The following is a 54,443-nucleotide window of genomic DNA, read 5'->3' as shown; positions in this document are numbered from 1 at the left end:
TAGCGGCCTGAATGTTCGAATTCTGGGCGTCCTCGCCGCGGGTCCGCTCGGAGTCCTCCGAGAGGATGAACAGCGGCTGTCCACCCATTGCCTGTCGTTGTTGAGCCATAATCATTTGATAAATGGTATGCGGTTCTATATGAATGCTTCGCTCCCGTCGGACGGAAAATCACCGGACGGGACGCGTGTGAGCCGTTTACACGCTCTCGCGACAGTCGTCGACCGCGACGGCCCGGTCGGATCGGGCCGACCACCCGTTGGGATTCCGCCGGGGAGAGCGGTCACGCCAGCGGGCGCGAACGCCCTCGTAGAGGCCGCGTAGGCCTCCGATAGCGACGTCGCGGCCGTCAGCGAACCACCGAGACGGGAGCCCTTCACCCCGGAGAACGTCTTTTGCGGTCCCGATACCGTCGGCGACGGCGTGGCGGGTCACCCGGTAGGCGACGGCTGGGCGGATGCCGTAGTTTTTCGCCAGCCGGTAGGCCAGCGAGTGGTAGCGCCACCCCCAGTCGTGGCCGTCGCCGCCGTCCGCGAGCACCGATGGCTGGACATCCGAGCGGTCACTCCGTTGGGCAACAGCCATTTCGGGCACCCATTCGACGACGCGGTCGAGCGCGGCCAGCCGGTGAGACGCGTCGCGGGCGCCGCCGACGACGAGGTGCTCGTCGAAGCCGTCGATGGCCTCCAGTGCCGCCCGTGTGAACGCCATGTTCCCACCATTGAGATAGCGGACGGCCCGGCCGCCGACCTTCCGGCGATCATCTTCGTCGGCGGTCCACCCGACCTCGAGGTGACGCCGCACCGGGCCGGTGATGGCATCAGCGGCGGGCAGTGCCGCCGCAACCGCGTCGCGCCACCCTGCCTCGACGGCGAGATCCTGTGAGACGAAGGCGACAACGTCACCGCGTGCACGATCCAGCCCAGCGTTGCGCGCGACGTTCACGTTCCGGTCGTCGAGTTCGATGAGCACGTCGACATCTGGGCGGTCACGGCACATCCCCGAGGTGCCGTCCGCCGACGGGCCGTTGACGACGAGTATCTCGGCCGGGGCCTCGGCCGCGAGCGCATCGAGGCATGCTGCCAGCCGCTCACGGCTGTTCAGTGTCGGCACCACGACCGATATTTCCATACCCGGAGATAGCTCTCCGGAGCGGTAAAAACACGCCGATGGATTGCTCGTTAGTATCCCAGCGCTGACGCGACGGCCTCGTCGGTAGATCCAGGGGGTCGCGTTTCACAGTGAATGGCCACACCTCGTGGATGTCTGTGCTGGGCCGCTGCGATTGGTTCAGGCTACCCGGGCGTCCCAGTAGGAGACGGATGCCAGCGGACGGCCGAGTCGGGTTCGGCCGACGGCAGTGTCGACGGCTCGGAACGGGCGGGCCACGCCGTCAGGAATCTTCCGGTAGAAGCCGTAGGGGAGCACGAAGTCGTGTTCTGAGCCTTCGAGCTGGAGCCCAGCCCCGTCGAGCAGTCGGTACACCTCGCGATCAGAGTAGAGCCGCGAGCCCATCGGCAGCAGCGAATTGTACAGTGACCGCAGCGAGTAGCGGTTGAACGTGTCGAAAAAGACCTGTGATTCCGCGACGCGGGCCATCTCGCCGAGGAACGAGGCGGGGGTGTCCGCCAGGTGGAAGAACCGCATCGCAAACACGGCGTCAAAGTGGTCGTCGGGGAACGGAAGCCGGGCGGCGTCGCCGCGCATATATTCCAGGTGGTCGTCGACGCCCAGCTGTCGGGCCCGCTCGCGGCCCTGCTGGAGCATCGGCTCGGAGATATCGATACCGACGATGTCGGCGCCCTCCTGTGCCAACATCGCCGTGAACCGCCCCGTCCCACAGGCAATCTCGAGGACGCGTTTCCCCTCCAGCGGCGCAAGTGCGCGCCGGACGGCCGCCTTCTCGCGGTCGTCGATGAGCCGGCCCCCACCGGAGAACCGCTTTGCGTCGTACTCCTCGGCGACGTCGTCCGCCTGGTACCACTCGGCTCCCTTCACTACCGCCGACTGCTTGCCCCGCCCTCTTGAACGTATTGAAGCGCCGCGTCAGGCCGGCGCCACTCGGCGGCCGTCCCACATCACACGCCCCTCGACGGCCAGCTTCTCGAGATGGGCCTCGACGGTGCCGACGGCCAGTTCCCGGACAGCCGAGATGTCTTTCTCGTAGGCGGCGTCGGTCACCGCATCCAGCGTCGACGCACCGGCCTCAACTGCCGCGAGGACGCGCTGCTCGCGGTCGCGGCGGTGAGCGAGCAGGCGCTCGCAGGTTGCCTGCGGCTCCTCGATGACTGGGCCGTGGCCCGGGTAGAGCTGGTCGGGCGCGAACTGTCGGACGCGGCGCAGCGAGGTGAGGTACGCGCGGAGGTCACCCTCCGGCGCGGTCACGGCGACAGAGCCGTCGGCGACCGCGAGGTCACCACACAGCAGTCCTGACTCGTGGGCGAACGCGAGATGCTCGGGTGCGTGGCCTGGCGTATCCCGGACGGTCAGTGTCCCGGCCACGCGGTCGCCTTCGGCGACGGTCCAGTCCGGGGTGACGCCGGTCGCGGCTGTGAATGCCTCGGCACGACCAGTTCGACAGTAGACGGTCGCGTCATGCTCGCGGGCGTAAGCGGCGACGCCGCCCGCGTGGTCCGGATGGTGGTGAGTGACAGCGATGGCGTCGAGATCGCGGTCGGCCAGCAGAGCGTCGATGTCGGGGTGTCGTTCCGGCGGATCGACGAGGATGATTCGCTCCTCGTCAACGACATGGGCGGTGACGGCGCCGGTCGGGACGTGCTCGTGTGTGACTGGGATGCGGTGGACGGTCACGGCCGGGGTTACCGGCCGCGGCGGCTTAGTTGGCGAGGAAGTAGACCTGTTTGCGGGCGTCGTGGAAGCTGTGCCGGGAGCCGACGAGCTCTGCCTCCTCGAGGCGGTTGAGTGCGTAGCGGACAGTGCGGTCCGGCAGCAGCGACTCTTCGGCTAGTTGTCCCTGCGAGAGGGGGCTAGACCCCTCAAGCACCTTGGCGACTAGCTTGGCGCTCGGTGGGAGCTCCCGGAGCCGCTCACGGAACTCGGGGTCAGACATCGGGTCGGACGTGGCGTCCTCGGTGGTCGTGCTCATACCTGTGCCTTCCTGTGTGCCCGGGTAAGTGTTCCCTATATGTGCGTCATAACAACTTCAACAGTACCAAGAGTATAATGCACCCTTATACAAATCCGGCTGTCATGTATTGCCGCGACCGACAGCGGGGCCCCACACCCTTTGTGGCGGGGCCTGAAGCACCGCGTGTGACCAGTGTCCCTGCCGAGTTCCACGACCTGTTCGAAAAGCGAACGTTCGCCCATCTCGCGACGCTGTTTCCCGACGGCGCGCCGCAGGTCACCCCTGTCTGGGTCGACTACGACACCGAGACAGACGAACTGCTCGTCAATACCGCCCGCGGCCGCCGCAAAGAGCGGAACCTGCGAGCAGACCCTCGGGCGGCCGTCAGCATGACCGATCCCGATGACGGCTACCGATATCTTGCGGTTCGCGGCGAGGCGACGCTCACCACGGAGGGTGCTGACGCCCACATCGACGCCCTCGCGGCCCGGTACATGGGCGTCGACGAGTACCCCCACCATGGCGAGGAACAGGGTGAGCGAGTGCTCGTACGCATCACGCCGGTCTCGGTCGCCCACTCCTGACCGCCACTGAAAGAACTTTACTCCCCCCGGGCGACGTGTCGGCCGTCTATGGAGATTTCCGACAAACTCCTCTGTCTGTTCAGCGCCGACATCGAGGCTGACGGCGACCGCTACGTCGTGGAGGTCCCCCGCCGCGAGATCGACACCGGCTCTGTCACGCCGGGTGACACCTATCGGGTCGCGCTCATTGCGGCCGAGGCGGAGGCGAGTGCCGAGGCAGGCGAGGCCTCTGCCAGCGGCACCGCCGGCGACGAGCCCCAACCCCCCGTCGAACCCGGCGAGATACGCTACGTCGAGGTGGAAGATATCGGCAAACAGGGCGACGGCATCGCCCGCGTCGAGCGCGGCTACGTCATTATCGTCCCCGACACGGAGATTGGTGAGCGGGTGAAAATCGAAGTGACCGAGGTGAAGTCGAACTTCGCCGTCGGTGAGGTCATCGAGTAGGGGCTGTTTCCCCGCCGTACCAACCGCGGTCCGCAGCGGCGTATCGACGCCGCTCATACCGGGTCAAATCGACAGACAGCGTCGGATTTACCGCCCGTACCAAACCGCCTTTTGGGCGGCCAGGCCACATCAGGTGTATGAGCGCGACGACTACCGCGACCGGTGCCGGCCTGAGCGAGAAACAGCGGCGTATCCTCGCGTATCTGCGCGAGGCCGCCCGGACGGACACCTATTTCAAGTCCCGCGACATCGGCGAGGCGCTCGACATGTCGGCCAAGGAGGTTGGCACGAACATGACGGCCATCTGTGAGGGGAACTTCGATGTCAGCGTCGAGAAGTGGGGCTACTCCTCGGGGACGACCTGGATGGTCACTCTTCAGGGATCGTAACGGACCAGGTCGGCAGCGTCGTCTGCAAGCGCCGCCGCCTCTGGCCCGAATGACTCCGCGTACCGCACCACAAGCGTCAACAGTCGCTCCGGTTCAACGAGCGCGTAGCCGTCTGCCCGTGACAGCAGGCCTGCCGTCTCAAGCTGGCCGGCGTACTTACTCACCGTCGAGCGAGAGACATCCAACCGGTCGGCCAGCTCTGTCGCCGTCGCGTCTGGGTCACGCAGCAGCGCCAGCACCATCCCGCGGGGGGTGTCTCGCCGGAGATACCCGACTGCGCGCCGCTCGAACGCCGAAAATTCCCCCGCCGGGAAGTACCGGCGGTAGTCGCCATCCTTGACAGACTCGACGGCTTCTTCGCGCTCAAGCCGCCGAAGGTGGTGTTGGGCCTCGCCGGTACCCAGCCTGAGATCGTCGCGGAGCTTCGAGAAGTGAGCGCCGGGCGTCGTGGAGAGGTAGCCGAGGATCGCATCACGGGCATCTGACTCACCGCCATCGTCGGCGAGCCGGGCCAGCGGCGAGACCGCACCGAGCGCGGCGAACCGCTTGAGCGTTGCCCGCTTACTCTCATCGACGCCGTCCATACCTCCGGTCGGAGAGTGGCAGGTAAAACCGCTTCGGCTACGCTACTCTTCCATCGCGTCGCGCATCTCCGCGGCCACGTCCTCGTCCACATCCGACTCCATCTCCGAGATGACCTCGTCGGCACTCTTGATATCGGCCTCGTCCTCGCCGGCCTTGATGGCCTCTGCCTCTGCCTCCATCTGCTCGAGGTCCATCTCTGCCTCCTCGTCAATCTGCCCAAGTATCTCTTCGATGTCGTCCAGCCCGAGCATCTCTCGCGTCTCGGCGTCGAACTCGAGCGAGTCGAGGACGTCGCCGTTCGTCTCCACGTCTGAGCCGGTCATGTGCTTGCCGTACCGGCCCACGAGCGACGTGAGTTCCTGCGGGAGGACGAACGTCGTCGACTCTCCCTGGCCGATCTCCGAGAGTGTCTCCATCCCCTTGTCGATGACTGCCCGCTCGCCCATCGACTCAGCGGATTTCGCACGCAACACCGTGGAGATGGCGTCACCCTGGGCCTCGAGAATCTGGCTCTGTTTTTCTCCCTGCGCGCGGATAATGTTCGACTGCTTGTCTCCCTGTGCGGTCTCGACGGCAGAGCGGCGCTCTCCCTGTGCTTCGAGAATCATCGCTCGCCGGCGCCGCTCGGCGGATGTCTGCTGTTCCATCGCCTGCTGGACGTCCTTCGACGGGTTCACCTCTCGCACCTCGACGCTTTCCACGCGGACACCCCACTCGTCGGTGGGTTCGTCGAGTTCCTTCCGGATGCGAGCGTTGATCTCTTGGCGTTTGTTGAGCGTGTCGTCCAGCTCCATATCACCCAGCACGGCCCGCAGTGTCGTCTGCGCGAGGTTCGACACCGCGCGCTTGTAGTCGTCCACCTCGAGGAACGCCTTCTTGGCGTCCATCACTTTGATGTAGACGACGGCGTCCGCGGTCACGGGGGAGTTATCTCGCGTGATAGCCTCCTGCCGGGGGACATCGAGCGTCTGTGTCCGCATGTCGAACGCGTAGGTCTTGGAGACGAACGGGACGACGAGGTTGAACCCGGGCTCCAGCAGTTTCTGGTACTCGCCGAACCGGGTCAGTGCCTTTTTCTCGTAGGCGTCGACGATGACGACCGACTTGTAGAGGGCAACCACGACGAGCGTGAGCAGTACGAGGGCGACGACGGGGCCAGCAATACCCCCAATCTGTAGCGGGACCAGCATACATTCGCTTGGGGCCAAACGCTGTAAAAGGGTTCCCCCGGGCGGATTTCCCGGTTCAGGCGAGTTCTGAGTCGCTGTCCGCTTCTCGTTCCGGTGCCCGTTCTGGTGACCGGTCCGGCGACTGCTCGCGTGGCGGCTCTTCAGTCCGGCCCTGCTGAAGTTGGCGGTCAATCTCGTCGTCGGTGTCGGTTGCTGCGACAGTGAGTACGTTCCCGCCGCCCGGATCGAGGACGATGACCTCTGTCCCCTCGGGTATCTCGCCGTCCATCGACCGCGCACGATAGTAGGGGTTGAATCCGCCGTCTTGGAGTTTCACCTCACCGCCGTCGGCGGTTACCCGCTCGGTAACGCGGCCGAACTGCCCTTGGAGCGACGCCGAGTCGGATGTCTTGTTTCCGGGGCCGCCTGTGCCGACGCCGATGCGCCGATAGACGGCCAGCGTCGCGCCGCCGGCTACGAGTACGACCAGCGCCAACAGGAAGGGAGTTAGTGAGCCGAGCACCGGGCTCACGAGCAGCCCGACTAGCCCCGCGGCCGTTAGCGCTGCCCCGACGACGATGAAGTGCGCCCCGGGTGCCAGCGCCTCCGCGACCATCAGTCCCGCGCCGGCGAGTAGGAGGACGAGCGAGAGCGGGACGCCGAGTATCTCGGCCATACACCGGGTTGGACGCGTGGCGTCCTAAGCGTTCGCCTCAAATGAATAATTGGAGCAGGACGACGAGCGTCACGGCCGCGCCAAGCAGCACAAACAGCGCGTTCTCGGGGTCGATGTCGCCGGGCGTGAGCGGCTCGCGGTCGCCACGCAGCGAGGCCCCCTCCGTGGCGACATCGAGCGCACGTCCGTCATTCGCATTGGCTTCAGCCTCGGTCCCGGCCTCGTCGTCCGATCGTGTGTCCTCGAGGTCGATTCCCGGCGGGTCGTCCCACTCCCGGTCGTCGGTGTCGCCACGCGTGTTGCCCATATCGACTGTACCGGCGGCCGAGAGAAAAACCCTCGCGACTAGCGTATCTTCGTCCCCGGCGTCGCGTCGCCGTGGGTAGTGAGTAGGTCTGCCTGCTCGCCCGCGGCCAGCACCATCCCATTCGACTCGACGCCGAACAGCTCCGTCTTCTCGAGATTGGCGACGACGACCACCCGCTCGCCGACGAGTGCATCGAGGTCGTGGAGCTGTTTGATGCCGGCCACTATCTGGCGCGTCTCGACGCCGAGGTCAACATCCAGCCGAGCGAGCTCGTCTGCCCCCTCGATACCCTCGGCGGTCCGAATCTCGCCAACCCGCAGGTCAAGCTGCTGGAACTCTTCAAAGCTCACTCGTTCGTCGGCCAGCGGCTCGACGGCCGGCGGGGCGGCTCCATCGCCTGCCTCGGCCTCATCTTCGGCGTCGGCCTCAGTCTCGTCGTCGTCTTCGCCAGCGTCGGCAACCCGCTCTTCGAGCTGCTCGGTAAGCCGCTCGACGGTGTCGTCCTCGATGCGGTCGAACAGCTCGGTCGGCTCGCCGAACTCTGCGGGTGGCGCCTCAAGCGCGGCCGCAAGGGTCGTCTCGTGGACGGACCCAGTCTCATCGAGCTGGTCCCACAGTGCCGCCGCCTTTCCGGGGAGTACCGGCTGCATCAGGACAGCACACGCCTTTGCCAGCTGGACACAGTCACGGATGACCTGTGCGGCCTGCTGGGGCTCTTCGTCGACCAGTTTCCACGGCTCGTGGCGCTGGATGTACTCGTTGCCGAACCGCGCGAGGTCGACCGGTGCCTCGCCGAGGCCGCGCACGGAGTAGTCGTTGACTGCCTCGCGGACCGCCTCGGTTGCCGACTCAATCTCCGCGCGCACCGTCTCGCTCACATCGACATCGGGCGTCCCGCCGTAGTTGCGATGGGCGAACAGCAGCGACCGGTAGAGGAAGTTGCCCAGCGCTCCGACGAGGTCGTTGTTCGTCCGCTCCTGGAGGGTGTCCCAGGAGAAGTTCACGTCGGCGGTGAATTCCGAGCCGGTGATGATTTGATAGCGGAACAGGTCGGGATGGAAGCCAGCGTCGAGGTAATCGTCGGCCCACACCGCGCGGTTACGACTCGTCGAGAAGGCGTCGCCCGCGAGATTGACGAAGCCGCAGGCCATCACCGCCCGCGGCTCATTGTAGCCGGCGCCGCGCAGCATCGCCGGCCAGAAGACGGTGTGATGCTGGATGATATCTTGGCCGATGACGTGCACGATTTCGCCGCCCTCGGGGGCCGCTTCCGGGCCACGCTCGGCGGCGTTCGCGCGATCCTTCCAGACGGCCTCCCAGTCATAGTCGTCGACCCGTTCGGCGTACTGCTTCGTGGAGGCGACGTACTCGACGGGCGCGTCGACCCAGACGTACAGCACCAAGTCGTCGCTTCCCTCGCCAGGATAGTCGATACCCCAGTCCATATCGCGGGTGATACACCAGTCCTGGAGGTCTCCTTCCACCCACTCGCGGGGCTGATTCCGGGCGTTGGCCGTCCCCTCCAGCCGGTCGAGGAAGTTCGAGAGATACGACTGGAACTCGGAGACGCGGAAGAACTTGTGGGTGCGCTCGCGATACTCGGCAGGGTTGCCCGAGATGGTCGAGACGGGGTCTTCCACCTCTCCCGGCTCGAGGTGGCGGCCACACCCCTCGTCGCATTCGTCTCCCCGAGCCCGCTCGCCACAGTAGGGGCAGGTCCCCTCGACGAACCGGTCAGGCAACGGCTGGTCGTTCGCGGGATCCCACGCCACCTTGATCTCCTTCTCGTAGATGTGGCCTCCCTCGTCGAGCGCGCGGACGATGTCGCGGGTGAGTTCGGTGTTCGTCTCGTCGTCCGTGTGGCCGTAGTTGTCGAACGCGACGTTGAACCGGGGGAACGTCTCTTCGTACTGTTCGTGGTACGCACGGGCGAACGCCTCCGGGGAAGTGCCTGCCTCGGCGGCATTGACGGCGATGGGCGTGCCATGCATGTCGGAGCCGCAGACGAACGCCGTCTGCTGGCCGACGCGACGCAGCGCCCGCGAGAGCGCGTCGCCGCTCACGTACGTCCGCAGGTGCCCGACGTGCAGGTCACCATTCGCGTACGGGAGCCCGCACGTCACCACCGCCGGCTCGTCGGTCGGGAACGGGTCGTGTGTCATACCATCGTGTCCGCGGCGCGGGGCCTAAATCCCGCTGGTTCCGCGCGCTCACACGACGGCGAAGCCGACGCCGAACAGGGCGATGGTGACGACCAGTCGGCCGACGCTGCCGGCGAATGTCGCGGCCGCGAACCGGAGGTAATCTTCCTCCAGCACAGAGAAGGCGTAAATCGAGAGTGTATCTGGAAAGAAGGGGACTGACAGCGCCATCGCTAGCCCGAGGTAGCCGTACTCACGGGCCAGCGAGACGGTCTTGCGTTCGGACCATGAGACGACATCGAACCGCGAGTTGCGCAACAGTCGCACCACTGGTCCCGACTCCTTCACACCGTGGCCGAGTGCGAAGGCGAACACAGAGCCGGCCGCCTTCCCCAGCCCCGACGCGACGACGATGAGCGTTAGTTCGATGACGTATGGGACGCCCAAGTCGAGATTGGCAGCAAGGACGACCTCGCTGGGGAGCGGGAGGACGAACGCGATGAGAAACGAGTAGACAGCGACGATCACGAGTCCGAGTGGGCCGCGGGCCGCCCGGACGGCCTCCTCAAGGACCGTGAAATCGATACCGAGCAGCCCAGCGACAAGCGTCACGACCGCCCGGATGCGGTCCGCCGGCGTAAGCGTACCGTTACGCGACCGCCTCGAGGTCTGCCAGCAGCGCCTGCAACCGCTCGCGCGTCACGTGGGGTCCGACCACGACCTGGGCTTCTCCGTGCTCCGTCCGGGCGAGCCGCCATCCTCGCTCGCGCAGCGGCGCGACCGCGCCGTTTAGGTCGGCCGCCACGATAGGCAGCTCTGGCGGCACGGTATCGTAGCCGCGGGTCATCAGCCGGTCGGCGAGCCACTCGGCTGTCGCCTGCGTGGTCGCGTACTGTTCGCGATAGCCGTCCGGCCAGAGCGCCTCGAGCGCGGCCGCGGCGCTCGCAACGCCTGCCCCCGACCGGGTCCCAGTCAGCGCCACCTGTGAGGTCGACTCGAGATACGGTGTCTCCACCGCGAGATTGGCCAGCAGCGACTCTTCACGGGCAAGGAGACCGCCGGCCGGGACGACCGCTCGCCCCAGTTTGTGAGGGTCGATTGTCATCGTGTCGACCGGTGCGTCCCTGAAGTCCCAGTCGCGGTCGGTGAACGGGAGGGCGAATCCGCCCCAGGCGGCATCCACGTGCAACAGCGCGTCCGTCCCGTCATCCGCGAGCAGGTCACCGAGCGCGGGTATCGGGTCGACGCGGCCGTACTCTGTCGTCCCCGCAACGCCGACCACGGCTACGGTGTCCTCGTCGAGGAGTTCGGCGACAGCATCGAGATCGACTCTGTATTCGTCTAACGGCGCCACCCGGAGGTCGACCCCCAGCACGTCGGCCGCCTTTGTGAACGAGAAGTGAGCTGACGCGGGGACAACGACGTTCGGTGTGCGCGTTTCTGCCCGGTTGCGCGCCAGTCGGATCGCCTGCAGATTCGCCTCAGTCCCGCCGCTGGTGACGTAACCAGCGGGGGTGGTGAGCCGCGCCAGCTCTCCCAGTCCGTCAATGACCCGCCGCTCAAGATCAGCGACCGTCTCGTAGGTGGCCGGGTCACCCGGATTCGTCGCGAGGAACTGCTCTGCGGCTTCGCGAGCCGCTGGGTGCGGCTCCGTACACATGGACGAGAGCACCCGGGAGAACGTCTGTGGCGACGACTCCTGCATCGCTCCACCGTCCGCGACCAGCAAATAAAATACCTGCTGTCCTCAAGCGACTGCCTCGGCGAACCAACCCGGGCGCGCCGGCTCGGGATCGGAGAGTGACCGGACCTGCTGGCGCACGCGAACGGAGCCCTCGTTCCCGTCGATGGTGTAGTCGGCCGTCGCCTCGAAGTACCGGACCCGCCCCTCTGTGTCCACGACAATGACGGCAGCGTAGCTGCTGACGTTCTCGGCGTCAGACGGCAGCGCGCCGTCTGCGGTCGGCACCGTCGACGACCGGAGCGTGAGGAACGTCCCGCCGTCCCGCTCCTCGACGGCTGTCACCCGCCAGCCGCCCGAGGAGAGATACGTCGCCAGCAGCGGCCGTCCAGAGAGTCGCCGGACGGACCGCGGTTCGCCGGTCTGATAGCGGACGCCGTCGCCAGTCTGTACCCGGACCGCCTGCACCGACCGGTTCCCCCAGACGTCGAACCGCGACCCAGGATTGACGACCGTCGTGTTGTAGCGAGCGGCGCCGGGCGAGGCGCGCACGACCTGTTGTCGGCGCACCTGCCGTGGCTGGCCGTTGCGCAGGAGCGTCGCGTTCGACCGCACCTCGATGATGAAGCCCGTGGCGTTGAGCGCCCGTTGGTGGGCCGCGAGCAGCGCCTCGGGGTTGGTCAACTCGCCGGTCTCCGCCGAGACACCTGGCGGCGCTGTCTCGGCCGTCAGTCCTTCGGGGACGCTCGGTCCTGTCGCCGTGGGCGTCCCAGTCGGCGTCCCGCCAAACGAACAGCCAGCAAGGACGACGAGCAGACACAGCGCCGCAGTGGCCGGTCGTTGCATACCCCCGTCTGGCCCCCATAGCGCAAAAGCCCCGTGACTCGCCTGCGAATGTCGGGTGTTGCGTACTGGATGTCGGTGCTGGGTAGGGAGTGGTACGACGTTGGGGCCCGGGTGCCGGGTCTTTTTGATGCGAGCGCGATTCCTCCCGGTATGAGCGATCCAGTTCAGCTCAGCCTCGACGACGGCGTCGCGACTATTACCATCGACCGCCCGGACCGACTCAACGCCCTCGACGGTGCGACCCTCGCTGCGGTCGACGACGCCCTCGAGACGGCCCGCGAGGACGCCCGCGCGGTCGTCGTCACGGGCGCCGGTGAGAAGGCGTTCGCGGCTGGTGCTGATATCGAGCGGATGTCAGAAATGGGTGTCGAAGCCGCAGAGGCATACTGCCGGCAGGGCCATGCGGTGATGAACGCGATTGAGACGTTCCCGGCGCCGGTCATCGCGGCGGTGAACGGCTACGCGTTCGGCGGCGGCTGCGAGCTCGCGCTGGCCTGTGACTTCCGGGTCGCCAGCGAACGGGCGGTCATCGGTCAGACGGAGATCGACCTCGGTATCGTTCCTGGCTGGGGCGGCACCCAGCGGCTCGTCCGACTGGTTGGCGACGAAACCGCCCGTCGGCTCGTCATGTTCGGTGAGCGCATCGATGCCAGCGACGCCTACGAGGCCGGGCTGGTCGGCGAGGTCGTCGCCCACGACGACCTCGCAGCACACGCCGACGAGATGGCCCGCGAGCTAGCGGCGAAGCCGCGGTTCGCGATGGCTGCCGCCAAGGAGGCGCTCAACCAGGCTCACGAGATGGGCCAGCGCGAGGGGCTCGACTTCGAGCGACGCACCTGGTCGTCGCTGTTCGGTACCGACGACCAGCGTGAAGGGATGGCGGCATTCCTCGAGGACCGCGAGCCAGACTTCGCCTGAGGCTCACAGCAGGTCAGCGTGGATGCCCACCGCTTCGACGGTGGAATGCTGCCGAGTTGCACCGAATTAGCAGTTTGTAGGCGCTAAGCCCCCGTCCTCAAGGAGCGAGCCATAGGTGAGCGAGTAGGGTGGGGTAGTTCACTCGGTAGTCGGGAGCGTTTCTTCAACCTGCGAGTGGGTGAGCACGAGCGCGACGACCGCGAGCGCGGCCACGGCGGCGAACGGCCACACAAACCCATAGGCGATGAGCACGCCGGAGACGAGCGGACCGGCAGCGATACCGAAGCCGAAGGCCGTCGTCAACACGGACAGTGTCGTGCCGGACTCGCCAGCCCCCGCGAGGTCGCCCGCCAGCGCCAGCCCGGGCGCAAACACCATCGCCACGGCGACCCCCTGCAGCAGCCGGAAGCCGAGCATCAGCAACGAGTCGGCGCCCACGCCCAGTAGCGTCGCCGGGAGCAGTCCCGACAACTCCGGGACGATCCCCTGCAGGAGGAGCGCAGGCACCAGCAGGGCGAAGCCGCCGAGCAGGAATGGCCGCCGTCCAATCCGGTCAGAGGCGCGCCCGACCGGTGTCTGCAGAAGGACGTTCGCGACGACGACGGCGGCAAACTGCACCGAGAAGAGGAACGGCCCCTGTCCGAGTTTCGCGTTCACAGACGTCTGTATCGTCGCGTAGACAGCGATTCCAGTCGCCATAAAGAAGGTGCCTACGCCGACGACGAACACCGGGTCGAGTAGCTGTCCATCGCCCCGCACTCGAACCGAGAGGTCCTCGCTCGCGGGCGCCGTCGGCTCCGGTTCGGTGACGAGCAGCGACACCAGTCCGAACGCGACGACGGCGCCGCCGACGGCGACGATGAAGGCGGCATCGAAGCCGCTGACCGTCACGCCACCAAGCACGTAGCTCGTCACCGTTTCTGAGGCGATGCCACCAGTGATGAGTAGCCCCGCGAGCATCGGGCCGAATCCGAACCCGATGAGCCGGAAGGTGTTGAACACGCCGAAGTTGCCTCCGCGTTCCCCCTCGGCGGCGTACTCGTTGACGAGCGCGAGTGTGACCGGCACCGTGAGCGCAGCGCCAACGCCTTGGAGTGCGCGCGCGGCCAGCACAAGCCAGTAAGAGGTCACGAACGGATAGACGGCGCTGCCGACGGCGAACACGACAAGCCCGGCGAGGATGAATGCTTTCCGCCGGCCGGCCCGATCGGAGGCGCGGCCGGTGAATGGCTGGAGCGAGCTGTTCAGCAGGCCGAACAGCGACAGCACGACCCCGATGAGCAGCTCCGTCGAGACTCCCTCTAGCCCGGCCAGCGAGATCTCTCCGGACGCGATGTACAGCGGGAGGACGATGACCAGAAACGAGTTGCCGAGCGAGTCGGCCATCCGTGCGACCGCCAGCGCGAGCACACGATTGTCCGTCGCGAGGACCATTCATCCGAGCGACGCGCCCCCGCGGTTTCAATGACGCGCCCGCGGCGACCCCCTCGCTTATGCCGTCTGTGGCCGCGGTATGACTATGGGACGTGAACAGAAGCTGAGCCGGCTGTCGTCGCTGCTGGCCGAGGCGGAGTATCCGGTGGACCGCGCGACGCTCGCCGACGAGTTCGACGACGTGACGCTACTGCTGGCTGACGGCGAGGCGTCGCTGGCTGAACTCGTCCGTGGGCTCCAGAGCGACTCGTTCAGCGACGCTGGGGACCTGGAGACAGAGCTGTACGGCGCGCTGCCGACGGAGGCGGTCGGCGAGCCCGGTCAGTCAGAAGGTGAGGGCTGACAGCACCACCCGGGCATTTTAAACACTGGCGCACCCCCTTCTGAATCCGAATGCAGTTTTGCGACGAATGCGGCTCGATGATGCACGCAGATGGCGACGCCTGGGTCTGTCGGTCCTGCGGGCGTGAACGGGCGCGTGACTCGACGACCGACGCGGCGGTAACGACGACGGAGACACAACAGGACGACGGTCCCGCTCCAGTGGTTGACGCCGACGATGCGGCGACCGAGACGGTCCAGACTGTCTGCCCGACGGCGGAGTGCGAGAGCGAGCGTGCCCATTATGAGATGATGCCGAAGCCGGGCGGTTCCTACGAGGTTCGGCTGTTCACCTGTGTCGAATGTGGCCACAAATGGCGGAACTGAGCGAGCACCGGACCGAGCGTGTATCCGCTCGGGTGGCGAGTTGCGCAGAGAAGCGGGAGGCTTACACCGGCCGATGCGGAACCCATACATAGCCAGATGCAATTCTGCGACGAATGCGGCTCGATGATGCACACGGACGGTGACACGTGGGTGTGTCGGTCCTGTGACCACGAGACGCGCCGCGACGACGCAACCGAAGAGGCGATGACGACAACAGAGGGACAGAGCGACGACGGCCCTGTGGACATGTCGGAGGTCGACGACACGGAAATCGGTCCGACGACCACTGCCCGCTGTCCAAATCCCGACTGCGACGGCGAACGAGCCCGCTACGAGATGAAGCAGATTCGCGCGGCTGACGAGTCGGAGACGCGGTTTTTCACCTGCGTCGAATGTGGGAAGAAGTGGCGCGAAGACGACAACTGAGCCGCTCCAAACCCGGTTTTTTTACCCGGCCGCGCCTATCTGACATATGAGCGACGGCTGGCCGACGATCCCGACGGAACGGCTCGGCGACGGCTGGGAGCAGGTCGACCGGACCGAAGAACGCGTGTTCGGGCTCCCGACCGCCGAGGTGATCGGCCGGACCGTCGTCTACGGGGACGGACCACTTCGCGAGCGGCTCGCGGCCGATGTGACTCGATTTCTGTTCGCGACCGCGCTCGAGTTTCAGCCGCCACTCCCGCCTGGAGCCGGCCAACTGGTTGCATCGACGGTGGCGACCAGCGCCCGTGAGGCATTTCTCGATGACCTCCGCGACCGTGGCTTTCGCGATCTCTCGGCGCAGAGTCAGGGACGGATGCGCGTCGACTCGGGCGCCCGCGCCCGGCTCACTTCTGTCCGCGGACGCTACGAGGCCGGCGGCGAGTCGTTCGATGTTACTGGTTGGCTGGCGGTATGGAACGCCGACGGATTCCGGCTGGCGGGCGGTGCCTATCCGGCGGCCGGTCCAGGCGTCGAGGAGGACAGCGGGTTCCGGGAGGACCTGTTCGAGTTCGTCCGCGCGGTCAGGTGAGTGCGGCCCGGAGGCCGGCGAGTGCCGCGCTGACGAGTCCGTTCGGCCGCAGTTCGATGCCGAATCGGCGGCCAACAGCGCCAGGCGTCGCTCTCCGGCCAGCCCGCGCGACTGTCCGGCCGTGAACCGTCACATCGGCGGTGAGTCCTGTTGCCGTCGCGAGCGTCGCCAGCGAGCGGACGCGATCGGGCCCCCCGACTCCGCGGAGCAGTCCGGTCGCCGCGCCGAGCGACCCCACGGCGACCGTGAGGCGGTCGCCCTCACCCGTCACAGACAGCGGGTGTCCGTCCACCTCGACATCGAGGTCGGCGTCGACTCGGAGCGGTGGCCGGCCGGCCGCAATCGCGGCGAGTTCAGTCGTCCCGTTCACTGGTCGAGACCGTGATGGTCCCGTCGACGCGCCAGCGGGCGTGGTCGGCATCTGCCCCTGCCTTGCTTGGGACATCCACCTCCATGTCGTCGAACGCGTAGGTTATCTCGGCGTTACGGCCGGTAAGCCGGTCGTAGAGGCTGATCGCCAAGTCCGGCCATGTCTGTGTCTCCTCGACTCGCTCCTCGGGCTGTTCGCTGCTCATGGTACAGGTTCACAGAGAAGGCGGGGAGGCAAATAACCACCCCTCGCGGCGGCGCCCGCCGGAGCCGGTGTCAGCGGAGCGGCGCCCGCGCGAATGTGAGATATCCCGTGTGGCCGACGCCGCGGGTCGACGGCCGAGACCCACGCTCGTCGAACTCCATCTCCCGCTGGATAGTCTCGACACACTCCACCTCGACTAACCCGGCCGCCCGGGCCGTCTCCACGCAGTCGCGGGCTGCCTCGACGAATGGCGAGTAGACGGCCGCCGGCGCCCCCGCTGCCAGGAGCTCCGGCGCCTGTTCGAGTACCGCGGGCGCGTCCGCTGTGTCCAGCGTCAGCCCGTCGAAGTCCCTCCCGACCAGCTCGTCGAGCGCTCCCGTCACATCGCCGGTCCGCACCTCAACGCGGTCGCCGACGCCAGCCGTGGCGACATTCTCGCGGGCGACCTCGGCGAATTCGGCATCCTGCTCGTACGTTGTCACCTGGATGCCGAGCCGACCGAGATACACCGCGAGGATGCCCGTACCTGTGCCGGCATCAAGGACGCAGTCGCCCGCGGCCAGCCCGAGCTGGCCGATAACAAGTCCGATGTCCCGAGGGAGCATCGGGGCACCGGTCCGATCGAGGTGGTCGAACAGGTCAGGTCCCCGCGGCTTGCGCACGACGAATTCCTCGCCGATATGTGTCTCTACGACATCGCCTGGCTGGACATCCTCGGGCACTTCGAGGATGCCGAGGTCGGACTCCAGCCGGTCACCGGGGCCGAGCAGGTGCTCGCGGTCCTCGCGGACGAGGAGGAAGGTCACTCCAGCCGCTCGACGGCCGCCGCCAGGTCGCCGTCGGTCGCCTCGAGCGCCTCGCGGGCCGCCTCAGCCGATACCCCCGTCCGCCCGGCCACGATTTCAACGTCCGACTCTGGGATGGCCGAGGGTTCGTCCTCATCGTCGCCACCGTCATCGGCTGCCGGCTCGTGCTCGCCGCGCGGCTGAACATCCGGTTCGCCCACGACCTGGTATGTGGACTGGCCCTGCGCGTCCATCTGCTGGACATCGGCGTCGTGGAACACCAGCTCCTCGTCGGGTGTCCGGATGATGACCTCCTCGGCGTCGATTTCGGTGAGGTCAATCCCCATCTGGTTCATCATCTGCTTCATCTTCTGCGGGTTCATGCCGCCGCCTCCTCCGAACATACTCGGTGGGTGGCACCCGATAATGAAAAGCCCTCCCTTCGTGCCGGCACTGCAGGGGCCGTTGGATGCCGGGAGTAGCTGTTCCGTGTCCCCTGGCGACACCCAGCGGTGCTCGGCCGGACCGAAAACCATCTAAACAGGCTTGCTAGGTGTGTTAGCTCTCGATACCAGCGCGAATCTTGACGGCCATCCCGCTGTCGAAGTCGGTCATCCCACTCGCGGGGAGTTCGGCGCGGCCCACCGCCAGTAACTCGCCGTCGGCGTGGACGACGGCCACCTCGTCGCCCGGTCGGATAGCTTCATCGACGGCCTGTACGAACTTCGCAAAGGCGTTCTTCCCGTCGCGGACGAACGGCGCCGACTCGTCGCCAACGACAACCCGCGCCCGCGGCGAGTCGAATGCCGCGATCAGCCGGCGGCCTCCCGCGGGGCCGAGCCGGAACCGGCCGTCATCACCGTAGGAGACGAGTCGCTCGCCAGCCGGACTGCCGTCGGCATCGTGGCTTCCCGCTCCCGTGCCGACGTGAATCTGGGCTGGCCGGCCGGAGCTCGTCCGCCGGACTGCCGGTTCCTCATCGGAGGGAAACAGCGCCGCTCCCGCGCCGCGGCCGAACTGGTAGTCGGCCACCGTCGCCAGTCGCCTCCGCTCGTCCGCGTCCATACCCGACGGTGACCGCCGCCGGGGATATGCCTTCGCGTCTGCGCTCACGCCAGCGCCGCGAGCGTCTCCCGAAGCGCTGCCGCCGCCGCCTCGATGGCCGGTCGCTCGACGTACTCCCGCTGTGCGTGTGCGACGGCACCCTGGTCGTCGGCGAGTACGCCCGGTCCGAAGACGACGGTCGGCCCGTCGGCCGCGAAGTACGATGCTTCCGTCGCGGCGGTGAACGGCCGGGTCTCGCCATTCGCGGCGGCCACCAGCGTCGCCGCTAAGTCGCTGTCCGCCGGTGTCGAGAACGCCTCGAGGAACGGTGTCGGTCGCTCCGTGAGCGTCACCTCGACCTCGATGTCTGGCGGTGCAGCAGCCTGCAGGTGTTCGACCAGTGCCGCCTGGAACCCGTCTGCCGTTTCTGGCGGGACGCTCCGCCGGTCGACGGTGAACGATACCGACGCCGGCAACTGGTTGGTGGCTGTTCCTCCGTCGACGGTGGTTGCCTGAAGCGTCGGTGCGCCGAGCGTGTCGTGTTTGCCCGGGCCGTGCGTCTCGTCGAACCGCTCCAGCGCGGCAAGCACCGGTCCGAGCGCGTGGAGCGCGTTCCTCCCGGAGTCCGGTTCGGCGGCGTGGGCTGCCTGCCCGCGCAGGCTCACGGTCCCCTCGAAGCGTCCCTTGGCGGCGGTACAGACATCGAGCCCTGTCGGCTCACCGACGATGTAGCCGTCTGCCTCGAGCGCGCCCGTGCCGCGGGTCAGCGCCGCAGCCCCCGTCGAGTACGTCTCCTCGTCGGGGGTGACTGCAAGTGTCACTCGCCCGTCTGGAGTACACGCGAGGAAGGCATCGACCAGTGCCGCGAGTGGTCCCTTCGCGTCACACGCCCCTCGCCCGCGGACCACCTCGCCGTCCCGCTCGTAGGGGACGTGCGGCGGCACCGTATCGATGTGTGTGTTCAACACGAGATGGGGCTCGCCACTGCCCTTCGTCGCGAGCGTGTTTCCCGCGTCGTCCACGCGTGGGTCGGCGCCCGCGTCCCTGAGGGTCTCGACCAGTAGGGATCGCATTGCAGTTACGTCCTGGTGTGAGGCCGTGCGAACGGCCTCGGCGTGGAATGCCAGCGGGTCGAAACCGGGGTCAGTCATCGGCGGGCAGCGGCCCAGCGGCCACTTCGGCGGAAAACTCGTGGGCGACCGGCCCGCACAGCGTCGACCCACGTTCCGTGACCGTTACGTCGAGAGTGCCGCCGGGCGGCGAGACGTGTACTGTCTCGCCTGTCTCGACGTGGCCGAGGCGGTGGGCGACGGCGCCGACGGCTACCGCGCCGGTGCCACAGGAGTCGGTCTCCCCCTCAACGCCTCGTTCGAAGGTACGCTGCCGGTAGCCGTCGCCGTCGCGGGCTGCAAGCGTCACGTTCGCACCGCGCGGAAACACATCGGCGTGGCGAACCGGTGGTGCGACCGTTGCAAGGTCGATAGCATCCACGTCCTCGACCAGCGCGACGGCGTGCGGGACGCCGGTGTTGACAGCGGTGATCGTCAGTCCTGCTACCTCTCGCTCGATGACCGGTTCGGCCGCCTCGACCGGCACCTCGTCCGGTGCGAATGTCGGCTGACCCATCTCGATAGTGACCGTTTCGCCGACGGTCGCCCGGCGGGTCCCGCTCTGGGTGTCTATCATTACCTCACCGTCGAACCCCTCGGGTCGGTCGCGGAGTCGTCGGGCGGCCCATTCAGCGGCACAGCGCGCGCCGTTGCCACACATCGCAGCGACGCTGCCGTCTGGCTGGACGAGCGTCATCACGGCTCGCGGCGGCGTGAACCGTGACCCTGCCTCCAGCGCGAGAAAGAGGACACCATCGGCGCCTACCCGCGGGGACGCCGGGTGGTCGATACCCGTCTCGCGGTCGCAGATCCGTCGCGCGAACGCCCGTCGGTCAGGCACGTCTGCGTCCGCGTCGACAATCACGAAGTCGTTGCCAGTGCCGTGGTATTTCTCTACCTGAATCATGGTTCCTCAAGTCTGGTCACGTCCGCGAGCGTCTCTCGGCGGACCGCCAGCCGCGAATCGGTATCGCCCTCAAGGACGACGACGGCGGGCCGCGGCCGAGAGTTGTAGTTTGACGCCATCTCGTACCCGTAGGCGCCGGCGTTACCGACCGCCAATAGGTCCCCTCGTGTCGGCTCCGGGAGCTGGCGGTCGCGCCCGAGCACGTCGGCCGTCTCACAGACCGGGCCTGTGATGTCGACATGTGTCGTCGGCTTCGGTGGCCGGTCGGGCTCGAGTGACCGCACCGCGTGGTAGGCGTCATACAGCGCCGGCCGCGCGAGCGTCGTCATCCCGGCGTCGACGCCGATTACTGTCGTCTCCGGCGTCGGCTTCACCGTGTTGACCGTCGTCAGCAGGACGCCCGCGTCCGCGACGAAGTACCGGCCCGGCTCGATGGCAAGTTGCGCGTCGACATCTCCGAGCGCGTCTCGAGTCGCCCGGGCGACCGCCGAGAGGTCCAGGGGGGACTCATTCTCGTGGTAGGGGACACCGAAGCCGCCACCGACGGCGACAAACTCGAGGTCGCCGACCGTGCGGGCTAGGTCTCCCATCCGGCGTACCAGTTCGCGGTGAGCCGTGAGGTCGTCGCCGGAGATGCCGGAGCCGACGTGTGCGTGCACTCCGACGAGGTCGCCGACGGCACGGGCACGCTCGCAGACGGCCGTCGCACGCTCATACGGGACACCAAACTTCGGCTCAGCACCGGTCGATACCTTCTCGTGGTGGCCGGCGCCGACGCCCGGGTTGACCCGGACACAGAGCCGGCCCTCGAAGCCGCGCTCGACGAGTCGGTCGAGGGTGTCCTCGGCGCCGACGGTCACCGTCATCGCCGTGGCCGCATCCGTCTCGAGGATAGACGCAAGGTCGCGGGCGGGCGGGTTGACAGCGGTGTACCGGATTCGCTCGGCCGGGAAGCCCGCCGCGAGCGCGCGCTCCACCTCGCCGGCAGCCGCGCACTCGGCGCCGACGCCCGCCGCTGCGAGCCGCTCGAGCACCGGCCGTGTCGTGTTCGCCTTCACGGCATAGGCGATGTCGGCAGCCGGGAATGCTGCCGCGAGCCGGGCAGCGTTCGCGGCCACCCGGTCGAGGTCGAGTACATACGTTGGTGTACCCCACTCGTCGGCGATGTCGCGCAACGGCTCCGGGCCCCAGTCGGACAGCCGGCGGATGGGTGGGGTCTCGCTCACGGCAGTGTCACTCTCGCAGCGTCTCCTCGCGTTGGGTGGCCTCGAGCGTCTCCTCCTCCACGTGGGTGGCGACGACCGCCGGCTTGTACGCGCCGCCTTCGAAGAGGTCGTGGTCAGCGACGCTCGACTCGACGTAGCGGGTAAACGCCCGCCGCTCTGGCGGGAGATGACCGTAGACGACCTCCTCTTCGACGAGGTCGTAGACCGGGATACGTGGCGTAAGCAGCGTGTTCTCGCCGACGATGGAGTTCTCGCCGACGACGAACCCACTAGTGACCCGACAGCCGGCGCCCAGTGAGACGCCGTCTTCGATGACGACGGGTGCACTCTCGACGGGTTCGAGCACGCCGCCTACGAGCGTGTTTGCCCCCAGCTTCACGTCCGCGCCGACCTGTGCACAGGAGCCGATGGTATCACAGGAATCGACGAGCGTTCCGTCGCCGATGTGGGCGCCGACGTTGACGAAACTCGGCGACATCATGATGGCGTCACCACCGATATAGGCGCCCCGCCGGATGACGGTCCCGTCAGGGGTGTTGCGCGTCCCGCGGCCGGGGAGGTCGGCAGTCTCGCGCAGCGGGAGCACGTCGTGGTACGCGACGCCGCCGTGCTCGACCGCGCGGATTGCGCGAAGGCCGAAGTTGAGCAGGATTCCCTGCTTCACCCAGTCGTTGGCGACCCACTCGCCGTTGCGCTGCTCGGCGGCCCGCACCTCGCCGGTCTCGAGGGCGTCGAGAAAGGCGTCGAGGGTATCGTACTCGTCTGTGCCGGCGTCGGCGGCGGTCAGGTCGGCTTGGTAGCGGTGCCACAGGTCGCGGATGTCGGATTCAAGCGTACTCATAGTACCTCCGAGAAGTCGTAGAAGCCGGGGTCACGCCCGGCGAGCTGTTCGGCTGCGTCGACGGCGCCGGCGGCGAACACCCGGCGTGATTCGGCCCGGTGCGTCAGCGTCAGCACCTCGTCGTCACCCGCCAGCAGCACCTCGTGTTCGCCACGGACGGTGCCGGCCCGGCGGACGTGCACGCCAATCTCCTCTGGCGCTCGCTCGTGGGTGCCCTCGCGACCGTAGGTGCGTTCGAGCGCGTCGGAGCGCGTCTCCTCGATGTCCTCGAGCAGGGTCAACGCTGTCCCCGAGGGAGCATCGCGCTTCCCACTGTGGTGGGTCTCGGTCACCTCGACATCGTAGTCTGGGAGGGCTGCGACACCTGCACGGACGACTCGGCGGAGCGCCTGTACACCCTTCGCGAAATTCGACGCTTTCAGCACGGGCGTCTGCTCGGCGGCTGTTCGGAGCGCGGCGAGGCCGTCCTCGTCGAAGCCAGTTGTCCCGACGACGAGCGGGACGCCCGCGTCGGCGGCGGCAGCGGCGTGTTCGACGGTCGCCTCGGGGACGGTGAAGTCCACGAGCGCATCTGCCTCAGCCAGCACCGCGGGGAGGTCAGCGATGTCGTGCTGGTCACCTTCGGGCGTCCGGGACAGCGAGACGACTTCGTGGCCTCGTTTGGCGGCCTCGCGTGCAACCTCGCCGCCCGTGCGGCCAGTTGCGCCGGCGACGGCGACTCTCACGCCTCGGCAACCTCCTCGTCGAGGTCAGCGAGCACGGCCTGGAGTCGCTCGCGGTTCGCCTCGTCCATCCGCGAGAGTGGCGACCGCATCGTCGCGGGCATGTGTCCCCGGAGCGCAAGCGCCTCCTTCACTGGGATGGGGTTCGACTCGATGAACAGCGTCCGGAACAGCGGCCCGAGTTCGTAGTGAAGTTCGCGGGCGGCGGCATACTCCTCATCGAGGGCATGCTCGACCATCCGGCTGGTCCGCTCGGGCTCGACATTCGCAGCGACGGAGATGCAGCCGCGGCCCCCCATCGACATGATGGGCAGGGTGAGCTGGTCGTCGCCCGAGAGGACGGCGAAGGACTCCTCGCGGGTCCGCTCGATGACCTCCGCGACCCGGTTGAGATCGCCCGAGGCAGCCTTGTAGCCGACGATATTCTCGTGGGAAGCGAGTGCCTTGGCCGTCTCGACGGCGATATTGCGGCCCGTCCGGCCAGGGACGTTGTAGATGATCTGCGGGAGGTCCACCTCGTCGGCGATGGTTCGGAAGTGCTGCTCCATCCCGTCAGGCTCGGGGCGGTTGTAGTACGGCGAGATGAGCAGGAGTCCGTCGGCGCCGGCGTCGGCGGCCCGCCGCGACAGCTCGAGCGCCTCGCGGGTGTTATTCGAGCCCGAGCCAGCGATGACGGGGACGTCTTCGACGGCCTCGACGGTCGCCTCGATAACCTCGACGTGTTCGTCGTGGCTCATCGTGGCCGACTCACCGGTGGTGCCAACGGGAACGACCCCGTGGACACCCTCGCGTTCGAGCCGGCGGACGTTCTCGCGGTGCGTCTGGAAATCGATGCGTCCGTCCTCGTGGAACGGCGTCGTGAGTGCCGGGAAGGCTCCGGCGTATGGTTCGTCTGTCATTGGTGTCGTGGGTTTGGTAGCTGGCAAGCGGTGCCCGAATATGGCCCGCGACGGGGTCGCCACTCCCGCCGGGAGCCTACGTCGGGCGCTTGCCTTTCGAGAAAGTACCGCCACACCGGTCGCTTCGCGGCCGCGGCCCAGGTGTGGTCGGTCGCATAGCTGTTATCGGTAGGTCCGATAACTTATGTGTTGTGACCCGTGTCCAGTCGAGACCGGCAGCCTAACCAGCCGGCCGTCTGAGTGGCGAGTATGCCACGACGCGCACTTATCATCGGCGGCACGCGGTTCATTGGCCGCCATACCGTCGAGGAGTTCCAGGCGGCCGACTACGACGTGACCATCTTCAACCGCGGGACTCACGAAAACCCGTTCGGCGACGACGTGGGTCACGTCGAGGGAGATCGCACCGAAGAGGGACAGCTCCGGCTGGCGGCCGAGCGGGTCGACCCGGACGTGGTCGTTGACTGTGTTGCCTACCACCCCCGGGATGTCCGCGTCGCCTGTGAGGTGTTTGCCGATGTCGACGCGTACGTGTACATCTCCTCAGGGGCCAGCTATGGCGCCGAGCACATTCCCAAACGCGAGGACGACACACCACTACACGATTGCACGGCCGAGCAGGCGACCGACGACTCTGCCGAGACGTATGGGCCGCGCAAGGCCGAGGGCGACCGTGCTGTGTTCGCAGCCGCAGAACAGGGGGTGAACGCGATGGCCGTCCGTCCGCCGGTCGTGTACGGTCCCCACGACTACACCGAGCGGTTTGACTACTGGATCGACCGGGTCGACACTCACGACCGGATTGTGGTGCCTGGCGACGGGACGAACCTCTGGCATCTCGTCTACGTCGGCGATGTCGCCTCGGCACTGCGGGTTGTCGCCGAGGAAGGCACGCCCGGCGAAGCATACAACGTCGGCGACGGCCACGCGCCGACGCTCGGCGAGTGGGTCGAACTCGTGGCGGACGCCTGTGACACCGACATCGAGCCAGTGTTCGCGAGTGCGCGCGAACTTGCAGCCGTCGACCTCGACCTCACCGACTTCCCGATTTACCGGCCAGCACTGCATCTTCTGGAGACGGCGAAGCTGCGTGCGCTCGGCTGGCGGGCGACGCCCCACCAGGAGACACTGGCCGCGACGGTGGCCGACCACCGCGCGTCCGACCGAACGGGGCGAGAGAATGGCCCCGACAGGGCGACGACGGAGCGACTGCTCGACGTGTTGGAGACAGTCTAGGTCCCGCAAACTGTTTGAGTCGCGGCGGCGACCCCGAACCATGTTCGCGAAGTCGACGTGGATCAAGCTCCCCCGGAGCGTGGTTGTGGGCCACGGCGTGCTCGACCGCGCGCCCGAGGTGGTCACCGAACTCTATCTCGACGGCCGGCCGCTGGTTGTCACCTCGCCCACGCCCGATGACATCGCGGGCGATCGGCTGCGGGCCGGCTTCCGCGAGGCCGGCTATGACCCCGCCACCACCGTTGTGGAGACGGCGGAGTTCGCGGCCGTCGAGCAGGTGGTCGCGGCTGCCAACGAGGCCGACGCCGGCTTTCTCGTGGGCCTGGGCGGCGGCAAGCCCATCGATATCGCCAAGATGGCTGCCGACGAGCTCGGGCTCGGATTCGTCTCTGTCCCGACGGCCGCGAGTCACGACGGTATCGTCTCCGGACGCGGCTCCGTTCCTGAGGGAGACACCCGGCATTCCGTGGCCGCCGACCCGCCGCTTGCGGTCGTCGCTGACACCGCCATCATCGCGGACGCTCCCTGGCGGCTCACGACCGCCGGCTGTGCGGACATCATCTCTAATTACACTGCGGTCAAAGACTGGCAACTCGCTCACCGGCTGAAGAGCGTCGAGTACAGCGAGTACGCCGGCGCACTCTCGCGGATGACCGCCGAGATGCTCGTTGGTCGTGCGGACTCTATCAAGCGGGCTCTTGAGGAGTCGGCGTGGGTAGTCACGAAGGCACTCGTCTCTTCGGGTGTGGCGATGTCCATCGCGGGCTCCTCGCGGCCTGCTTCTGGCGCGGAACATCTCATCAGCCACCAGCTCGACCGGCTGGCGCCCGATCCCGCGCTTCACGGCCACCAAGTAGGCGTCGCCAGCCTCGTCACCGAGTATCTCCACTCCGGTGACGACGGGGAATGGCGGGATGTCCGCGACGCGCTCGCCAGCATCGACGCGCCGACGACGGCCGACGCGCTCGGCATTGAGGAGACGACGTTCGTAGAGGCGATGACGACTGCCCACGAGATTCGCGACCGCTACACTATCCTCGGGGACGGCGTCAGCGAGTCGGCCGCCATCGAGGCGGCGACGGTCACCGGTGTCATCTGACTGCGTCGCTGGCCGGCGGCTGCGCCCGCCAGGCTGCTTTTTCGATCGGTCTGCCGCCTGCGGGTGTCCCGACGAACTGGAGCTGTAGCTGGTAGGTCGACGCGTCGGTTGGCTCGCAGTCGACTGAGACGATGGCTGCCGTCTCGAGCCGCTGTATCTCGACGGTCACACCGGTCCGCTCGGCGACGCGCTCACGGACCGTCTCGTCGATGGATTCGTCGATGCCCACTGTCGCCCATGGCCGACGCCACCCCTCATCCGTGTCGACAAGCAGGTGCCGGCCGCCGCCGTCGGTGACGCTCACCTCCGCGAACACGGGGCTGTTGCCGTCGCCACACACCCGGTCGAACTCCGCGGGGTCGACGCTCAACGTCGTCTGTCGGACATCGAATCCGTCGTAGATGCCCCGCAGCTGTGCGAGCCGGGCAGTCACCCGCTCGCGTGATGCCCCGAGTGTCATTGCCAGCCCTCAGCCGTGCGGGTCGGATAAGGGTGTCACATCGTTCGCGCGCACCCGGATGATGGATAACGAGTGGTTAAACGTGTTCGTCGAGGAACGAGGCGATACGCGAGTAGGCCTCGATTCGGTTCGCCCGCTTGGAGATGCCGTGGCCCTCGTCCTCGAAGATGAGCTTCTCGACGGGGACGTGCTCGCTCGCCTCCTCGGCGATCTGTTCGGCCTCGCCGACGGGTACCCGCGGGTCGTTCGCGCCGTGGAGCACGAACAGCGGCGCGCGTATCTCGTCGGCGTGGTTCAGCGGCGACACCGACTCGAGGAACTCGCGGTCCTCCTCGAGGCTGCCGTACTCCGCCTCCCGGAGCGCGCGCCGCCAGTCACCGGTGTTCTTGAGGAAGGTGACGAACGACGCGATGCCGACGATGTCCACGCCCGCCGCCCAGACGTCGGGGTACTCCGTCAGGCAGGCCAGACACATGAAGCCGCCGTAGGAGCCGCCCATCACGACGAGCCGGTCGTCGTCGACGGCGTCGTGGTCCCGGAGCCAGTCGACGCCCGCCCGGATGTCCTTCACCGAGTCCATTCGCTTCTCGACGTCGTCAAGGTGGGTGTATGCCTTGCCGTACCCCGTCGAACCGCGCACATTCGGCTCGAAGTAGCCGTACCCACAGCCGAGGAAATACTGCTTCACCGCCGAGAACGACGGACGACGCTGGCTCTCGGGGCCACCGTGAATATCGACGATGACCGGTGCGGGCCCCTCCGTGTCGGGTAGGGTGACGTAGGCGGGGATCTCGCGGTCGTCGAACGTCTCGTAGCGAATCAGCTCTGACCGACGGAACCCCTCGCGAGGGAGCCCCGCGGTGGAGGCATTCGTCCACCGCTCACGGCCGCCATCAACGCCACAGACGTGGACATTCGCGTTATCGACATCGCTCGTTGCTGTGACAGCAAACTGGTCATCGCTGGGGAAGAAGTCGACACCGCCGGCGACGCCGTCGGGCAGGTCTGGCGTCCCAATCTGCTCGAGCCCCTCGCCGGTGAGCTTGGCAGCCGTCAACTCGGTGTAGCCGTCGACGTTACGCGAGTAGACCAGCCGACCCGACTCCTCGTCGATAGTCACCCCATCGACGTTCCACTCGTCGTCGGCCTGGATTACAGTGAGGTCGCCGTCGGTCGTCAGTCGGGCAAGTGCGAGCCTATCGCGGTCCTTGTCGGTGACGAGATAGATGTTCCCGTCGGGGCCCCACTCCGCTCCGGCGAAGCGTACCGCCCCCTCGTGGGGCGTGAGGTGGGTCAGGTCACCGGTGGCGATATCGAGCGCGTAGAGATCATGGTCGAACGAGGAGTGAGCCTCGTGGACGAGCAGCGTTTCGTCATCGGGTGACCAGCCGGCCACGGAGAGCCAGCCATCGCCCTCGTGGATGAGCTGGGCTGCGTCGCCTGTCGCGTCGCGGTCCTGCACGTAGATGTCGAACACGGCCGCCTCACGTCTGTTGGAGGCGAACGCGAACCGCTCGCCCGCCGAGTCCCACCCGCCCCACCGGTGTTTCGCCTCTGGACGGCGGGTCCAGTTGGTAACATCGCCATCGGGATCGAGTCGGTAGAGCTGTGCACGCTCGTTGCCTCCCTCGTCCATCCCGAAGGCGAGCGTCTCTCCCTCAGGCGCGAACGAGCAGAAGGTGACTCGTTCGTCGAAGAAGGTGCGCTGTTCCGGCCAGCCCAGCGGCTCCTCAAGCGTCCACACCTGCGGCGTCCCCGTCGCGTCCAGCAGGAACGCGAGCGTCCCGTTGGCAGAGACGGAGGCGCCGCTCGCGCTCCGCACGTTGAGATACCGTTCGATGTCGCGCATACCGAGCGGTAGACCCCTCGCCGTATAACGGTTCCTCGTGACGGCGCCTGACTCGCCGCCTTTTTACTCTGTGGCCACCCCCGGGCCGTATGCGCGTCGCGTTCGTCGCCTTCGAGACGTCCCACCGGACCGGCCGGCAGGGATCGGCACGGACGGAGGCGCTGGCCCGGGGGCTGGCGGCCCGTGGGCACGACGTCACGGTATTCTGCAGCCAGTGGTGGTACGGTGCCGACGCCGGCGCCGTCCGAGTCGATGACGACGTCCGCTACCGACGTATCGACATCGCACCAACGCTCACTTCGTCACTCCTTCGGCTGCCCGGCCAACTGGCCCGCTACCAGCCAGACGTGGTCCATGCGACGCCCGCCCCGCCGGCCGTCCTGTTGGCCGCACGGGCCGGCGCGGCGCTCGCGCGAGCGCGACTCGTCTGTGACTGGTACGGCGACGAACCCGTCGACGGCTCGCGACTGGCCGGGCCCGCGACGCAGGTGGCTGACGCCTATCTCGTTCCATCGGAATTTGTTCGGTCACAGTTCCGTGAGCGCGGCCTCACGGCCGACCGGTTGACAGTCCTCCCGGAGTACATCGACCTCGAGTACATCCGTGGAATCGAGCCGCGGTCGGCCGGACCGGACGTCGTTGCCGGTCGCCATCTTGACGCCGACGCCAACCTCGAGTCGCTATTTCTCGGGCTGGCTGAGCAGCGTGACCGCGAATGGACAGCCGCGGTCGTCGGTGACGGGCCCGCGCGGGCAACGTTCGAGCAGGCGGCCGCGGACCTTCGCATCGACGACCGAGTCCGATTCGTCGGTGACATTTCCCGCGCCGAGCGAATCGCACTCTACCGCGGGGCCCATGCGTTCGTTCACACGGCTCGCCGAGAGTCGTTCGCGGTCGAATTGTTGTGGGCACTGGCGTGCGGCTGTGTGGGGATCGTCGAGTACCAGCAGGCGTCGGCAGCCCACGAACTCGTCGAGCGGCGCGACCGGGGCTTTCGTGTCACATCCTCTGAGGCTATCGCCGACGCGCTGTCAGAGGCGCGGGCCCTTCCACATCTCACCGTCGATGACGACCTCACCCCGTTCGACCGCGAGCAGGTGCTCGCGGAGTTAGTTTCAGTCTACCGATAAGCAAGGCGAGTGGCTCGGGGCGTGACCCCGAGGCGGTTCACCACTTCTCGTACGGGAGATACTTCCCCTCGTACGTGATGCGCACCCGGTCGCCATCGGGGTCGGGCACTCGGTCGACGTGACATTCAAAATCGATAGCCGACATGATGCCGTCGCCGAACTCCTCGTGGAGACACGCTTTGATAGCGTCGCCGTACACCTGTGGAATCTCGTAGAGCCGGTAGAGCATTGGGTCGGAGGGGACCGTCAGTTCGTCGCTCCCCTTATATGGTGGTCGCTGGAGCGCGTCGATCACCGCCTCGTCGGCGATATCAAGCGTCTCGCAGAGCGCCCGCGCCTCCGATTCATCGCCACTCACCGCTCCTAACAGCAGCGCGGCCGTCCACACCTCGCCGCGTCCGACAGCCTCCGCAAGCGCCGCGAAGCTCGTCTCGGTTTCGGCTTTCGCCGCCCGGAGCCGCTCAGTCGCAGCCTCGCGCTCAAGCATATATGAGGTTCCATATCCGGGCGGAGAACTTCGGCGCCGAACCTGTTCGGGGACCGGCCTATCCGCCGGTTGCCCCTATCCTTCGGTATGAGCGAACGCGTTGTCGTGCTTGGCGCTGGGGCTGGGGGGACGATGGTCGCTAACCGGCTTGACTGCGAACTTGGCGGGCTGGGTGAGGTGGTTGTCGTCGACGCGGAGCCGACTCACCGCTACCAGCCGGCCTGTTATCTCGCCCCCTTCGACTGTCTATCGCTCGACGAGCACGCCCGCGATGTCCGCGAGTACCTCCGCGCTGACGTCCAATTCCTGGAGGCGACAGTGACCGGCATCACACCCGCTGATCAAACGGTCCAGCTGTCGGTTGGCTCGCTCGGCTACGACCGATTGGTGGTCGCGCTCGGCCACGAGCTCTACGCTACACCCGGTCGCGAGCAGCCTCACGTGTACCCGTTCTACCGGGCTGCGGCAGCCCGTGCGCTCGACCGCACGCTCGACAGGCTCGTCGCACACCACGGCGACGGCGACCCCAACCGGGTCCCGACGCCCGCTCGCGATGCGGTAGCGACCGATGGGGGTGCGGCCGCAGCGTCGCTCCCAACGGCCAACGCCGCCGACCCGCTGCGCGTGGTCGTCACGGAGCCAGACACGCCCGTTTCGTGTGGCGGCGCCCCTGCGAAGGTGGCACTGCTCGCGGAGGATTACCTCTCCGACCACAGCGTCCCCTGCTCGGTGACGGTCGCCGGTCCGGACGAGCGGCCATTCGGCGACGACCACAAGGAGCGGTACGACCGCCGGCTGGCGGATATCTTCGCTGAACGGGGCGTCGACTACGTTCCTAACTTTGTGCCGAGTGAGGTGCGCAATGGTGCCGTCGTGGGCGCTAATGGCCGCCGGCTCCCATACGACCTCTATTTGCCAGTCTCGCCACAGCGGTGTCCTCGCGTGCTCACGGACCGATCGCCGCTGACCGAGGACGGCTACGTCGCGGTGGATGCGGCGACGCTCCGCCATCGCGAGCACGACCATGTGTATGGCATAGGCGACTGTACCGACCTGCCGACATCGAAGACGGCTGCGGCTGCGCGCAAGCAGGCGGCCGCGCTCGCTGACAACCTCACTGCCGACGTGACGGGTCGCGCCTACGAGGCGACATACGACGGATTCGCCGCCTGCCCGCTGCTCACCGAGCGAGGGAAAGCGATGCTGGCAGCCTATAACTACGACGGCGCCATGACGCCGGCCGTCGAGTCACGGCTCGGCTGGCTGGCCGATGTCGAACTCATCCCGCGGCTCTACTGGGGCGTGTGGCTACGGGGCTACTTACTCGGGGCCTGAACCAGCAGTGTCCGGGTCGTCGGCCGCCTCCGCGACGCGGACGGCCGCGACGGTGGCTGCCACGTCGTGGACCCGCAACACGTCCGCACCTCGGGCAGCCGCGACCGCACTGCCCGCAATCGTCGCCTCGTAGCGGTCGCCATCCTCGTAGCCAACCAGTCCGAACAGTGACTTGTGGGAGTGGCCGACCAGCACGGGACAGCCGAGTGCGCGAAACTCGTCGAGCCGGCCGAGCATCTCGAAGCTCTCGCGGGCGGTCTTCCCGAACCCGATACCTGGGTCTACGATAATCTGCGAGCGGTCGAGGCCCGCTTTCTCTGCCAGCAGCACCCGCTCGGTCAGTTCGTCGATGGTATCCTCGACGACATCGTCGTACTCGGGTTCGTTCGACGGATCGACGGGCGTGTCGATTGAGTGCATCACCACCACCGGCACGTCGTGTTCGGCGGCGACGAGCCGCATCTCGGGGTCTTCGAGTCCGGAGACATCGTTGAGAATGTCCGCGCCTGCCTCCAGTGCTGCCCGTGCGACCGCTGCTTTCCGCGTGTCGACGGACACGAGCGCGCCAACGTCATGGACCGCTTCGATGACCGGCCGGACACGGTCGATTTCCTCCTCGATAGGGACAGGGTCGGCGCCAGGCCGGGTCGACTCCCCACCGACGTCGACGATATCAGCACCCTCGGCAACCAGCTCCTTCGCGCGGGCCACCGCCGCCTCCCGGTTGTCGTACTCACCACCGTCGTGGAAACTGTCCGGCGTCACGTTCAGAATCCCCATGACAGCGGTGCCCTTCTCCCATGGGTAGCTGCCGTCTGCCGGTTCCGTGCGGATGTCGAGCCGCCGGCGAATCCGCTCGCGCACCTGCTCGAGCCCGTACGGCTGGCCCTCCAGTTTGTCGAGCAGGCGGTTGAACTGCGCGAGCGTCCCCATGAGTACGACATCGATCGGCTCGTGGTCCTGACTCGCCAACCCAGACGTCGCACACTCGCCGCCCAGCGACAGCATCTCTTCTTTGAGATAGCTCGCCTGTCGGGGCCGGACCCGCGCCTTCAGTACACGGTGAACTCCTTTGCCACGCATCCGCCAGATGCCCGCCTCGGTGACGTTTGCGTCCGCGAGCGTCGCCTCAGCGGTCTGGAGATTCGGTACCCGCTTGGGGATGTCGGTGGCGCTCCAGCGCTCACGCGCCTCTGCCACGACATACAGCGAGCCGCAGACGACCACCGCGTCATCGGAATCAGCGGCCGCAAGCGCCCGCTCGACCGCGTCGGGAACGTTCCCCTCTATCTCAACCGGGTCCGGGAACGCCTCGGCGAGCACCTCCGGTCGTTCGGCCCGCTCGGCATCTGGCCGACAGGTGTACACCGTGGCCTCGGGGAGGGCGGCCGCCATCCCTTTGTGGTCCTTGTCGGTCATCGCGCCGAAGACCAGATGGAGGTCGTCGTATTCGAACTCGGTGAGAGTCTCCGCGAGGCCGGCACAGCCGCCGGGGTTGTGTGCCCCGTCGAGCACGACCAGGGGCTCTGTCCCCATCAGTTCGAACCGGCCCGGCCAGTGGGCGTTTCGCAACCCTCGTGCGATATCTGCGGTCGTCAGGTCGACGTCGAGCGCGTCGCTCACCTGCCGGGCGAGGACGGCGGCGACGCCGGCGTTGTCCGCTTGGTGGGCGCCCAACAGCGGTAGGAACGTATCGACTCGCCACTCTTTGCCCGCGAGCGTAACCGCTCCCTCGAGCCCGTCGCGGTCCTCGTAGCTCGCAGTCACGTCGGCGTCCATGCCCCCAACGGTCACCACCTCGCCGGCCGTTGCAGCGACGGCCGCGAGCGCCTCTCCCGTCGCGGCGGTGACCAGCGGCCGGTCGGTCGCCACCTGCGCCAGATCACGCGCGATGTCGGTGACGGTATCTCCAAGCAGATCGGTGTGTTCGAGGCTGACGCTCGTGACGGCGCTCGCAACGGGATTGACGGCGCTGGTGGCATCATACCGCCCGCCAATCCCCACCTCAAGGACAGCCACGTCGACCGTCTGCCGGTCGAACTCCCACAGCGCCATCGCGGTGAGCGTCTCAAAGAAGGTGGGCGACTCGCCGGCGCCGCCCCGCTCGGTGACGTACGGCTGGACTGTTTCGGCGAACTCTGCGACGGCCGCCTTGGGCATCTTCCGGCCATCGACCCGGACCCGCTCGCGGACGTCCTGCAGATGCGGCGAGGTGTACAGGCCGACATCGAGGCCGGCCTCGCGGAGCACCCGCTCGAGCAGTCGTGCGGTCGACCCTTTCCCGTTCGAGCCAGCCACCTGCACGATGGCGTACTCGCGGTCGGGTGATCCAAGCGAATCGAGGAGCGCGCGCGTGCGGTCGACCCCGGTGCGCGGTGAGTGGCGCCGAAGGTCGAACAGCCACGACGCCGCCTCGTGGTACTGCATACGGTCTGTCGCCCCGGCGCGCGCTTAGGCGTGTCGGAGCCGGCTTTCCCACGTCAGTCAGAATCGCCGGGACAGCCCCAGCCGGCGGGCCAGGCCGCGTTCGACGACCCACTCCGCCAGTGCGCGGAATCGGTCGGCGTTGAGGTCGCCGCTGGCCCGCTTGACCAAGCGTGCCACCAGCCAGACGCCGAGCGCGAGCCCGACAAGCCCGAGCACGGCCAGCGCGACGAGATACGGGAGCGCCGCTGCTGCTAGCGCGAATAGGGTTGTCCCGCCGCGCAGCACCGCCAGCAGTTCAAGTGTCCCCGCGACGGCAACGCCAGCACCCAGCAGGACGACGAGTACGACGCCGCCGAGCAGTGCCCAGAGTCGTCTGTCGCGTCGCATATCGATATCACGCGCCGCGAGCGTAGAAAGGCTACTGGCCAGCCCGACGACTAATCGTGCCGGAACGTCCGGCTGCCGGTGAAGGCCATCGCCATGTCGTGGTCGTCGGCGGCCGCGATGACATCCTCGTCGTTGACGCTGCCCCCCGGCTGGATGACGGCGCGCACGCCTGCCTCGGCGGCCTCCTCGATACCGTCCGGGAACGGGAAGAAGGCGTCCGAGGCCATCACCGCGCCCTCGGCAGACTTTCCTTCGGCGTGTTCGTCGGCTTTCATCGCTGCCAGCCGGACGGCGTCGACCCGAGACACCTGGCCCATCCCAACACCGACGGTCTCCGTTCCGTCTGCGAAGAGGATTGCGTTCGATTTCACGTGTTTGAGCACGCGCCACGCGAACAGCATCGTCTCGAATTCTTCGTCGGTCGGTGCCCGCTCTGTCACCACCTCCAGGTCTGCGCGGTCGGGGGCCCAGAGGTCACGCTCCTGGACCAGCCGGCCGCCGACAAGCGGCTTCTCCGTCAGCCGCTCGATGCTGTCGTCCGTGCCCGCCCCGCGGAAGCCGGCCTCGCCGACCGCCAGCACACGAAGGTTCTCCTCGTCGGTGAGCACGTCCAGTGCTGCATCTGTGTAGTCGGGCGCGACGACCACCTCTTTGAACGATTCGACGACCCGCTCCGCGGTCGCGGCGTCACAGTCACGGTTGAGCGCGACGATACCGCCAAACGCACTCATCGGGTCGGTCGCAAGCGCATCCGCATAGGCGTCTGCGAGCGTGGCAGCCGTTGCACAGCCCGCGGGGTTGGTATGCTTGATGACCGCCGCCGCCGGCTCCGCGAATTCCTTAACCAAATCGAGGGCCGCGTCGGCATCATTGTAGTTGTTGTACGAGAGGTCCTTCGCGCCGGGATTCAGTTGGGGCGCCGTGACGACGTTTGCCTCTGTACAGCCGCGGTCGGCGTAGAGGGCGGCGTCCTGGTGTGGATTCTCGCCGTATCGGAGGTCCGCGGCGAACTCTTCGGCGGTGACCCGACGGGCAGGGAACTCGCCACCATCGTCGCCCTCGACGGTCACCTCGCCATCTGTGACGGTGACGCGGTCGGCGGCAAACCACCGCACTGCACGCGGATACGCTTTGAACTCCCCCTCGTGGAGCACACGCTCCTTGAGCGAGGCCGCGTCGTCGTCTTCAAAGACGGGGATGGGCTCTTGGGTGACGATAGGGCCGCCGTCGACCGTCTCATCGACGACGTGGACCGTGCAGCCGGTGACGCTCACACCCGCCTCAAGTACCTGCTCGTGGGCGTCAGTTCCGGGGAAGGCCGGCAGCAGCGACGGGTGAACGTTCAGCGCCGTCGGCACCGCATCGAGGAAGTCGCCGGTTAGCACGCGCATATAGCCGTCGAGCAACAGCAGGTCGAACTCGTAGCCGTCGAGTGCCTCAAGCACCCGTTCTTCGTGGGCCTCGCGGCTCTCGCCGTCCGCGCGGACGGCCACCTCGGTGGGAATAGCGCGCTCGGCAGCACCCGATAGCACGGGCGCGCCCTCCTGGTTCGACAGCACGACCGCGAACTCGGCGGCGTCGACCGTATCGGCGATGTGGAGGAGGTTTCGCCCGCGGTTCGACGCCAGTCCGGCAACTCGCATATACGGAAGCCGGCCCGGCCAGCGCAAAGTAGTTGCGGTCCGCCCCCGGTGGCTGTGCGCGTTCGTGGGTAGATACGGGCCGATAGCTCGCCCGTGGCCCGGCGACTATACACGCCCGTGTGCTTTCGGACCGACATACCTTTGCCGCCCGTGGCGGGAACAGGGGTATGGACCGCTCTGCGCTGGAGGCCGTCTCGCCGCTTGACGGCCGGTATGCCCGCTACACGGCGCCGCTCGTCGAGTACGCCAGCGAGGCCGCCCTCATCCGCGCTCGCGTCCGCGTCGAGACGGAGTATCTGCTCGCGCTCGCAGACCTCGCGGCAACGCCCGACCTCGATTCCGCAACTCGGGACCGGCTCCGTGAGCGTGTGGAGTCGTTCGACGCTGACGATGCTGCGACAATCAAACAGATCGAGACAGACGGCTGGAAGGGGTACGACGCCACCAATCACGATGTGAAGGCCGTCGAGTACTTCGTGCGCGAGGCTGTTCCGGAGTCGGCTCGCCCGCTTGTCCACTTCGGGCTCACCAGCGAAGATGTGAACAACCTCGCCCAGCGACTGCTCCTCGGTGGGGCCGTCGCAGACGTGCTCGTTCCCCGGCTGCGCGACCTGCGAGACACGCTCACTGAGATGGCCCGTACCCACCGCGACGTGGCGATGCTCGCGCGCACCCATGGCCAGCCGGCCACCCCAACGACGTTCGGCAAGGAGATGGCTGTCTACGCCGCCCGGCTCGGCCGTGCGCTGGGAGCCCTCGAGCGGGCGCACGAGGGGCTTGCCGGGAAGCTCGCCGGCGCATCCGGTACGTACGCCGCCCACACCGCCGCCTACCCCGATGTCGACTGGCGGGCGTTCTCGCGGACGTTCGTTGCCTCGCTCGGCCTAAACCACCAGCCGCTCTCCACACAGGTGAACCCGTGTGACGACCTCCAGACGCTGTTCGACGCCGTCCGCAATGCCAATAACGTCCTTCTCGATTTGGACCGGGATATCTGGCTGTATGTCTCACAGCGCTATCTCGGCCAAGAGACGACCGCTGGCGAGACGGGTTCCTCGACGATGCCGCACAAGGTGAATCCAATCGACTTCGAGAACAGCGAGGGGAACCTCTCGAAGGCGAACTCGGATTTGGTGTTCCTCGGCGAGTACGTCACCACCTCCCGGCTCCAGCGTGATCTTTCGGACTCGACGGTGAAGCGGAACATCGGCTCGGCGCTGGCTCACGCGCTTATCGGCTACGAGAAGACTGCCGCTGGGCTCGCGAAGGTAACCCCGAACGAGCAGGTGATGCGCGAGGATCTCGCCGCGAACCCGGAGGTCATCGGCGAGGCCGTCCAGACCATCCTGCGGCGCGAGGGCCACGAGGACGCCTACGAGCGAGTGAAGGCGCTTACGCGCGGCCAGCGCGTGACGCTCGCGGACTTCCGTGAGCTATTCGACGACCTCGAGGTGGACGAGTCGGTGCGTGAGGAGCTACACGCGCTGACGCCCGCTAGCTACACGGGCATCGCGAGTGAGCTGGTCGACGACCTGTGAGCACCGGCGCCAGGTGTCCCGCCCGCCCGGTGCGAACTGGCCACTCCTGACCGCCAGCAGCAACCCAGTGATGGCCACGACCAGCCTGGCGTGAGGGTGACGCGCCAATCGCTCGCGGCGGCGACCCCGAACGCCGTGATACGGCGACCCCCCGGGACGTACCAGTCTCCGGTGGTCGCCACGGCGTCCTCCCACTACAGGAGGAACCGCTCCTGTTCGGCGCTCATATCGACGAAAGAGTCGGCGGCATCGATGAGCTCCTCGGCAGTCGACCCCTCGAAGCCGAACACTTCGACGCGGACGCCCTGGTGGCGGAGATGCGAGCAGAGCCGCGAAAAATCACCATCGCCCGAGCAGAGCGCTACCACGTCGACGTGTTCGCCGAGTGTCACTGCGTCGAGCGAGATGCCCACGTCCCAGTCGGCCTTCTTCGAGCCGTCGGCGAACGTCTTGATATCCTTGATTTTCGTCTCGAAGCCGATATCCTCGATGGCTTCGAAGAAGTCCTCTTCGTTGGGAGAGTCTGCCCGGATGACATACGCAATTGCCCGCACGAGTTCACGATCGCGGACGGCGTTGTTCAGCAGGGCCGTGTAGTCGATGTTGCGAGAGAAGCGGCTGTGCGCGGAGTGATAGAGGTTCTGCGAGTCGGCCAGCACGGCGACCCGCTGGCTCCCGTGGAGCGGCGGCATACTAGCGCTCTCTCGGCCGCCGGGGAAAGGGTATCGCTCGCCGGCTACCGGACGGAGTCGAGAATCAGTTTCTGCTCAACGCGCTTGACCTCGTGTTGGACATCCCGTACAGCATCGATGTTCGCGGAGATGGAGGTAGCGCCCTCGTTGACGAGGAACTGGACCATCTCCGGCTTGGAGCCAGCCTGCCCACAGATGCTCGTGGCGACATCGTGCTCGCGGCACGTCTCGATGACGTCGCCGATAAGCGACAACACCGCGGGATGGAGTTCGTCGAATCGGTCGGCGACATGCTCGTTGTTGCGGTCAACCGCCAGCGTGTACTGGGTGAGGTCGTTCGTCCCGAAGGAGGCGAAGTCGATGCCCGCCTCGCACATCGACTCGACGGTGAGCGCGGAAGCGGGCGTCTCGATCATCACACCCCAGTCGCGAACCTCGGGGTCGATACCAGCCTCCGCCATCAGGTCACGCGCTTGCCGGACGTCTTCGGCATCGTTCACCAGCGGGAACATCACCTCGACGTTGTCGTATCCCAGCTCGAACAGCCGGCGGAACGCTTCCAGTTCGTGCGCGAACACGTCCGGCCGATCGAGCGAGCGGCGGATACCGCGGTAGCCGAGCATCGGGTTGTGCTCGTGTGGCTCGTCGCTTCCACCCTCCAGTTGGCGGAACTCATCGGTCGGCGCGTCGAGCGTACGGACGCGGACCGGCCGCGGGTAGAACTCGTCGGCAACGCCGCGGACCCCATCGACCAGCTGGTCGACGTACGCCTCCTCGCCGTGGTCGGCGATGTATCGTTCGGGGGTCTTGTTCGTCGAGAGAATCATGTGCTCCATGCGGAGCAGCCCGACCCCGTCGGCGCCCGTCTGGGCCGCGCGGTGGGCTGCCTCCGGAATGGAGACGTTCACCTTCACTTCTGTCGCTGTCATCGGCTTGACGGGGTTCTGCGGGCGGACATCTTCGTGGTCGTCGCCCTCCTCGTCGGCCTCTTCGACGCCAGCGACGACGGTCCCCTTGTCGCCATCGATGGTGACAGGCTGGTCGTCGGCCAGCGTCTCCGTCGCGGTGCCTGCGCCGACGACGGCCGGCACGCCCAGCTCCCGTGAGACAATGGCTGCGTGGGAGGTCATCCCGCCCTCGTCGGTGACAATCCCCGACGCGCGCTTCATCGCAGGTACCATATCTGGAGTCGTCATCTCCGTGACGATGATGTCCCCCTCGCTAACCTTGTCCAGTTGGTCGAGCTTCCGGACAATGCGGACTGGGCCGGCGGCGATGCCTGGCGAGGCGCCGAGCCCATCGACGAGTACGTCGCCGTCACCGCCGTCGGAGGCAGCCGTCGCGGCCGCCGACTCCGCGATGGTAGTAATGGGCCGCGACTGGAGCATGTATACCTCGCCATCGACAATCGCCCATTCGACATCCTGTGGCTCTTCGTAGTGGTCCTCTGCGCGCCGACCGAGTTCGACCAGCCGGCCGATCTCCGTGTCGTCGAGCACTGGGGCGGTGCGGCGCTCATCGGGCACCTCTCGCTCGATGGTTTCGCCCGTCTCGGCGTCCTTCTCCATCATGAGCTTCTTGTCGGCGACCGTCCGCTCGAGCGTCTCGCCCGTTTCGCGGTCGACGACGTAGTTATCCGGCGAGACGGAGCCGGAGACGACCGCTTCGCCGAGTCCCCACGCCGCCTCGATGATGATTTTCGGCTCGCCGGTCGATGGGTGGGACGTGAACATGACGCCAGATTTCTCGGCGTCGACCATCCGCTGGACGACCACCGCGATATCGACGCGCCGGTGGTCGAATCCCTGTTCGCCGCGGTAGTAGATGGCTCGCTGGGTGAACAGCGACGCCCAGCACTCTTTCACGCGCTGAACGAGGTCGTCTCCCTGCACGTTGAGGAACGTCTCCTGCTGCCCGGCGAAAGAGGCGTCCGGCAGGTCCTCCGCGGTGGCCGACGATCGGACGGCGACGAACGCGTCACCGTCGTCGAGGTTGGCGTACGCGTCGACGATGTCGCTGCGCATCTCCTCGGGCATCTCCGTCCCGAGAATCAGCTCCTCGGCCCGCTGTTCTGCCTCTGCCAGCGCCGCCGAGTCGTCGGGATCGACATCGACTGCCTCGAACAGCTCCTCGGCGATGCCGGTATCCTCGATGAACGTCCGGTAGCTCCGGGCCGTGACGACGAACCCCGGCGGGACGGGGAGGCCGGCGCCGGTCATCTCGCCCAGCGATGCCCCCTTGCCACCGACGAGTCCGAGGTCGTCCGACCCGATCTCATCCAGCCAGAGCACCGGACGCTCCGAACGCTGTGTCATTAGCGACAGCTTCCATCGGGGGCGTCTTAGGTGGTTCGAATGTTGGAACGCGTACGTCTCGAGGGTACTCGGCTCCGAGTGAGAATCAACAGTGTTACGCCTCGAGTATCTCTTCGCCGTCGTCCGCGGGTACCCGCACGGTCCCATCAAGCGCCACCGCTGCCGTCCCACCGACACGGATCTCTCCGTCGGTCATCGCCCGGCTCGCCTCCACGTGCACCAGTCCTGGTCGGTCCAGGAAGTGGCCCTGCTCGAACCGCATCTCTGCGGGCGTCGGGTCAAACGCGCCGAACCGGTCGAGATAGGCACCACACGCACCCGATGCGGTCCCTGTCACGGGATCTTCGGGAACGCCCGCACCGGGCGCAAACATCCGCGCGTGCAACGTCGACTCCGATCCGAGGGTGTCGAAGGTGAACGCGTACACGCCTGTACAGTCGAACTCGGCCGCGAGGTCGACCACCGCGTCGCCGTCGGTGTCTATTCCACTCAGGTCAGAGAGATACTCGACGGGGACCATCAGGAACGGTAACCCGGTGCTCGCCCGCGCCAGCGGCAGGTCCGCGCCCAGCCCCGACAGCCCCGTCTCCTCGATGCCAAGCGCCTCGGCGACCCGGTCGTAGCCGACATCGACTTCGCGCACCTCTGGGGGATTTTGGCGCATCCACACCGTCTCACCGTCCACCTCGATATCGAGGGTCCCGACGTTCGTCGCCAGCGTGTGTGTCCCCTCGGCGAGTCCTTCGGTCGCCAGCAGCGCATGACTCGCGATGGTGGCGTGGCCACACAGGTCGACCTCCTGTGTGGGGGTGAAGTAGCGTATCCGGCGGTCGGCCGTCTCGTCGGGGCGGAGGAAGGCTGTCTCGGAGGCGTTCAGCTCCCGGGCAATCGCCTGCATCTGGGCGTCGGTCAGGCCGGCTGCCTCGGGGACGACCCCGGCGGCGTTGCCCGCGAGCGGGTCGGCAGTGAACGCGTCGACGAGGAGTGCGCGGCGTTCGTCCATACCCGGCTCACGGCGACCGGGGCCGAAAGCGTGTCGCCGCCGTCAGTACGGCCAGCAGTCGCGGTGGACCTGTTCGCCGGCCTCCCCAAGCACCGGCCCACGGACGGGGACGTCGCGGCGGCCACGCTCGAACAGTGTCGCGGAGGGGACGACGAAGTCTCCGCCTGTGAGCTCGCCCGCCCGTTCGGCCGACACCGAGTAGACGACACCGCCGAGTTCGGCGATGTAGATACCGCCGGTACACATCGCACACGGCTCCGTACTCGTGTACAGCACCGTCTCATGGCGCGTCGCCGCGTCAAACTCGTGTGCGGCCCGCTGTGCGAGCGTTAACTCCGGATGGCGGCGGATGTCGTCGGCCGTGTTGACGGCGTTCCGTTCCTCCATCAGTATCTCCCCGTCCTCGGCGTGGACGAGCAGCGAGCCGAACGGTTCGTCGCCCCGGTCGCCGGCTTCGCGGGCCAGTGTCAGTGCCCGTTCCATGTACTGCTCGTGGTTGAGGGCGTCGATGGACGTGGTCACGGCCGAGCGTGGGGCGCCGCCGGCAAAACGTCCCGGGTCGACTGACATGCTTTAACCCGACCCGGACCACAGCCCGACGTATGAGCGACCTCCCCGAGGACTTCGACTGCACGATTACCAACTGGGAGTATATCTATGACCTGTGTCGGACGGTCTCTACCCAGGTGAAGGCGGCCGAGTTCAAGCCGGATGTGGTGGTAGCACTGGCGCGTGGCGGCTGGTTCGCAGGCCGGTGTCTCTGCGACTTCCTGGGACTGGACGATCTGACGAGCCTGAAGATGGAACACTACGTCGGGACTGCCGAGAAGACGGGCGATCCCACCGTCCGGTATCCGATGCCGGAGGGAAGCGTCGACGGCAAGGACGTGCTCGTCATCGACGACATCGCCGACACCGGCGGCAGCATCAGCCGCGCCCACGAGTACGTCCGCGACCGGGATGCCGGCGAGGTGCGGACGGCCACGCTCCAGCTGCTCGGCACCAGCGAGTTCGAGCCCGACTACGTCGGCGAAGAGCTCGATGAGTGGACGTGGGTTGTCTATCCCTGGAACTTCATCGAGGACATGATCGAGCTCGTCGAGGGGGTAATGGAGCGACAGGGCGGCTCGTTTACCCGCGCGGAGATTCGCGCCGGGCTCGCAGACGCACACGACATCAAGCGTATCGAGATGGAGATTGCTCAGCCCGGCCGGCTCGGCGAGGTGCTCGCAGAGATGGAGCGGCGTGAGGTCATCGAGCCGGCGGGGCGCGGCGAGTGGCAGCTGGCGTAGGTCACCTACTTTAGCGTCCGGCTCCGACCCGTGCGCATGCTCGGCTTCATCGGCGGTTCCGGTATCTACGACGCGCTCCCGCTTGCCGACACCCGCGACCGAGACATGACGACGCCGTACGGCGACCCGGCTGCGCCGGTCACTGTCGGGCAGATGCCAGACGGCACCGAGGTTGCCTTCCTCCCCCGGCACGGCCGCGACCACCAGTTTTCGCCGACGAACGCGCCCTACCGCGCGAATATCTACGCGCTAAAGGCGCTCGGCGTCGACCGCGTGCTCGCGTCGAATGCCGTCGGCTCGCTGCGCGAGGACCTGCCGCCCCGCACACTCGTTGTCCCGGACCAGATTTTTGACCGGACGCGCAACCGGACGTACACCTTCTTCGACGAGGGTATCGTCGTCCATACGCCGTTCGCGGAGCCGTATTGTCCCCACCTGACCGACCATCTTGCCGAGTCGGCACGCGAGGCCGCCGACGCTGCCGTCGCGGCAGACGGCACGTACGTCTGCATCGAGGGGCCACAGTACTCCACTCGCGCGGAGTCCGAGCAGTTCCGCGCCTCAGGTTTCGATATCGTCGGGATGACCGCGATACCAGAGGCGAAGCTCGCCCGCGAGGCCGAACTCTGTTATGCAACTATCGCCGGTGTCACCGACTACGATGTCTGGAAGCAGGACAGCGAGGTGACGCTTAAGCAGGTGCTGGAGAACGCCGCTGACAATGAGACGGGGATCAAGGCAGCGGTCCAGCGGGCAATCGAGACGATGCCTGCCGAGCGAGCCTGTGACTGTGCGACTGCTGTCGAGGGAGCTATCAACACGCCAACGACCGCGATTCCCGCCGACATCCGCGAGCGGGTTGCCCTGCTGGTTGAGGACTACCTCTGACCCCGGGAGTTAACCCGACCGGCTCGCAGCCACCTGTATGGACCCCACCATCCAACTGCTTGCTCACGAGGCGACCGGCTGGCGCGCCGGCACGTACGACGACATCGAGCGGACGCTGCGTGCGCCACTGGTCAACTCCGTCTGGCGGGTGGCGATGGCTCACGAGCCGGCGCTGTTCCGGCACGTCTGGCACCAGCTCAAGCCCGTCTTCGAGACACGCCGGTTCGGCGCCTTCTCGGTCGCCTACCGCGATACCGTCTGTTCGGGGCTTGATGCGGACGAACTCGACCCCGCTGCGCTGGAAGCGGCCCCTGCCGAGGTGACGGAACTACGCGGGCAACTCGCGACGTTCGACATCGTTGCCCCGCGGCTAGCCGTCGCCTTTGAGACCTGTGACCGACTGTTGAACGGCGGCGATGTGGCGAGTACTCCCGGCGAGGATCGAGCGGCGACCGCCCCGATGCCGGCGTGGCTTGACGCCGACCGTGGCCGTCCGGTTACGCTTGCCGGGATGGACGAGGCCGCCGAGCGCGCGCCCGAGGCGGTCGCGGCCGTCAGCGACTACCACGACCTCGGCGCGATGCTGCCGAGCATCCACCGGTGTCTCGCCCAGTGGCCCGCCGTCTTCGACGCACTGTGGACACGGCTGGAGCCGTCGTTCACCAGCACAGCGTACGGAGCCGCGACCGACGAGGCGGCCGCGCTTGTCGATGCGTTCGTCCGTGGACTCCCGACGGCTCCCGCGCTCCGGCCCGAGCAGCTGCAAGCAGCTGGCTTCGAGGCCGAGGCTGTCGACGCGCTGGCAGACCACTTCGCCGGTTTCACCGAGAACGCCGGGGATGTGCTGCCGACGCTCGTCGCCTACGCCGACACGGTCGGCGCGGCTGGTGAGCGGGACGCACTCTCGTTCCCCTGAGGGGTACGGGTCACTCTGTGGTGCCGCCGTCTGCCACCGCCTCGGTCCCGTCACTGACCGCGGCCGGGTCCCGCACCCACAGGTCGCCGAACAGCTCATCCTGCTCGAGCCGTACCTGGCCGCGGTTCGCGAGGAACAACAGCCCGAGGAACGTGTCGACTCGGGAGCCACCGGCGTCGACAATCTCCGCGTATAGCACCTCATCGCGGCCTTGCTCATACTGGCGTTGGCAGGCGAGATAGACGTCATTGATGATTTCTTCCATGTGCTCATCGTGGGTACGCCCGAGCGCGTCCGCCTCGCGCGGCTCGTCGTCCATCCGCACATCATCGCCTGTCCGGTAGTCGAGCGTCTGTGTCCCGCGCGCATAGCTGCCCGGCGAGTCCGAGGTGTCGTACGTCCGCGACTCTTTCCAGGTCGTCTCCCGCTCCCGCTCGCGGAGTTCACGCACCAGTTCGTCCAGCGTCTGTGGCGTCCCGCGGGCGTGTTTCCGCTCGAGCCGGCGGTCCATCTCCCGTTCGAGAGCCGCAAACGGGTCGTGGTCGTGCTCGTCGGGTACATCCCACGGCTCGGGGTCGGGCTCTTCGGCCGGCTCAGGGTCGTCTTCTTCAAGCATCGCGTCGGACTTCATCCGCAACAACACCGATGCGTAGAACAGCGCCCGCCCGCCCGCCCGGAGGTCGGCGTCGTCCAGTCGGTCGAGGAAGCGCTCGGTCACGCGCACGATGTCGATGTCCCACGGCTCGATTTCCCCGTCTTTGGCGAGCTGGACAAGCAGCTCCACCGGCTCGACCTGCTCGCCTTGCTCGTCGGGCGTCTCCTCGATGTCTACCGCCGAGAGGACGCTCTCGCCTGACTCTGCCGGCTCCCCGCGGTCCGCTTGTGGCTCGTGGCCTGCGATGTCGAGTGGGATATCGTCGTCGCTCATGGTCAGTCGTCGGCGGGCACCCCTTGACCGCTGAGATCGATGCCCGTTACCGCGGAGATATTATCTTCACCCATCGTGACACCAATGGCCCGCTCAGACCGTTCGAGCAGCGCCGACCGGTGAGAGACGACGACAAACTGCGCATCGCCTGCCAGGTCGTCGACCATCTCGCCGACCATCTCGGCGTTTGCGGCGTCGAGGAAGGCATCCACCTCGTCGAGCGCGTAGAAGGGGGCGGGATTGTAGCGCTGGATGGCGAAGATGAAGGCGAGTGCGGTCAGCGACTTCTCGCCGCCGCTCATTGCGTCGAGCCGCTGGACCGGCTTGTCCGCCGGCCGTGCCTTCATTGTCAGTCCGCCATCGAACGGGTCCGTCTCGTCCTCAAGGACGAGCTCGCCAGTCCCGTCGGAGAGGCGCGCGAAGATGTCGCGGAACTCCTCGTTGATCCCCTCGAACGCGTCCATGAACGTCGCTTTCTTGTTCGCCTCGTACTCGTCGATGCGCTCGCGGATGCCGTCCGCCTCTGCTTGCAGCGTATCGCGCCGCTCCTCCAGCGTTTCGAGGTCTGCGGCCACCTCGTCGTACTCCTCGATAGCCAGCATGTTCACCGGCTCGAGCTCGGCCATCTGGTTTTCCAGCTTCGTGATCTGGCCTTTCACACTGGCGAGGTCGGGGATCTCCTCGGCCTCGTAGTCGCCGACCGCTGATTCGAGTTCCTCGACTTCCCACTCGAGTCGCTCGGCCTGATCGTGCAACTCCTTGAGCTCTGCCTCGGCGTCGGCCACGCGGCTCTGCTGGGCGTCCCGCTTCTCCTTCGCCTCGCGGACCGTCTCGCGGAGTCGCTCGCGGTCCTCCTTCAGTTCGGTCAGCTCCTCCTCGAGTTCGGCGACCGCCTCGCGTTTCGTCTCGAGGGCCGCCTCCCGATCCTCGATTTCGGCCTCCAGCTCCGCAACCGTCTCCTCGGCGTTGGCCTTCCGGTTCTGAGCCGTCTCGATAGTATCATGCAGTTCCTCGATGGCGTCCTCGGCGTATTCCTTCTCGAGGGCGAGCTCGTTCAGCTCCCCGTCGAGGTCGTCCATCCGCTCGTCGAGTTTGGCGATTTCCTCGCGGATGCGCTCGGCCTCCTCGTTGAGTGCCTTCACCTCGCTGTCCTCCAGCTCTGCTTGGAGCTCCTCGATTTCGGCCTCCAGCTCTGCAATCGCCTCGTCCGTCTCGGCGATCTCCGCCTCCAGCGTCTCCATTTCGGCATCCGTCTCCTCGCGTTCGGCCTCCAGCTCCTCGATTTCGGCCTCCAGCTCCTCGATGTCCGCCTGCATATCCGCCAGTTCGTCGTCCTTGCGATCGATTGCCGCCTCGATGTCGCGCACCTTCTCGGCGGCGTCACTCTTCCGCTCGCGGGCGTCTGCCAGCCGCTCGTCAACGTCGTCAATCTCTTCGCGCAGGCTCGCGCGGTCGTCCTCGAGCCGCTGGATGCGCTCCGCCATCCGCTTGAGCTGGCCCTCGCCGCCCTTCTCGAAGGAGTACCGCGAGCCGGACGTAGAGCCGCCGGTCATCGCGCCGCTCTTCTCGACGAGGTCACCATCGAGCGTGACGAGCCGGAAGTCGCCCATCAGCTCGCGTGCCGTCTCCGTGTCTTCGACGACGAGCGTGTCTCCCAGTACGTAGGAGAACACCTCTGCGTACTCCGGGTCGAAGTCGACGAGGTTGTACGCAAAGTCGACAACGCCGGGGGCCGAAGGGAGCGCGGGCAGCGACCGCGCGTGCATTTCCGTCATCGGGAGGAATGTCGCTCGACCTGCGTTCCGCTGTTTGAGGTACTCGATACACCGCTGGCCGACGCCGTCGTCATCCACGACGACGTTTGCCATCCGGCCGCCGGCGGCCGTCTCGCACGCTTCGGCATACTCCGGTGACACCGACCCAAGCTGTGCGACCGCGCCGTGGACCCCGTCAATGTCGCCGTTCAGCACCGTCGACACCGCACGCCCGAACGAGGAGTCGCCTGACTCGCCAGCCCGTGCCTCAAGCTCAGCGTACTCCTGCTGTTTGGCCGCGATCTCGTCCTCCAGCTCCTCGAGTTCGGCTTTCAGCTCCGACCGCTCAGTCTTCAGGTCCGCGACCACCTCGGAGATGGTCTCGAGGTTTGCCTCCGCTTTCTCGAGTTCCGTCTCGAGGTCGGCCCGCTCGGCCTCGATTTCAGGAATCTGTGCCTCGGCGGTCTCGATATCGTTCTCGAGTTCTCGCTTCTGTGAGGAGCGGCGCCGCGCCTCATCGAGTAGCCGGTCTTGCTCACGCTGGAGTTCGTTGCGCTCGTCGCGCAGCTCTTCGACGCGCTCGCGGCGCTCGTCAATCTCCGCCCGCAGTTCCTCGTAGGCCGTGTCGAGGTCGGCAATCTCCGCCTCGACCGAGTCGAGTTCTGTCTGTTTCTCCTCCTTGTCGGCCTTCAACGACGCCTTCTGAACCTTGCGTTCGCGGATGTCCGTCTCTAGTTCGTCGACTGTCTCCTGCTTGCGGTCGATCTGGACGAACGCCTGGCTCCGCTCGCTTTCTGCCTCCTCGATGCGCTCTTCCTGGGTGGCGATTCGGTCCTCGAACCGATTGATTTCGCCTTTCAGCTCCTCGATCTCGCGTTTGATCGCCAGCTGTTCGTCCTCGCCCTTTCGCTCGATTTCGTGGTTGAGATCTGCGAGATCCTCCTCAAGGCGAGTGACTCGGCCGCGTCGCTCGTCGAGTTCGCTCCGCAGTTCTTCGAGCGCCGTCTCCCGTTCGTCGATCTCCTCGCGGGTCTCTGCCAGCGCCTCGCGTTTGTCTTCGAGTTCGGCAGCTTTCAGGTACCCTTCGTACTCGTCTTTTTCCTCGCGCAGCTGTTCGTACTCAAGGGCCGTCTCCCGCTCATCCGCGAGCTGGTTGAGCCGCTCCTGTTTCTCTTCGATCCGCAGGGCCGCCTCGTCGATACGTTCCTGGACCGTCTCCAGCTCCTCGAAGGCGTCCGCCTTCTTGGCGTCGAACTCCGCGACACCAGCAATCTCGTCGATGATGCCCCGACGGGCCTGCGGCGTCATCGTGATAATCTCCGTGACATCACCCTGCATGACGACATTGTACCCTTCTGGGGTGACGCCGGCGGCCGCCAGTAGGTCCTGGATGTCCGAGAGGTTCACCGCGCGGTCGTTAAGATAGTAGTAGGAGTAGTAGGTGTCTTCGTCGGTCTGTTTCACTCGGCGGCGAACGCGAATCTCGTCGACGTCGCCAACGTCCTCGCTTCCGGCCGCTGAGACAACCTGATCGCGGGTCAGTGTTCGGTCGGCGTTGTCGAGCACTACCTCGACGGACGCCTCTCGCTCCCCTCTGAAGCCGTCGGCGTCTTCCCCGCTTGGGTCGAAGATGAGGTCGGTCAGCTTCTCCGCGCGGATGCCGGACGTGCGCGCCAGCCCGAGCGCGAACAGGACAGAGTCGATGATGTTCGACTTCCCTGAGCCGTTCGGGCCGCTGATGGTGGTGAAGTCCTCGTAGAAGGGGATTCGCGTCTTCCGGCCGAAACTCTTGAAATCGTCTAGGACGAGCTCTTTGATGTACATGGGGGCGCTCGTGGCGGCCCCGGATCAGGCGACGATAATGTCGTCGGACCCGGCGGTATCGTCGTCGGCTTCCTGCTCCTCCGGCTTAGTCCCGTCGGCCGCTGTGGCCGTCTCCCCGCCGTCGGCGGCCGGTGTCTCGCCAGCCTCGGTCGGGGGGTCGTCAGCGGGCCGCTCGGGAGCACGGTTTGCCGTCCCCGCAATAATGTCGTCCAGTTCGGGCCCGAAGTGGTCCTCGATGAGCCGGAGCCGCTCTTTTGTCTCCACGAGCTCGTCAGTCAGTCCCGAGACTGTGGCCTCGAGTTCGGCGACGGTCCGCTCCAGCTCCTCCACACGGTTACCTGTCATGTCTCCACCGCCACACTCCATGGGCTTAAACCTGCGTCAGACATTGACATGACGACTGATATATCGCTGCCGGCGGCCGGTTGTACTAGCGTTCTCAGGTTGTGAGAACGTCACCGCGAGTATATACGTCCGGGTCACCTCTGTCTTCGTACAGCGTCGTGGTGACGCTGCGCGCCGTCGGAACGGCGCTCTGCGCCGGAATGGGGACCGGCGTTTCCTCGACTGTCCGTCGAGTGGCGGTCCAACTTGGACCGTTCTCACTATCGCGACGACAATGGCGCTTGATTGATTTGCTGCGGACGCTATGGTTAGGAGTCTCCACACGGCCGATCAGACTGTAGTTGAGCGGTTCGTGGCGGTGTGCTGCCCTGCAGACGACCACACACCCAGCCGTAGGTCCGTCAGGCTAAAGCCGGCGGCACCGAACCGTATAGCTAATGACCGCCCAGACCGCCGAGCGGGACCTGACGGCCGTCATCGGGCTGGAGGTCCACGTCCAGCTTGAGACGGAGACGAAGATATTCTGTGGCTGTCCGACCGATGCCGCCGAGGACGAGCCGCCCAACTCGCGGACCTGTCCGACGTGTCTCGGGCTCCCCGGCGCGCTTCCGGTGTTGAATGAGGCGGCCGTGGAAGCCGCAGTGAAGGTGGGGAAGGCTATCGATGCCGACGTGCCCACAGAAACGCGGTTCCATCGGAAGAATTACTATTACCCTGACCTGCCGAAGAATTTCCAGATTACACAGTACGACGCGCCCATCTGTGCGGACGGCGAACTCGCCTTCCGGGTGGACGACGAGGAACGGACGGTTACCATCCGGCGGGCCCATCTTGAGGAGGACCCCGGCAGTCTCCAGCACGCCGGCGGCAGCATCGATACTGCCGATTATACTCTCGTCGACTACAACCGCGCCGGGACGCCACTGATGGAGATTGTTACCGACCCGGAATTCCGCGGCGCCGGCGAGGTGCGGGCCTTCCTCGCGAAGCTCGAAGAGGTGCTAGAGTATCTGGGCGTGTTCGACGCTGGTCGGGACGGCTCGCTGCGTGTGGACGCAAACCTGTCGATAGTGGATGCGGAGGCGCTCGCAGAAGATCGCGAGACGGCCCTCGCGACGGCCAACCGGACGGAGGTGAAGAATATCTCCTCGCACAAAGGCGCCGAGCAGGCGCTTGCCTACGAGGAGACCCGCCAGAAGAACGCCCTCCGGCGCGGTCGCGAGGTTGAGCAGGAGACTCGCCACTGGGACGAGTCCCGCGGCATCACCGTCTCGATGCGCTCGAAGGAGGCGGAGAAAGACTACCGTTACTTCCCTGAGGCTGACTTGCCACCGTTACGGGTGGCCGACTGGCGCGATCGGATCGATATTCCGGAGTTGCCGGACGCCCGTCGCGAGCGGTTCCGTACGGAGTACGGACTAAGCGCAGAGGCGGCGGCGAAACTCACTTCGACCAAGCAAGTGGCCGATTTCTTCGAGGACGTCGCCGCGGAGTTCGACGCCGATCTCGCGGCGACGTGGGTGGCGGACAACCTGCTGGGCGAACTCAACTACCGGGACATGGCGGTGACAGACGTCGACGATCGGCTGGGGGAGTTCACGCGGCTCATCGAACTCGTGGATGCCGACGAGATCACGACGAAGAACGCCGAAGAGGTGGTGCTCCGCCGGATGCTCGACGACGGGCTCGCGCCCGACGAGATCGTTGAGCAAGAGGGACTCGGCAAGACCGACGATGATGCGGTACAGGCAGCTGTCCAAGAGGCTATCGAGGCGAATCCCGAGGCGGTCGCCGATTACGAGGCCGGCGAGGACGGCGCGCTTAATTTCCTCGTCGGCCAGGTGATGCAGGCGACGGGCGGGTCGGCCGACCCCGGCGCAGTCAACGAGCGGCTGCGTGCGGAGTTGGACGGCTAACCTGACTATCGCTCGGGTGCGTCGACGCTTAGACCGGCGTCGGCACGGTCGCGGGCGACCTCGGGGTCGACACGTAACAGGACGACCAGTAGTGCCGCTGCTGCCAGCTCGAGGGTCACGGAGACGACGCCGAGCAGCGTCCGTGCGGAGCCGCCCTCCGCTCCGGCCGCGCCGATGGTCGCCAGCAGCGGCGCGACGTAGTGTGAGTAGAGCGTAGCACCGAGCCCTCCGTGGCTGTGTTCCTCACCGGTGCCAGGAGCGGGCCCGCCTGCGAGCGCGAACCCGTGGTCGAGGACGGTGTGCCACGCAATCCAGCCCACGAGGTACGTGGCCATCGCGGCGATGCCGAGCCGGTAGGCGGTCCGCCGCTCCAGTCGGCCCCGGCCTGCAACAAGTAGCCCAGCGAGGATAGCCAGTGACGAGCCGACAAACAGGACGGGTCGTGGCCGCTCGAGCATGCGCCCGCCGAGATATTCGTCGAGCAGACCGTTGGAAACAATGCTCGCCAACTGCTCGGACCCGACGGCGAAGTGGATGACTGCGACGGCGCCGACGAACTGGACGGCGACGAACTGAAGCCGCCGGACCGTACGCTCCTCCATACTGGGCTCACGGGAGCAGCGGTCAAGAGCCCCGCGGTTGGTGGCGGCTGTCGTGGCTGTCGGCAACAGTGACTGGAGCCGAAACCGTGCGCCCGCGGCGCCGGATATGCACCTGACGAATGGCACGACTGCGTCGAATTTATCATGATTATGGATGGGGTTATCCGTCGGGAGGTTTTAGTAACCCGTGTATGGCTACCAGCGAGCGCTCCGGATTCGGTATCGACCACCCCACCGTCGTGCCGGCGAACTTCGAGCCAGACCCGACCGACGACGAATCCGAAGGAGATGCCGACCGGACCCGCGGCGAGTAGCAGCACCTCGGTCGCCTATTACCTCTCTGCCGATGACAGCCGGCCGCGTTTATGATGAAAAGAAGGTTCTTGTGACTGTGGAGTAGACCGGTGGTATGGGACTCTTCGACCGTATCCGCGGTGGCGATGGCCCGCGGGTTGCCTTCTTTGGCATTGACGGTGTGCCGTACAGCCTTATTGCCGACAATCCCGACCGATTCCCCAACCTGACCGCACTCGCCGACGAGGGGGCCGGCGGCGCCATCGATTCGATTGTCCCGCCGGAATCGTCTGCCTGCTGGCCGGCGCTTACCACGGGTGTCAACCCCGGTAGTACTGGCGTCTACGGCTTCCAGGACCGCGAGAACGGCAGCTACGACACATACGTCCCGATGGGGCGTGACGTCCAGGCCACCCGCATCTGGGACCGCGTTACTGACGCTGGCCGGGACGCGACGGTGATGAATGTCCCCGTCACGTTCCCGCCACAGCGGGATGTCCAGCGAATGGTGTCGGGGTTCCTTTCGCCGGGCGTCGAGAAGGCCGCCTACCCGGACGACCTGCGCGACCACCTCCAGTCATCAGGCTACCGTATCGACACGAACGCGAAGCTTGGCCACAAGGCCGACAAGACGGAGTTCGTCGAAAACGCCTACGAGACGCTTGAGCGGCGCTACGAGGCCTTCTCGCACTACGTCGGCCAGGACGACTGGGATCTCTTCTTCGGCGTCTTCATGACCACTGACCGGGTCAACCACTTCCTGTTCGGCGATTACGAGCAGGACGGCCCTAACAAGGAAACCTTCCTTGAGTTCTACGAGCAGGTCGACGCGTACCTCGGTCAGTTGCGTGAACAGCTGCCCGAGGACGTGACGATGGTCGTCGCCAGCGACCACGGCTTCACCACCCAGCAGTACGAAGTCCACCTCAACGCGTGGCTTGAGGAGCAGGGGTGGCTCGACTACCGGACGGACGACCACGATGCGCTGACGGACATCAGCGAAGACGCTCGCGCCTACTCGCTCATTCCTGGCCGTGTCTACCTCAACCTCGAGGGCCGCGAGCCGCGGGGCAGCGTCCCGCAGGACGAGTATGAGTCGGTGCGTGACGACCTGCAGGCGGAACTGGAAGCGCTGGAAGGGCCGACCGGCGAGCCGATCGCTCAGCGAATCGTCACCAAGGAAGAGGCCTACCGCGGCCCTCACGACGACATCGCGCCTGACCTGACCATCATCCCGACGCACGGCTATGATCTGAAGGCCGGGTTCAAGGGCCACGACGAGGTGTTCGACACTGGTCCGCGCAACGGGATGCACTCCTTCGAGAATGCCTGTCTGTTCGTTGATGACGACCGCGCCCGCGTTGACGATGTCGACCTGTTCGATATCGCGCCGACATTGCTGGACCTGCTGGATGTCGATGCTGACCGCGGTGAGTTTGACGGCGCCTCGCTGGTCTAACCGGCTACCGTCCTCCGACGGCTGCCGTCGATCATCGGGAGTCGGCGGTTGGCCATAAGATATTCTACCACACAGCCATCTTCTCCGTCCGTCGGGGCGATCCGACGCGTGGTGTCTTCGCCCAGAGCGGACGGGGCGTCTCCCTTGACATCCTCCCACCCCTGAAGGGGTGGGATTCCTCCGGTGGGGATGGTGGCTACGCCGTCCCCACAGAGGCAAGGTTCCCATCGCCGGTACTCCGGTTTGTGCGCTCCTCGTTGGGACTGGCCCTTTCGGGAGAGCGTGATAACTCCGACCAGGTGTGGTCGTCCCACGTGAGGCGCACGGGCCGTGCCATCGACCTCACTGCGCCTTCGCCAGCCTGCCGTTCGAGGAACGTCTGAGACGCGTCGAGGTCGGCGTGGCCCCCGTAGCCACACGAACATCGGACCACGTCGCCGTCTCGTTCTGTACTCTCCCGCTCGCCACAGACGGGACACTCCGCCGTCGTGTACGCTTCTGACTCGACTTCGACCGTGATGCCGTACTCCT

General features: G+C 66.7%; 59 protein-coding genes (1 of these 59 running past the window's edge). 19 read left to right on the top strand and 40 right to left on the bottom strand.

Annotated features, from left to right (window positions below):
* The 5 genes from thsA to ABEJ63_RS01150 all read right to left on the bottom strand — a co-directional run.
* Positions 1-88, bottom strand: partial view of a thermosome subunit alpha gene (thsA, locus tag ABEJ63_RS01170; RefSeq protein ID WP_375794582.1) — the start only. Its footprint begins 1,472 nt before the window's first position; 88 of the gene's 1,560 nt are visible here — the first part of the coding sequence; its start codon is at positions 86-88; the stop codon falls past the left edge of the window.
* Between the two features lie 108 nt (positions 89-196).
* The gene (locus ABEJ63_RS01165) at positions 197-1,129 is read right to left on the bottom strand and encodes a glycosyltransferase family 2 protein (protein WP_375794507.1); all 933 of its coding nucleotides are present in this window, start codon (positions 1,127-1,129) and stop codon (positions 197-199) included.
* Between the two features lie 159 nt (positions 1,130-1,288).
* A complete protein-coding gene (locus tag ABEJ63_RS01160; protein ID WP_375794506.1) occupies positions 1,289-1,996 on the bottom strand; it encodes a class I SAM-dependent methyltransferase in 708 nt (235 codons plus the stop codon).
* 48 nt (positions 1,997-2,044) lie between these two features.
* A complete protein-coding gene (locus ABEJ63_RS01155; protein WP_375794505.1) occupies positions 2,045-2,809 on the bottom strand; it encodes an MBL fold metallo-hydrolase in 765 nt (254 codons plus the stop codon).
* A 25-nt stretch (positions 2,810-2,834) separates the two neighbouring features.
* The gene (locus ABEJ63_RS01150; RefSeq protein WP_375794504.1) at positions 2,835-3,104 is read right to left on the bottom strand and encodes a MarR family transcriptional regulator; all 270 of its coding nucleotides are present in this window, start codon (positions 3,102-3,104) and stop codon (positions 2,835-2,837) included.
* A gap of 167 nt (positions 3,105-3,271) precedes the next feature.
* On the opposite strand from ABEJ63_RS01150, the gene ABEJ63_RS01145 reads away from it, so the two are divergent.
* The 3 genes from ABEJ63_RS01145 to ABEJ63_RS01135 all read left to right on the top strand — a co-directional run bounded on the left by ABEJ63_RS01145 (position 3,272) and on the right by ABEJ63_RS01135 (position 4,506).
* Complete coding sequence (locus tag ABEJ63_RS01145; RefSeq protein ID WP_375794503.1) at positions 3,272-3,670, top strand: PPOX class F420-dependent oxidoreductase; 399 nt, start codon at positions 3,272-3,274, stop codon at positions 3,668-3,670.
* A gap of 48 nt (positions 3,671-3,718) precedes the next feature.
* On the top strand, positions 3,719-4,117 hold the full coding sequence (locus ABEJ63_RS01140; RefSeq protein ID WP_375794502.1) for a TRAM domain-containing protein: 399 nt from the start codon (positions 3,719-3,721) through the stop codon (positions 4,115-4,117).
* Between the two features lie 137 nt (positions 4,118-4,254).
* Positions 4,255-4,506: a hypothetical protein gene (locus ABEJ63_RS01135; protein ID WP_375794501.1), complete on the top strand. Its 252-nt coding sequence runs from the start codon at positions 4,255-4,257 to the stop codon at positions 4,504-4,506.
* On the opposite strand, the gene ABEJ63_RS01130 is transcribed toward ABEJ63_RS01135, so the two are convergent.
* The 8 genes from ABEJ63_RS01130 to ABEJ63_RS01095 are packed head-to-tail and all read right to left on the bottom strand — an operon-like array spanning position 4,494 to position 11,911.
* Positions 4,494-5,090 carry a winged helix-turn-helix transcriptional regulator gene (locus ABEJ63_RS01130; RefSeq protein ID WP_375794500.1) on the bottom strand — a complete coding sequence of 199 codons (597 nt, stop codon included), beginning with the start codon at positions 5,088-5,090 and terminating at the stop codon, positions 4,494-4,496. The two genes, ABEJ63_RS01135 and ABEJ63_RS01130, sit on opposite strands and share 13 nt — an antisense overlap.
* Positions 5,091-5,132: 42 nt before the next feature.
* The gene (locus tag ABEJ63_RS01125) at positions 5,133-6,281 is read right to left on the bottom strand and encodes an SPFH domain-containing protein (protein ID WP_375794499.1); all 1,149 of its coding nucleotides are present in this window, start codon (positions 6,279-6,281) and stop codon (positions 5,133-5,135) included.
* A gap of 55 nt (positions 6,282-6,336) precedes the next feature.
* Positions 6,337-6,936, bottom strand: coding sequence for an NfeD family protein (locus ABEJ63_RS01120; RefSeq protein WP_375794498.1), 600 nt, complete (start codon positions 6,934-6,936; stop codon positions 6,337-6,339).
* 37 nt (positions 6,937-6,973) lie between these two features.
* The gene (locus tag ABEJ63_RS01115) at positions 6,974-7,243 is read right to left on the bottom strand and encodes a hypothetical protein (RefSeq protein ID WP_375794497.1); all 270 of its coding nucleotides are present in this window, start codon (positions 7,241-7,243) and stop codon (positions 6,974-6,976) included.
* 38 nt (positions 7,244-7,281) lie between these two features.
* Positions 7,282-9,405 carry a methionine--tRNA ligase gene (gene metG, locus ABEJ63_RS01110; RefSeq protein ID WP_375794496.1) on the bottom strand — a complete coding sequence of 708 codons (2,124 nt, stop codon included), beginning with the start codon at positions 9,403-9,405 and terminating at the stop codon, positions 7,282-7,284.
* A 48-nt stretch (positions 9,406-9,453) separates the two neighbouring features.
* Complete coding sequence (locus ABEJ63_RS01105; protein WP_375794495.1) at positions 9,454-9,996, bottom strand: YqaA family protein; 543 nt, start codon at positions 9,994-9,996, stop codon at positions 9,454-9,456.
* A gap of 37 nt (positions 9,997-10,033) precedes the next feature.
* Positions 10,034-11,089 (bottom strand): tyrosine decarboxylase MfnA, encoded by a 1,056-nt coding sequence (gene mfnA, locus ABEJ63_RS01100; RefSeq protein ID WP_375794494.1) that lies wholly within the window; start codon positions 11,087-11,089, stop codon positions 10,034-10,036.
* 42 nt (positions 11,090-11,131) lie between these two features.
* Complete coding sequence (locus ABEJ63_RS01095; RefSeq protein ID WP_375794493.1) at positions 11,132-11,911, bottom strand: hypothetical protein; 780 nt, start codon at positions 11,909-11,911, stop codon at positions 11,132-11,134.
* Between the two features lie 150 nt (positions 11,912-12,061).
* On the opposite strand from ABEJ63_RS01095, the gene ABEJ63_RS01090 reads away from it, so the two are divergent.
* Positions 12,062-12,829, top strand: a complete 768-nt coding sequence (locus ABEJ63_RS01090) for an enoyl-CoA hydratase/isomerase family protein (protein ID WP_375794492.1) — start codon at positions 12,062-12,064, stop codon at positions 12,827-12,829.
* Between the two features lie 138 nt (positions 12,830-12,967).
* On the opposite strand, the gene ABEJ63_RS01085 is transcribed toward ABEJ63_RS01090, so the two are convergent.
* The gene (locus ABEJ63_RS01085; RefSeq protein WP_375794491.1) at positions 12,968-14,263 is read right to left on the bottom strand and encodes an MFS transporter; all 1,296 of its coding nucleotides are present in this window, start codon (positions 14,261-14,263) and stop codon (positions 12,968-12,970) included.
* An 85-nt stretch (positions 14,264-14,348) separates the two neighbouring features.
* On the opposite strand from ABEJ63_RS01085, the gene ABEJ63_RS01080 reads away from it, so the two are divergent.
* The 4 genes from ABEJ63_RS01080 to ABEJ63_RS01065 all read left to right on the top strand — a co-directional run bounded on the left by ABEJ63_RS01080 (position 14,349) and on the right by ABEJ63_RS01065 (position 15,986).
* Positions 14,349-14,606 (top strand): hypothetical protein, encoded by a 258-nt coding sequence (locus ABEJ63_RS01080; RefSeq protein WP_375794490.1) that lies wholly within the window; start codon positions 14,349-14,351, stop codon positions 14,604-14,606.
* A 50-nt stretch (positions 14,607-14,656) separates the two neighbouring features.
* Positions 14,657-14,971, top strand: coding sequence for an RPA12/RPB9/RPC11 RNA polymerase family protein (locus ABEJ63_RS01075; protein ID WP_375794489.1), 315 nt, complete (start codon positions 14,657-14,659; stop codon positions 14,969-14,971).
* A gap of 96 nt (positions 14,972-15,067) precedes the next feature.
* The gene (locus tag ABEJ63_RS01070; protein WP_375794488.1) at positions 15,068-15,397 is read left to right on the top strand and encodes an RPA12/RPB9/RPC11 RNA polymerase family protein; all 330 of its coding nucleotides are present in this window, start codon (positions 15,068-15,070) and stop codon (positions 15,395-15,397) included.
* Between the two features lie 46 nt (positions 15,398-15,443).
* Positions 15,444-15,986 carry a hypothetical protein gene (locus ABEJ63_RS01065; RefSeq protein WP_375794487.1) on the top strand — a complete coding sequence of 181 codons (543 nt, stop codon included), beginning with the start codon at positions 15,444-15,446 and terminating at the stop codon, positions 15,984-15,986.
* Here the strand turns inward: ABEJ63_RS01065 and ABEJ63_RS01060 are convergent.
* The 11 genes from ABEJ63_RS01060 to dapA form a co-directional block, all read right to left on the bottom strand.
* Positions 15,979-16,356 (bottom strand): hypothetical protein, encoded by a 378-nt coding sequence (locus tag ABEJ63_RS01060; protein WP_375794486.1) that lies wholly within the window; start codon positions 16,354-16,356, stop codon positions 15,979-15,981. The two genes, ABEJ63_RS01065 and ABEJ63_RS01060, sit on opposite strands and share 8 nt — an antisense overlap.
* Positions 16,340-16,561 (bottom strand): hypothetical protein, encoded by a 222-nt coding sequence (locus ABEJ63_RS01055; RefSeq protein WP_375794485.1) that lies wholly within the window; start codon positions 16,559-16,561, stop codon positions 16,340-16,342. The genes ABEJ63_RS01060 and ABEJ63_RS01055 overlap by 17 nt, the downstream gene beginning before the upstream one ends.
* A 70-nt stretch (positions 16,562-16,631) precedes the next feature.
* Positions 16,632-17,366, bottom strand: a complete 735-nt coding sequence (locus ABEJ63_RS01050; RefSeq protein WP_375794484.1) for a methyltransferase domain-containing protein — start codon at positions 17,364-17,366, stop codon at positions 16,632-16,634.
* Complete coding sequence (locus ABEJ63_RS01045) at positions 17,363-17,749, bottom strand: nascent polypeptide-associated complex protein (RefSeq protein WP_375794483.1); 387 nt, start codon at positions 17,747-17,749, stop codon at positions 17,363-17,365. Before ABEJ63_RS01045 ends, ABEJ63_RS01050 begins: the two co-directional genes overlap by 4 nt.
* A 154-nt stretch (positions 17,750-17,903) precedes the next feature.
* A complete protein-coding gene (locus ABEJ63_RS01040) occupies positions 17,904-18,410 on the bottom strand; it encodes a PUA domain-containing protein (protein ID WP_375794482.1) in 507 nt (168 codons plus the stop codon).
* Positions 18,411-18,454: 44 nt separating this feature from the next.
* Positions 18,455-19,540, bottom strand: coding sequence for a M20 family metallopeptidase (locus ABEJ63_RS01035; protein WP_375794481.1), 1,086 nt, complete (start codon positions 19,538-19,540; stop codon positions 18,455-18,457).
* On the bottom strand, positions 19,533-20,405 hold the full coding sequence (dapF, locus tag ABEJ63_RS01030) for a diaminopimelate epimerase (RefSeq protein WP_375794480.1): 873 nt from the start codon (positions 20,403-20,405) through the stop codon (positions 19,533-19,535). The genes ABEJ63_RS01035 and dapF overlap by 8 nt, the downstream gene beginning before the upstream one ends.
* On the bottom strand, positions 20,402-21,631 hold the full coding sequence (gene lysA, locus ABEJ63_RS01025) for a diaminopimelate decarboxylase (RefSeq protein ID WP_375794479.1): 1,230 nt from the start codon (positions 21,629-21,631) through the stop codon (positions 20,402-20,404). Before lysA ends, dapF begins: the two co-directional genes overlap by 4 nt.
* Positions 21,632-21,638: 7 nt before the next feature.
* A complete protein-coding gene (locus ABEJ63_RS01020) occupies positions 21,639-22,472 on the bottom strand; it encodes a 2,3,4,5-tetrahydropyridine-2,6-dicarboxylate N-succinyltransferase (RefSeq protein WP_375794478.1) in 834 nt (277 codons plus the stop codon).
* Positions 22,469-23,197, bottom strand: coding sequence for a 4-hydroxy-tetrahydrodipicolinate reductase (dapB, locus tag ABEJ63_RS01015; protein WP_375794477.1), 729 nt, complete (start codon positions 23,195-23,197; stop codon positions 22,469-22,471). Before dapB ends, ABEJ63_RS01020 begins: the two co-directional genes overlap by 4 nt.
* Positions 23,194-24,093 (bottom strand): 4-hydroxy-tetrahydrodipicolinate synthase, encoded by a 900-nt coding sequence (gene dapA / locus ABEJ63_RS01010; RefSeq protein WP_375794476.1) that lies wholly within the window; start codon positions 24,091-24,093, stop codon positions 23,194-23,196. The genes dapB and dapA overlap by 4 nt, the downstream gene beginning before the upstream one ends.
* Positions 24,094-24,342: 249 nt before the next feature.
* On the opposite strand from dapA, the gene ABEJ63_RS01005 reads away from it, so the two are divergent.
* On the top strand, positions 24,343-25,329 hold the full coding sequence (locus ABEJ63_RS01005; RefSeq protein ID WP_375794475.1) for an NAD-dependent epimerase/dehydratase family protein: 987 nt from the start codon (positions 24,343-24,345) through the stop codon (positions 25,327-25,329).
* Positions 25,330-25,369: 40 nt separating this feature from the next.
* Complete coding sequence (locus ABEJ63_RS01000) at positions 25,370-26,428, top strand: NAD(P)-dependent glycerol-1-phosphate dehydrogenase (RefSeq protein ID WP_375794474.1); 1,059 nt, start codon at positions 25,370-25,372, stop codon at positions 26,426-26,428.
* Here the strand turns inward: ABEJ63_RS01000 and ABEJ63_RS00995 are convergent.
* Both ABEJ63_RS00995 and ABEJ63_RS00990 read right to left on the bottom strand, forming a co-directional pair.
* Positions 26,421-26,888, bottom strand: coding sequence for a hypothetical protein (locus ABEJ63_RS00995; protein ID WP_375794473.1), 468 nt, complete (start codon positions 26,886-26,888; stop codon positions 26,421-26,423). The genes ABEJ63_RS01000 and ABEJ63_RS00995 overlap by 8 nt on opposite strands.
* 76 nt (positions 26,889-26,964) lie before the next feature.
* The gene (locus ABEJ63_RS00990) at positions 26,965-28,737 is read right to left on the bottom strand and encodes a S9 family peptidase (protein WP_375794472.1); all 1,773 of its coding nucleotides are present in this window, start codon (positions 28,735-28,737) and stop codon (positions 26,965-26,967) included.
* A gap of 89 nt (positions 28,738-28,826) precedes the next feature.
* Here ABEJ63_RS00990 and ABEJ63_RS00985 point away from each other — a divergent pair, with 89 nt between their 5' ends.
* Positions 28,827-29,867: a glycosyltransferase family 4 protein gene (locus tag ABEJ63_RS00985; RefSeq protein ID WP_375794471.1), complete on the top strand. Its 1,041-nt coding sequence runs from the start codon at positions 28,827-28,829 to the stop codon at positions 29,865-29,867.
* Between the two features lie 37 nt (positions 29,868-29,904).
* Here ABEJ63_RS00985 and cynS read toward each other — a convergent pair whose 3' ends face one another.
* Positions 29,905-30,354, bottom strand: a complete 450-nt coding sequence (gene cynS / locus ABEJ63_RS00980; protein ID WP_375794470.1) for a cyanase — start codon at positions 30,352-30,354, stop codon at positions 29,905-29,907.
* An 87-nt stretch (positions 30,355-30,441) separates the two neighbouring features.
* Here cynS and ABEJ63_RS00975 point away from each other — a divergent pair, with 87 nt between their 5' ends.
* Positions 30,442-31,689 carry an NAD(P)/FAD-dependent oxidoreductase gene (locus ABEJ63_RS00975; RefSeq protein ID WP_375794469.1) on the top strand — a complete coding sequence of 416 codons (1,248 nt, stop codon included), beginning with the start codon at positions 30,442-30,444 and terminating at the stop codon, positions 31,687-31,689.
* Here ABEJ63_RS00975 and folP read toward each other — a convergent pair.
* Genes folP through purH form a run of 3 tightly spaced genes read right to left on the bottom strand, consistent with a single transcriptional unit; the run spans position 31,675 to position 36,146 of the window.
* Positions 31,675-34,116, bottom strand: coding sequence for a dihydropteroate synthase (folP, locus tag ABEJ63_RS00970; protein ID WP_375794468.1), 2,442 nt, complete (start codon positions 34,114-34,116; stop codon positions 31,675-31,677). The genes ABEJ63_RS00975 and folP overlap by 15 nt on opposite strands.
* Positions 34,117-34,173: 57 nt before the next feature.
* Entirely contained in the window at positions 34,174-34,503 is a 330-nt protein-coding gene (locus ABEJ63_RS00965; RefSeq protein ID WP_375794467.1) for a hypothetical protein, read from the bottom strand.
* 50 nt (positions 34,504-34,553) lie between these two features.
* Positions 34,554-36,146, bottom strand: a complete 1,593-nt coding sequence (gene purH / locus ABEJ63_RS00960; RefSeq protein ID WP_375794466.1) for a bifunctional phosphoribosylaminoimidazolecarboxamide formyltransferase/IMP cyclohydrolase — start codon at positions 36,144-36,146, stop codon at positions 34,554-34,556.
* Between the two features lie 167 nt (positions 36,147-36,313).
* Here purH and purB point away from each other — a divergent pair, with 167 nt between their 5' ends.
* Positions 36,314-37,684: an adenylosuccinate lyase gene (purB, locus tag ABEJ63_RS00955; RefSeq protein WP_375794465.1), complete on the top strand. Its 1,371-nt coding sequence runs from the start codon at positions 36,314-36,316 to the stop codon at positions 37,682-37,684.
* Between the two features lie 194 nt (positions 37,685-37,878).
* Here purB and ABEJ63_RS00950 read toward each other — a convergent pair whose 3' ends face one another.
* The 4 genes from ABEJ63_RS00950 to ABEJ63_RS00935 all read right to left on the bottom strand — a co-directional run bounded on the left by ABEJ63_RS00950 (position 37,879) and on the right by ABEJ63_RS00935 (position 42,216).
* Complete coding sequence (locus ABEJ63_RS00950) at positions 37,879-38,376, bottom strand: NYN domain-containing protein (RefSeq protein WP_375794464.1); 498 nt, start codon at positions 38,374-38,376, stop codon at positions 37,879-37,881.
* Positions 38,377-38,420: 44 nt separating this feature from the next.
* Positions 38,421-40,691: a phosphoenolpyruvate synthase gene (ppsA, locus tag ABEJ63_RS00945; protein ID WP_375794463.1), complete on the bottom strand. Its 2,271-nt coding sequence runs from the start codon at positions 40,689-40,691 to the stop codon at positions 38,421-38,423.
* A gap of 94 nt (positions 40,692-40,785) precedes the next feature.
* The gene (locus tag ABEJ63_RS00940; protein ID WP_375794462.1) at positions 40,786-41,694 is read right to left on the bottom strand and encodes a PhzF family phenazine biosynthesis protein; all 909 of its coding nucleotides are present in this window, start codon (positions 41,692-41,694) and stop codon (positions 40,786-40,788) included.
* Between the two features lie 42 nt (positions 41,695-41,736).
* Positions 41,737-42,216: a nucleoside deaminase gene (locus ABEJ63_RS00935; protein ID WP_375794461.1), complete on the bottom strand. Its 480-nt coding sequence runs from the start codon at positions 42,214-42,216 to the stop codon at positions 41,737-41,739.
* 80 nt (positions 42,217-42,296) lie between these two features.
* Here ABEJ63_RS00935 and ABEJ63_RS00930 point away from each other — a divergent pair, with 80 nt between their 5' ends.
* Genes ABEJ63_RS00930 through ABEJ63_RS00920 form a run of 3 tightly spaced genes read left to right on the top strand, consistent with a single transcriptional unit; the run spans position 42,297 to position 44,790 of the window.
* Positions 42,297-42,986 carry a phosphoribosyltransferase gene (locus ABEJ63_RS00930; RefSeq protein ID WP_375794460.1) on the top strand — a complete coding sequence of 230 codons (690 nt, stop codon included), beginning with the start codon at positions 42,297-42,299 and terminating at the stop codon, positions 42,984-42,986.
* A 36-nt stretch (positions 42,987-43,022) separates the two neighbouring features.
* Positions 43,023-43,874 carry an S-methyl-5'-thioadenosine phosphorylase gene (mtnP, locus tag ABEJ63_RS00925; protein ID WP_375794459.1) on the top strand — a complete coding sequence of 284 codons (852 nt, stop codon included), beginning with the start codon at positions 43,023-43,025 and terminating at the stop codon, positions 43,872-43,874.
* Between the two features lie 37 nt (positions 43,875-43,911).
* A complete protein-coding gene (locus tag ABEJ63_RS00920) occupies positions 43,912-44,790 on the top strand; it encodes a halocarboxylic acid dehydrogenase DehI family protein (RefSeq protein WP_375794458.1) in 879 nt (292 codons plus the stop codon).
* Between the two features lie 10 nt (positions 44,791-44,800).
* Here the strand turns inward: ABEJ63_RS00920 and ABEJ63_RS00915 are convergent, their stop codons facing one another.
* Genes ABEJ63_RS00915 through ABEJ63_RS00905 form a run of 3 tightly spaced genes read right to left on the bottom strand, consistent with a single transcriptional unit; the run spans position 44,801 to position 49,641 of the window.
* On the bottom strand, positions 44,801-45,718 hold the full coding sequence (locus ABEJ63_RS00915) for a segregation/condensation protein A (RefSeq protein ID WP_375794457.1): 918 nt from the start codon (positions 45,716-45,718) through the stop codon (positions 44,801-44,803).
* A gap of 2 nt (positions 45,719-45,720) precedes the next feature.
* On the bottom strand, positions 45,721-49,296 hold the full coding sequence (smc, locus tag ABEJ63_RS00910) for a chromosome segregation protein SMC (protein WP_375794456.1): 3,576 nt from the start codon (positions 49,294-49,296) through the stop codon (positions 45,721-45,723).
* 24 nt (positions 49,297-49,320) lie between these two features.
* Positions 49,321-49,641, bottom strand: coding sequence for a hypothetical protein (locus ABEJ63_RS00905; RefSeq protein WP_375794455.1), 321 nt, complete (start codon positions 49,639-49,641; stop codon positions 49,321-49,323).
* Positions 49,642-50,078: 437 nt separating this feature from the next.
* On the opposite strand from ABEJ63_RS00905, the gene gatB reads away from it, so the two are divergent.
* Positions 50,079-51,557, top strand: coding sequence for an Asp-tRNA(Asn)/Glu-tRNA(Gln) amidotransferase subunit GatB (gene gatB, locus ABEJ63_RS00900; RefSeq protein ID WP_375794454.1), 1,479 nt, complete (start codon positions 50,079-50,081; stop codon positions 51,555-51,557).
* 5 nt (positions 51,558-51,562) lie between these two features.
* Here gatB and ABEJ63_RS00895 read toward each other — a convergent pair whose 3' ends face one another.
* Positions 51,563-52,159: a hypothetical protein gene (locus tag ABEJ63_RS00895; RefSeq protein ID WP_375794453.1), complete on the bottom strand. Its 597-nt coding sequence runs from the start codon at positions 52,157-52,159 to the stop codon at positions 51,563-51,565.
* A gap of 191 nt (positions 52,160-52,350) precedes the next feature.
* Between ABEJ63_RS00895 and ABEJ63_RS00890 the strand changes: the two genes are divergently transcribed.
* Positions 52,351-52,473 carry a hypothetical protein gene (locus ABEJ63_RS00890; RefSeq protein WP_375794452.1) on the top strand — a complete coding sequence of 41 codons (123 nt, stop codon included), beginning with the start codon at positions 52,351-52,353 and terminating at the stop codon, positions 52,471-52,473.
* 95 nt (positions 52,474-52,568) lie between these two features.
* The gene (locus ABEJ63_RS00885) at positions 52,569-53,912 is read left to right on the top strand and encodes an alkaline phosphatase family protein (protein WP_375794451.1); all 1,344 of its coding nucleotides are present in this window, start codon (positions 52,569-52,571) and stop codon (positions 53,910-53,912) included.
* 196 nt (positions 53,913-54,108) lie between these two features.
* On the opposite strand, the gene ABEJ63_RS00880 is transcribed toward ABEJ63_RS00885, so the two are convergent.
* Positions 54,109-54,443: zinc ribbon domain-containing protein (locus ABEJ63_RS00880; RefSeq protein WP_375794450.1), on the bottom strand; the 335-nt coding region annotated here is incomplete at its 5' end.

Origin of the sequence: Halosegnis sp. (assembly GCF_042216475.1) — an archaeon.
Classification (GTDB): Archaea; Halobacteriota; Halobacteria; order Halobacteriales; family Haloarculaceae; genus Halosegnis.
Note: the sequence above shows the minus strand (reverse complement) of the source record. Positions and strands in the feature narration are given on the sequence as shown.

Bases quoted from the DNA above. Each gene is read 5' to 3' on its own strand.
- ABEJ63_RS01165 (WP_375794507.1), bottom strand. From the start codon at position 1,129: ATGGAAATATCGGTCGTGGTGCCGACACTGAACAGCCGTGAGCGGCTG.
- ABEJ63_RS01150 (WP_375794504.1), bottom strand. From the start codon at position 3,104: ATGAGCACGACCACCGAGGACGCCACGTCCGACCCGATGTCTGACCCC.
- ABEJ63_RS01140 (WP_375794502.1), top strand. From the start codon at position 3,719: ATGGAGATTTCCGACAAACTCCTCTGTCTGTTCAGCGCCGACATCGAG.
- ABEJ63_RS01135 (WP_375794501.1), top strand. From the start codon at position 4,255: ATGAGCGCGACGACTACCGCGACCGGTGCCGGCCTGAGCGAGAAACAG.
- ABEJ63_RS01130 (WP_375794500.1), bottom strand. From the start codon at position 5,090: ATGGACGGCGTCGATGAGAGTAAGCGGGCAACGCTCAAGCGGTTCGCC.
- ABEJ63_RS01125 (WP_375794499.1), bottom strand. From the start codon at position 6,281: ATGCTGGTCCCGCTACAGATTGGGGGTATTGCTGGCCCCGTCGTCGCC.
- ABEJ63_RS01120 (WP_375794498.1), bottom strand. From the start codon at position 6,936: ATGGCCGAGATACTCGGCGTCCCGCTCTCGCTCGTCCTCCTACTCGCC.
- ABEJ63_RS01115 (WP_375794497.1), bottom strand. From the start codon at position 7,243: ATGGGCAACACGCGTGGCGACACCGACGACCGGGAGTGGGACGACCCG.
- metG (WP_375794496.1), bottom strand. From the start codon at position 9,405: ATGACACACGACCCGTTCCCGACCGACGAGCCGGCGGTGGTGACGTGC.
- mfnA (WP_375794494.1), bottom strand. From the start codon at position 11,089: ATGCAGGAGTCGTCGCCACAGACGTTCTCCCGGGTGCTCTCGTCCATG.
- ABEJ63_RS01095 (WP_375794493.1), bottom strand. From the start codon at position 11,911: ATGCAACGACCGGCCACTGCGGCGCTGTGTCTGCTCGTCGTCCTTGCT.
- ABEJ63_RS01090 (WP_375794492.1), top strand. From the start codon at position 12,062: ATGAGCGATCCAGTTCAGCTCAGCCTCGACGACGGCGTCGCGACTATT.
- ABEJ63_RS01085 (WP_375794491.1), bottom strand. From the start codon at position 14,263: ATGGTCCTCGCGACGGACAATCGTGTGCTCGCGCTGGCGGTCGCACGG.
- ABEJ63_RS01080 (WP_375794490.1), top strand. From the start codon at position 14,349: ATGGGACGTGAACAGAAGCTGAGCCGGCTGTCGTCGCTGCTGGCCGAG.
- ABEJ63_RS01075 (WP_375794489.1), top strand. From the start codon at position 14,657: ATGCAGTTTTGCGACGAATGCGGCTCGATGATGCACGCAGATGGCGAC.
- ABEJ63_RS01070 (WP_375794488.1), top strand. From the start codon at position 15,068: ATGCAATTCTGCGACGAATGCGGCTCGATGATGCACACGGACGGTGAC.
- ABEJ63_RS01065 (WP_375794487.1), top strand. From the start codon at position 15,444: ATGAGCGACGGCTGGCCGACGATCCCGACGGAACGGCTCGGCGACGGC.
- ABEJ63_RS01055 (WP_375794485.1), bottom strand. From the start codon at position 16,561: ATGAGCAGCGAACAGCCCGAGGAGCGAGTCGAGGAGACACAGACATGG.
- ABEJ63_RS01045 (WP_375794483.1), bottom strand. From the start codon at position 17,749: ATGTTCGGAGGAGGCGGCGGCATGAACCCGCAGAAGATGAAGCAGATG.
- ABEJ63_RS01040 (WP_375794482.1), bottom strand. From the start codon at position 18,410: ATGGACGCGGACGAGCGGAGGCGACTGGCGACGGTGGCCGACTACCAG.
- ABEJ63_RS01035 (WP_375794481.1), bottom strand. From the start codon at position 19,540: ATGACTGACCCCGGTTTCGACCCGCTGGCATTCCACGCCGAGGCCGTT.
- dapF (WP_375794480.1), bottom strand. From the start codon at position 20,405: ATGATTCAGGTAGAGAAATACCACGGCACTGGCAACGACTTCGTGATT.
- ABEJ63_RS01020 (WP_375794478.1), bottom strand. From the start codon at position 22,472: ATGAGTACGCTTGAATCCGACATCCGCGACCTGTGGCACCGCTACCAA.
- dapA (WP_375794476.1), bottom strand. From the start codon at position 24,093: ATGACAGACGAACCATACGCCGGAGCCTTCCCGGCACTCACGACGCCG.
- ABEJ63_RS01005 (WP_375794475.1), top strand. From the start codon at position 24,343: ATGCCACGACGCGCACTTATCATCGGCGGCACGCGGTTCATTGGCCGC.
- ABEJ63_RS01000 (WP_375794474.1), top strand. From the start codon at position 25,370: ATGTTCGCGAAGTCGACGTGGATCAAGCTCCCCCGGAGCGTGGTTGTG.
- ABEJ63_RS00995 (WP_375794473.1), bottom strand. From the start codon at position 26,888: ATGACACTCGGGGCATCACGCGAGCGGGTGACTGCCCGGCTCGCACAG.
- ABEJ63_RS00990 (WP_375794472.1), bottom strand. From the start codon at position 28,737: ATGCGCGACATCGAACGGTATCTCAACGTGCGGAGCGCGAGCGGCGCC.
- ABEJ63_RS00985 (WP_375794471.1), top strand. From the start codon at position 28,827: ATGCGCGTCGCGTTCGTCGCCTTCGAGACGTCCCACCGGACCGGCCGG.
- cynS (WP_375794470.1), bottom strand. From the start codon at position 30,354: ATGCTTGAGCGCGAGGCTGCGACTGAGCGGCTCCGGGCGGCGAAAGCC.
- ABEJ63_RS00975 (WP_375794469.1), top strand. From the start codon at position 30,442: ATGAGCGAACGCGTTGTCGTGCTTGGCGCTGGGGCTGGGGGGACGATG.
- folP (WP_375794468.1), bottom strand. From the start codon at position 34,116: ATGCAGTACCACGAGGCGGCGTCGTGGCTGTTCGACCTTCGGCGCCAC.
- ABEJ63_RS00965 (WP_375794467.1), bottom strand. From the start codon at position 34,503: ATGCGACGCGACAGACGACTCTGGGCACTGCTCGGCGGCGTCGTACTC.
- purH (WP_375794466.1), bottom strand. From the start codon at position 36,146: ATGCGAGTTGCCGGACTGGCGTCGAACCGCGGGCGAAACCTCCTCCAC.
- purB (WP_375794465.1), top strand. From the start codon at position 36,314: ATGGACCGCTCTGCGCTGGAGGCCGTCTCGCCGCTTGACGGCCGGTAT.
- ABEJ63_RS00950 (WP_375794464.1), bottom strand. From the start codon at position 38,376: ATGCCGCCGCTCCACGGGAGCCAGCGGGTCGCCGTGCTGGCCGACTCG.
- ppsA (WP_375794463.1), bottom strand. From the start codon at position 40,691: ATGACACAGCGTTCGGAGCGTCCGGTGCTCTGGCTGGATGAGATCGGG.
- ABEJ63_RS00940 (WP_375794462.1), bottom strand. From the start codon at position 41,694: ATGGACGAACGCCGCGCACTCCTCGTCGACGCGTTCACTGCCGACCCG.
- ABEJ63_RS00930 (WP_375794460.1), top strand. From the start codon at position 42,297: ATGAGCGACCTCCCCGAGGACTTCGACTGCACGATTACCAACTGGGAG.
- mtnP (WP_375794459.1), top strand. From the start codon at position 43,023: ATGCTCGGCTTCATCGGCGGTTCCGGTATCTACGACGCGCTCCCGCTT.
- ABEJ63_RS00920 (WP_375794458.1), top strand. From the start codon at position 43,912: ATGGACCCCACCATCCAACTGCTTGCTCACGAGGCGACCGGCTGGCGC.
- ABEJ63_RS00915 (WP_375794457.1), bottom strand. From the start codon at position 45,718: ATGAGCGACGACGATATCCCACTCGACATCGCAGGCCACGAGCCACAA.
- smc (WP_375794456.1), bottom strand. From the start codon at position 49,296: ATGTACATCAAAGAGCTCGTCCTAGACGATTTCAAGAGTTTCGGCCGG.
- ABEJ63_RS00905 (WP_375794455.1), bottom strand. From the start codon at position 49,641: ATGACAGGTAACCGTGTGGAGGAGCTGGAGCGGACCGTCGCCGAACTC.
- gatB (WP_375794454.1), top strand. From the start codon at position 50,079: ATGACCGCCCAGACCGCCGAGCGGGACCTGACGGCCGTCATCGGGCTG.
- ABEJ63_RS00895 (WP_375794453.1), bottom strand. From the start codon at position 52,159: ATGGAGGAGCGTACGGTCCGGCGGCTTCAGTTCGTCGCCGTCCAGTTC.
- ABEJ63_RS00890 (WP_375794452.1), top strand. From the start codon at position 52,351: ATGGCTACCAGCGAGCGCTCCGGATTCGGTATCGACCACCCCACCGTC.
- ABEJ63_RS00885 (WP_375794451.1), top strand. From the start codon at position 52,569: ATGGGACTCTTCGACCGTATCCGCGGTGGCGATGGCCCGCGGGTTGCC.